Source organism: Streptomyces sp. ME02-8801-2C (assembly GCF_033793965.1).
Classification (GTDB): Bacteria; Actinomycetota; Actinomycetes; order Streptomycetales; family Streptomycetaceae; genus Streptomyces.
In genome coordinates, this window is the sequence record NZ_JARAXP010000005.1 from 189,392 (window position 1) to 246,386 (window position 56,995).

Annotated in this window: 48 protein-coding genes and 2 pseudogenes (2 of these 50 cut by a window edge); 26 read left to right on the forward strand and 24 right to left on the reverse strand. The window is 70.0% G+C overall.

What is annotated here, in order from left to right; genetic code table 11:
- Positions 1-478: the 5' portion of a hypothetical protein gene (locus tag PV396_RS18105; protein ID WP_319205795.1), read on the reverse strand. 470 nt of this gene lie to the left of the window's left edge; 478 of the gene's 948 nt are visible here — the first part of the coding sequence; the start codon lies at positions 476-478; the stop codon falls past the left edge of the window.
- A complete protein-coding gene (locus PV396_RS18110; protein WP_319205796.1) occupies positions 475-2,181 on the reverse strand; it encodes a serine/threonine-protein kinase in 1,707 nt (568 codons plus the stop codon). The genes PV396_RS18105 and PV396_RS18110 overlap by 4 nt, the downstream gene beginning before the upstream one ends.
- 243 nt (positions 2,182-2,424) lie before the next feature.
- On the opposite strand from PV396_RS18110, the gene PV396_RS18115 reads away from it, so the two are divergent.
- The 6 genes from PV396_RS18115 to PV396_RS18140 are packed head-to-tail and all read left to right on the forward strand — an operon-like array spanning position 2,425 to position 6,788.
- The gene (locus PV396_RS18115; protein ID WP_319205797.1) at positions 2,425-2,946 is read left to right on the forward strand and encodes an SRPBCC family protein; all 522 of its coding nucleotides are present in this window, start codon (positions 2,425-2,427) and stop codon (positions 2,944-2,946) included.
- Entirely contained in the window at positions 2,939-4,570 is a 1,632-nt protein-coding gene (locus PV396_RS18120; RefSeq protein ID WP_319205798.1) for an NAD(P)/FAD-dependent oxidoreductase, read from the forward strand. The genes PV396_RS18115 and PV396_RS18120 overlap by 8 nt, the downstream gene beginning before the upstream one ends.
- 36 nt (positions 4,571-4,606) lie before the next feature.
- A complete protein-coding gene (locus PV396_RS18125; protein ID WP_319205799.1) occupies positions 4,607-5,059 on the forward strand; it encodes a hypothetical protein in 453 nt (150 codons plus the stop codon).
- A 45-nt stretch (positions 5,060-5,104) separates the two neighbouring features.
- Positions 5,105-5,989, forward strand: a complete 885-nt coding sequence (locus tag PV396_RS18130; RefSeq protein ID WP_319205800.1) for an SDR family oxidoreductase — start codon at positions 5,105-5,107, stop codon at positions 5,987-5,989.
- A 22-nt stretch (positions 5,990-6,011) separates the two neighbouring features.
- Positions 6,012-6,242 carry a DUF2945 domain-containing protein gene (locus PV396_RS18135; protein WP_319205801.1) on the forward strand — a complete coding sequence of 77 codons (231 nt, stop codon included), beginning with the start codon at positions 6,012-6,014 and terminating at the stop codon, positions 6,240-6,242.
- 45 nt (positions 6,243-6,287) lie between these two features.
- Positions 6,288-6,788, forward strand: coding sequence for an MSMEG_6728 family protein (locus tag PV396_RS18140; protein ID WP_319205802.1), 501 nt, complete (start codon positions 6,288-6,290; stop codon positions 6,786-6,788).
- Between the two features lie 59 nt (positions 6,789-6,847).
- Here the strand turns inward: PV396_RS18140 and PV396_RS18145 are convergent, their stop codons facing one another.
- The 4 genes and pseudogenes from PV396_RS18145 to PV396_RS18160 form a co-directional block, all read right to left on the reverse strand.
- Positions 6,848-6,970, reverse strand: a complete 123-nt coding sequence (locus PV396_RS18145; RefSeq protein WP_319205803.1) for a hypothetical protein — start codon at positions 6,968-6,970, stop codon at positions 6,848-6,850.
- Positions 6,971-7,186: 216 nt separating this feature from the next.
- Positions 7,187-7,480: an AbrB/MazE/SpoVT family DNA-binding domain-containing protein gene (locus tag PV396_RS18150; protein WP_319205804.1), complete on the reverse strand. Its 294-nt coding sequence runs from the start codon at positions 7,478-7,480 to the stop codon at positions 7,187-7,189.
- Between the two features lie 146 nt (positions 7,481-7,626).
- A pseudogene (locus PV396_RS18155) lies at positions 7,627-8,226 on the reverse strand (GntR family transcriptional regulator); the annotation flags it as partial.
- Positions 8,227-8,368: 142 nt separating this feature from the next.
- Entirely contained in the window at positions 8,369-9,043 is a 675-nt protein-coding gene (locus PV396_RS18160; RefSeq protein ID WP_319205805.1) for an SMI1/KNR4 family protein, read from the reverse strand.
- 380 nt (positions 9,044-9,423) lie between these two features.
- Between PV396_RS18160 and PV396_RS45150 the strand changes: the two are divergent.
- From PV396_RS45150 to PV396_RS18185, 4 genes and pseudogenes are all read left to right on the forward strand, one after another.
- Positions 9,424-9,758, forward strand: a pseudogene (locus PV396_RS45150) (DUF6578 domain-containing protein).
- Positions 9,759-9,955: 197 nt separating this feature from the next.
- The gene (locus tag PV396_RS18175; protein WP_319205808.1) at positions 9,956-10,645 is read left to right on the forward strand and encodes a hypothetical protein; all 690 of its coding nucleotides are present in this window, start codon (positions 9,956-9,958) and stop codon (positions 10,643-10,645) included.
- Positions 10,646-11,247: 602 nt separating this feature from the next.
- Entirely contained in the window at positions 11,248-12,360 is a 1,113-nt protein-coding gene (locus PV396_RS18180; RefSeq protein WP_319206343.1) for a DUF1152 domain-containing protein, read from the forward strand.
- 82 nt (positions 12,361-12,442) lie between these two features.
- Positions 12,443-12,925 (forward strand): hypothetical protein, encoded by a 483-nt coding sequence (locus PV396_RS18185; protein ID WP_319205809.1) that lies wholly within the window; start codon positions 12,443-12,445, stop codon positions 12,923-12,925.
- Between the two features lie 125 nt (positions 12,926-13,050).
- Here PV396_RS18185 and PV396_RS18190 read toward each other — a convergent pair whose 3' ends face one another.
- The 5 genes from PV396_RS18190 to kdpF all read right to left on the reverse strand — a co-directional run bounded on the left by PV396_RS18190 (position 13,051) and on the right by kdpF (position 20,812).
- Positions 13,051-15,864 (reverse strand): hypothetical protein, encoded by a 2,814-nt coding sequence (locus PV396_RS18190; protein WP_319205810.1) that lies wholly within the window; start codon positions 15,862-15,864, stop codon positions 13,051-13,053.
- A gap of 337 nt (positions 15,865-16,201) precedes the next feature.
- Positions 16,202-16,870 (reverse strand): potassium-transporting ATPase subunit C, encoded by a 669-nt coding sequence (locus PV396_RS18195; RefSeq protein WP_319205811.1) that lies wholly within the window; start codon positions 16,868-16,870, stop codon positions 16,202-16,204.
- Positions 16,871-16,899: 29 nt separating this feature from the next.
- Positions 16,900-19,038, reverse strand: a complete 2,139-nt coding sequence (kdpB, locus tag PV396_RS18200; protein ID WP_319205812.1) for a potassium-transporting ATPase subunit KdpB — start codon at positions 19,036-19,038, stop codon at positions 16,900-16,902.
- Positions 19,035-20,714: a potassium-transporting ATPase subunit KdpA gene (kdpA, locus tag PV396_RS18205; protein ID WP_319205813.1), complete on the reverse strand. Its 1,680-nt coding sequence runs from the start codon at positions 20,712-20,714 to the stop codon at positions 19,035-19,037. The genes kdpB and kdpA overlap by 4 nt, the downstream gene beginning before the upstream one ends.
- A gap of 8 nt (positions 20,715-20,722) precedes the next feature.
- Positions 20,723-20,812, reverse strand: a complete 90-nt coding sequence (kdpF, locus tag PV396_RS18210) for a K(+)-transporting ATPase subunit F (RefSeq protein WP_319205814.1) — start codon at positions 20,810-20,812, stop codon at positions 20,723-20,725.
- A 436-nt stretch (positions 20,813-21,248) separates the two neighbouring features.
- Between kdpF and PV396_RS18215 the strand changes: the two genes are divergently transcribed.
- From PV396_RS18215 to PV396_RS18235, 5 genes are all read left to right on the forward strand, one after another.
- Complete coding sequence (locus PV396_RS18215; RefSeq protein ID WP_319205815.1) at positions 21,249-21,773, forward strand: PadR family transcriptional regulator; 525 nt, start codon at positions 21,249-21,251, stop codon at positions 21,771-21,773.
- Positions 21,770-22,471: an ABC transporter ATP-binding protein gene (locus tag PV396_RS18220; protein ID WP_319205816.1), complete on the forward strand. Its 702-nt coding sequence runs from the start codon at positions 21,770-21,772 to the stop codon at positions 22,469-22,471. The genes PV396_RS18215 and PV396_RS18220 overlap by 4 nt, the downstream gene beginning before the upstream one ends.
- The gene (locus PV396_RS18225) at positions 22,468-24,816 is read left to right on the forward strand and encodes an ABC transporter permease (RefSeq protein ID WP_319205817.1); all 2,349 of its coding nucleotides are present in this window, start codon (positions 22,468-22,470) and stop codon (positions 24,814-24,816) included. The genes PV396_RS18220 and PV396_RS18225 overlap by 4 nt, the downstream gene beginning before the upstream one ends.
- A 210-nt stretch (positions 24,817-25,026) precedes the next feature.
- Entirely contained in the window at positions 25,027-26,664 is a 1,638-nt protein-coding gene (locus tag PV396_RS18230) for a hypothetical protein (protein ID WP_319205818.1), read from the forward strand.
- Positions 26,665-26,818: 154 nt separating this feature from the next.
- A complete protein-coding gene (locus PV396_RS18235; protein ID WP_319205819.1) occupies positions 26,819-27,592 on the forward strand; it encodes a polysaccharide deacetylase family protein in 774 nt (257 codons plus the stop codon).
- Here the strand turns inward: PV396_RS18235 and PV396_RS18240 are convergent.
- Both PV396_RS18240 and PV396_RS18245 read right to left on the reverse strand, forming a co-directional pair.
- Positions 27,565-28,326: a ferritin-like domain-containing protein gene (locus PV396_RS18240; protein WP_319205820.1), complete on the reverse strand. Its 762-nt coding sequence runs from the start codon at positions 28,324-28,326 to the stop codon at positions 27,565-27,567. The two genes, PV396_RS18235 and PV396_RS18240, sit on opposite strands and share 28 nt — an antisense overlap.
- Before the next feature lie 121 nt (positions 28,327-28,447).
- Entirely contained in the window at positions 28,448-30,391 is a 1,944-nt protein-coding gene (locus PV396_RS18245; protein WP_319205821.1) for a glycoside hydrolase family 97 protein, read from the reverse strand.
- Positions 30,392-30,617: 226 nt separating this feature from the next.
- Here PV396_RS18245 and PV396_RS18250 point away from each other — a divergent pair, with 226 nt between their 5' ends.
- Entirely contained in the window at positions 30,618-32,141 is a 1,524-nt protein-coding gene (locus tag PV396_RS18250; protein WP_319205822.1) for an RICIN domain-containing protein, read from the forward strand.
- A 52-nt stretch (positions 32,142-32,193) separates the two neighbouring features.
- Here the strand turns inward: PV396_RS18250 and PV396_RS18255 are convergent, their stop codons facing one another.
- From PV396_RS18255 to PV396_RS18270, 4 genes are all read right to left on the reverse strand, one after another.
- A complete protein-coding gene (locus PV396_RS18255) occupies positions 32,194-32,805 on the reverse strand; it encodes a hypothetical protein (protein ID WP_319205823.1) in 612 nt (203 codons plus the stop codon).
- A complete protein-coding gene (locus PV396_RS18260) occupies positions 32,802-34,220 on the reverse strand; it encodes a HAMP domain-containing sensor histidine kinase (protein ID WP_319206345.1) in 1,419 nt (472 codons plus the stop codon). Before PV396_RS18260 ends, PV396_RS18255 begins: the two co-directional genes overlap by 4 nt.
- Before the next feature lie 62 nt (positions 34,221-34,282).
- Complete coding sequence (locus tag PV396_RS18265; RefSeq protein WP_319205824.1) at positions 34,283-34,966, reverse strand: response regulator transcription factor; 684 nt, start codon at positions 34,964-34,966, stop codon at positions 34,283-34,285.
- Positions 34,967-35,155: 189 nt separating this feature from the next.
- Positions 35,156-36,352, reverse strand: a complete 1,197-nt coding sequence (locus tag PV396_RS18270; protein WP_416071430.1) for a lipid II:glycine glycyltransferase FemX — start codon at positions 36,350-36,352, stop codon at positions 35,156-35,158.
- 218 nt (positions 36,353-36,570) lie between these two features.
- On the opposite strand from PV396_RS18270, the gene PV396_RS18275 reads away from it, so the two are divergent.
- The gene (locus PV396_RS18275; RefSeq protein ID WP_319205826.1) at positions 36,571-37,782 is read left to right on the forward strand and encodes a L,D-transpeptidase; all 1,212 of its coding nucleotides are present in this window, start codon (positions 36,571-36,573) and stop codon (positions 37,780-37,782) included.
- A gap of 53 nt (positions 37,783-37,835) precedes the next feature.
- Here PV396_RS18275 and PV396_RS18280 read toward each other — a convergent pair whose 3' ends face one another.
- The 4 genes from PV396_RS18280 to PV396_RS18295 form a co-directional block, all read right to left on the reverse strand.
- A complete protein-coding gene (locus PV396_RS18280; RefSeq protein WP_319205827.1) occupies positions 37,836-38,957 on the reverse strand; it encodes a caspase, EACC1-associated type in 1,122 nt (373 codons plus the stop codon).
- The gene (locus tag PV396_RS18285; RefSeq protein WP_319205828.1) at positions 38,954-39,367 is read right to left on the reverse strand and encodes an effector-associated constant component EACC1; all 414 of its coding nucleotides are present in this window, start codon (positions 39,365-39,367) and stop codon (positions 38,954-38,956) included. Before PV396_RS18285 ends, PV396_RS18280 begins: the two co-directional genes overlap by 4 nt.
- 409 nt (positions 39,368-39,776) lie before the next feature.
- Positions 39,777-41,033 carry a hypothetical protein gene (locus PV396_RS18290; RefSeq protein WP_319205829.1) on the reverse strand — a complete coding sequence of 419 codons (1,257 nt, stop codon included), beginning with the start codon at positions 41,031-41,033 and terminating at the stop codon, positions 39,777-39,779.
- Positions 41,034-41,070: 37 nt separating this feature from the next.
- Positions 41,071-41,952 carry a hypothetical protein gene (locus tag PV396_RS18295; RefSeq protein WP_319205830.1) on the reverse strand — a complete coding sequence of 294 codons (882 nt, stop codon included), beginning with the start codon at positions 41,950-41,952 and terminating at the stop codon, positions 41,071-41,073.
- 219 nt (positions 41,953-42,171) lie between these two features.
- Here PV396_RS18295 and PV396_RS18300 point away from each other — a divergent pair, with 219 nt between their 5' ends.
- Positions 42,172-42,528, forward strand: a complete 357-nt coding sequence (locus PV396_RS18300; RefSeq protein ID WP_319205831.1) for a PRC-barrel domain-containing protein — start codon at positions 42,172-42,174, stop codon at positions 42,526-42,528.
- A gap of 31 nt (positions 42,529-42,559) precedes the next feature.
- Positions 42,560-42,778, forward strand: coding sequence for a hypothetical protein (locus tag PV396_RS18305; protein ID WP_319206391.1), 219 nt, complete (start codon positions 42,560-42,562; stop codon positions 42,776-42,778).
- 97 nt (positions 42,779-42,875) lie between these two features.
- On the opposite strand, the gene PV396_RS18310 is transcribed toward PV396_RS18305, so the two are convergent.
- Complete coding sequence (locus tag PV396_RS18310; RefSeq protein ID WP_319205832.1) at positions 42,876-43,883, reverse strand: LacI family DNA-binding transcriptional regulator; 1,008 nt, start codon at positions 43,881-43,883, stop codon at positions 42,876-42,878.
- 311 nt (positions 43,884-44,194) lie between these two features.
- On the opposite strand from PV396_RS18310, the gene PV396_RS18315 reads away from it, so the two are divergent.
- The 5 genes from PV396_RS18315 to PV396_RS18335 all read left to right on the forward strand — a co-directional run bounded on the left by PV396_RS18315 (position 44,195) and on the right by PV396_RS18335 (position 50,921).
- Positions 44,195-45,466 carry an ABC transporter substrate-binding protein gene (locus PV396_RS18315; protein WP_319205833.1) on the forward strand — a complete coding sequence of 424 codons (1,272 nt, stop codon included), beginning with the start codon at positions 44,195-44,197 and terminating at the stop codon, positions 45,464-45,466.
- A 105-nt stretch (positions 45,467-45,571) separates the two neighbouring features.
- A complete protein-coding gene (locus PV396_RS18320; RefSeq protein ID WP_319205834.1) occupies positions 45,572-46,444 on the forward strand; it encodes a sugar ABC transporter permease in 873 nt (290 codons plus the stop codon).
- Positions 46,445-46,462: 18 nt separating this feature from the next.
- Complete coding sequence (locus PV396_RS18325; RefSeq protein WP_319205835.1) at positions 46,463-47,356, forward strand: carbohydrate ABC transporter permease; 894 nt, start codon at positions 46,463-46,465, stop codon at positions 47,354-47,356.
- 107 nt (positions 47,357-47,463) lie between these two features.
- On the forward strand, positions 47,464-48,333 hold the full coding sequence (locus PV396_RS18330) for a glycoside hydrolase family 43 protein (protein WP_319205836.1): 870 nt from the start codon (positions 47,464-47,466) through the stop codon (positions 48,331-48,333).
- A gap of 110 nt (positions 48,334-48,443) precedes the next feature.
- On the forward strand, positions 48,444-50,921 hold the full coding sequence (locus PV396_RS18335) for a carbohydrate binding domain-containing protein (RefSeq protein ID WP_319205837.1): 2,478 nt from the start codon (positions 48,444-48,446) through the stop codon (positions 50,919-50,921).
- A gap of 95 nt (positions 50,922-51,016) precedes the next feature.
- On the opposite strand, the gene PV396_RS18340 is transcribed toward PV396_RS18335, so the two are convergent.
- Together PV396_RS18340 and PV396_RS18345 are read right to left on the reverse strand one after the other, a co-directional pair.
- Positions 51,017-54,121, reverse strand: a complete 3,105-nt coding sequence (locus PV396_RS18340; protein ID WP_319205838.1) for a fibronectin type III domain-containing protein — start codon at positions 54,119-54,121, stop codon at positions 51,017-51,019.
- A gap of 153 nt (positions 54,122-54,274) precedes the next feature.
- Positions 54,275-55,600: a phosphatase PAP2 family protein gene (locus PV396_RS18345; RefSeq protein ID WP_319205839.1), complete on the reverse strand. Its 1,326-nt coding sequence runs from the start codon at positions 55,598-55,600 to the stop codon at positions 54,275-54,277.
- 329 nt (positions 55,601-55,929) lie between these two features.
- Between PV396_RS18345 and PV396_RS18350 the strand changes: the two genes are divergently transcribed.
- Positions 55,930-56,538, forward strand: coding sequence for a flavodoxin family protein (locus PV396_RS18350; protein ID WP_319205840.1), 609 nt, complete (start codon positions 55,930-55,932; stop codon positions 56,536-56,538).
- 25 nt (positions 56,539-56,563) lie between these two features.
- Positions 56,564-56,995: the 5' portion of a HemK2/MTQ2 family protein methyltransferase gene (locus PV396_RS18355; RefSeq protein WP_319205841.1), read on the forward strand. Its footprint extends 267 nt past the window's final position; only the first 432 of its 699 coding nucleotides appear in the window; it begins with the start codon at positions 56,564-56,566; its stop codon lies off the right edge, out of view.

Here is a 56,995-nt window from a genome sequence, read left to right on the forward strand (position 1 = left end):
CGAACCGCAGCACGGTGCCCTCGGTACGGTCGGGCAGCGTCGGAGGCGCGGGTGACGCGGGTGAGGTTGTGGATGGTGTCGGCGGCGACTTCTCCAGCAAGTTCACCAAGTTGGTCGTGGGCGGCCCGACGGGAACGGTCTCCGGCTCGGGCCGCTGGATCCAGTGGCTGGCCAGCACGGTCGCGCTGTACTCGTCGTCGTCCGGACGCGACTGCGGCGCCCGGATGGGCTCGGCGTCGGCCGGACCGAGCACCCGGGTGGACTCGACGTCGGCCAGCCCGAGCACCCGGGTGGAGTCGTTGTCATCCGCGTGCAGCACCCGGGTGGAGTCGTTGTCGTCCGCGTGCACCGCCCGGATGGAGTCGTCGTCCATGTGCAGCACCCGAGTGAACTCGTCCTCGTCCATGTGCAGCACCCGGGTGGGCTCGTCGGTCCCGGTAGGGGAACCGGAAACGCGGTCGTCGTCATACTCGGTCATGAGATGCCACACCCTCTGGTCAGAAGCTGCTGCGAGGCGCCGCCGTCGGCGGAGGCCGGAGTGGTTGTGGCCTGCACCGTCCAGTAGCAGCCGTCGCCCTGGAAGGTGTGCTCGACGGTGAGCGTGTACTGCGTGGCGCCGCTGCGTTCGAACGTCTGGGACGGGCCGTCCGCGGCGGCGGCGAGCCGTAGCCCGTTGTCGCTCGTGGACCACGAGACGGTGACGGAGATCGGGCCGGTGCCGTCCGTGGTGATGTCGATCGTGGCCGTTGCGGTCGTCGGACCCGTCTGCCGGAAGACCGAAATCGCGACGTCCTTGACGGCGGGCGCGGCCGGCCCTGTGGGGGCACTGGTCGTCGGCGCCGGATCGGTGTCGGTCGCGGTGGGCGTCGGGGCGGGCGTCGTGGTCCCCGGCGGCGGAGCGACCGTGGCGGGCCCGCCGGTGTCGGTGGTCGCCGGGGCCGAGGGCGTAAGGCCGGGTGACGCGGAGGACGGCGAGGTCGAGGCTGAGTCCGAGGGCGAGGGCGAGGAGCTGGGCGACGCGGAGGACGACGGGGACGGGGTGTCCGACGCGGCCGGAGTGGCGAGTCCTCCGGACTCCACGCCGGGCTGGGCACTGGTGGTCGCCAGGGCCTGCGCCGCCTGCTGCGGATCCACTCCCGGGGTGTCCGGCATACCGTAGGACAGGACGACGGCCAGGAGTACGGCCGCGCCCGCCACCAGGATCCCCGGGCGGCCGGGCCGCCACGACCGCGCCCCGCCGAGGCCCGGTTCGCTGCCCAGGACCGTACGGGCGGTGTCCGTGGTGGTCCGCTGCGCGCCGCGCGCCGAGGGCAGCAGCAGCGGCAGCAGGGCGACCAGCGCGGCGAGCCGGCCCCGGCCGCGTTCCTCCCAGTCGGGACCGTAGGCGGCGCCCGCGACCGCCTCCAGTTCGCTCACGAACTCCTCGGCCTGGCTGGGCCGTTGCCCCGGCTCCTTGGCCAGACCGCGCCGGACCAGCTCCCGCACCGACTCGGGGACCTCGTCGACGGGGACGGGCGCGTCGACGTGCTGCAGCGCGAGTTCGGCGAGGTTGTCACCCGGGTACGGCTTGTGGCCCGTAAGGCACTCGAAGAACGTGGCCGTGGCCGCGTACACGTCGGCGGCCGGAGAGGCGGGAGCGCCGGTCCACTGCTCCGGGGCCATGTAGGCGGGGGTTCCGGCCACGCCGACGCTGGTGCCGGCGTCCACCGCGATCCCGAAGTCGACCAGCTTGGACGAGCCGTCCGGTGCGACCAGGACGTTCGCCGGCTTGTAGTCGCGGTGGACGACGCCTACGCGGTGCGCGTCGGCCAGGCCGAGCAGCGACCCCTTGAGGATCACGAGGGCGGACTCGGGGTCGAGCGTGCCCCGGCTGGTCAGCAGGGTCCGCAACGAGATGCCGTCCACCAGCTCCATCACGATGGCGGCGCCGTCCGGGCTCTCGACGTACTCGTACAGGCCGGTGACGTACGCGCTCTCCAGCCCGCCGAGGAGCCGCGCCTCCGCCCTGAAGTCGCGTACGAAGCCGGGCCGGGTGCGCAGTGAGTCGCTGAGGTACTTCACCGCGACCGGAACGCCGGTCGCCTCGTGCACGGCGAGGACGACCCGCCCGCTCGCCCCTGCCCCGAGCTCCAGCGAGCCGGTGTATCCGGGTACTTCCCACGTGCTCGTCGCAGAACTCATTCCAGACCCCCAAGGCCTACGTGCCGCACGTGCTGCCGGACGCCGCCCACCCGCCCACGACCACAGAGCATGCACCCAGAGACACGTTTTCAGCCACTGCGGTTGCAGTGGACACCCGGAATCGGACGAGTGCACGAGTGCCCGGTGGTTGGGCCACAGGCGACAGGGCACTCGGCGATGGTCCGCCATCGGCAACGCGTGAGATTCCTGAGACTCCTGAGACTCGTAAGACTGGAGATACCCGTGGCCGTACGTCATCGCCTCATCAAAGCCAGCCCCGCCAGAGTGTGGGAGGTCCTTTCCGACGGCAGCAGGTATGCGGAATGGGTGGTGGGAACGTCGTCCTCGCAACCCGTGTCCGGCCAGTGGCCGCAGCAGGACTCGGCGATCGGTTACGAGGTGCGGCTGGGCCCGTTCCGGGTCGGCAACGAGACCGTCGTACGCCGCTGCCAGGAGGGATCCGTCCTGGAACTGGAGGCTGCCGCCGGTCTCCTCGGAACGGCCCGTATCGCGATCGAGCTGCGGGAATGGGGCGAGCACTGTCTGGTTCTCGTCGATGAACATCCCCTGCAGGGGGCCGGGGGCGCTCTGCACAACGTGGGGTTCGAAGCACTGATACAGCTCCGGCACCGCGCCATGCTCGCCCGGCTCGCCCGCTGCTGCGAGGACGGAGGCGCAGAGGGAGACACAGAGGGTGTCGGGGAGTCGGGTAGGCGGCGGTCGGGGCGCGAGCACCGGGGCGGGGAGGGTCTTGCCCATGCCTGACGCCGTCGTGATCGGTGCCGGGCCCAACGGGCTGGTGGCCGCCAACGTACTGGCGGACGCCGGCTGGAGCGTCGAGGTCCTCGAGGAACAGCCGGAGCCGGGCGGCGCCGTCCGCCACGACCGGGGCGTCGATCCCGACTTCGTCAACGACCTCTTCAGCGCCTTCTACCCGTTGGCCGCCGCGTCCCCGATCCTGGCCGGGTTCCATCTCGAGGAGTACGGACTGCGCTGGAGCCACGCCCCGGCGGTGCTCGCGCATCCGCTGAGCGACGGCCGGTGCGCCGTACTGGACCGGCGCGTCGACACCACCGCCGCCTCCCTCGACGCGTTCGCGCCCGGCGACGGGGACGCCTGGCGGCGGCTGTGCGACCTGTGGCAGACCGTGCGGCCCGATGTACTGGGCGCGCTGTTCACCCCGTTTCCGCCGGTCAGGTCGGCGGCCCGGCTTGCCCTGACCCTGCGTGCGGCCGGCGGGCTGCGTACGGCACGGTCCTTGATCCTTCCCGTACGCAGGCTGGGCGAGGAGGAGTTCCGCGGTGAGGGCGGTCGGCTGCTGCTGGCGGGCAACGCCCTGCACGCCGACCTCGCCCCCGAAGCGGCCGGCAGCGGCGGCTTCGGCTGGCTGATGTCGATGCTCGGACAGACGTACGGCTTTCCCGTGCCGGTCGGCGGCTCGGGCGCGCTGACCGACGCGCTGGTCCGGCGGCTGCGCGCGCGTGGGGGGCAGGTGCGGTGCGGGGAGCGGGTGGAGACGGTCGTCGTACGCGGCGGACGGGCCGTCGGGGTGCGAACCGCCGGCGGGGAGGCGGTGCCCGTGCACAGGGCGGTGCTCGCCGACGTCGCCGTACCGGTCCTCTACCGGGAGCTCGTCGGCCCCGAACACCTGCCCGCGCAGCTACTGGACGACCTGCGGCGCTTCCAGTGGGACTTCGCCACCTTCAAGGTCGACTGGGCGCTCGACGGTCCCGTGCCCTGGCGGGCCGAGGGGGCCAGTCGGGCCGGGACAGTCCACCTTGCCGACGGCATGGACGAGCTGACCCGGTTCGCCGCCCAGATCGCCATGCGCGAGGTACCCGACCGTCCCTTCGCCCTGTTCGGCCAGATGACCACGGCAGACGCCACCCGCTCCCCCAGCGGCACGGAGTCGGCCTGGGCCTACACACACGTCCCGCACGACATCCGCCGGGACGCGGGCGAGGAGGGCATCGACGGCGCCTGGGGCAAGACGGACCAGGAACTCATGGCGGACCGCGTGGAACAGCAGGTCGAACGGTTCGCGCCCGGCTTCCGCAGCCGTATCCGCGCCCGGCGCGTCCTGGCCCCGCCCACCCTCGAGGCGCTCGACGCCAACCTCCCGGGCGGCGCCATCAACGGCGGCACCACCGCCATCCACCAGCAGCTCCTCTTCCGCCCGGTGCCCGGCACGGGCCGCCCGGAGACCCCCGTCGCGGGCCTCTTCCTGGCCTCCGCCGGCGCCCATCCCGGGGGAGGCGTACACGGAGCGCCCGGCGCCAACGCCGCCCGCGCGGCACTGCGCGCCCACCGCGTACCGGGCATGTTCCGCGCCCACGCCCAACGACTCCTCACCCGCCGCGACCGCACGGGCCGCAGGGTCTCCGACTGACAACCACCGAACTCACCGACACATCGAGGGAACGGCATGAGTGACCACCAGGACGGTCCCGACCGCCGCCACCGGCGACCGGACGGCGTCGACGACACGACCCTCGAGGCCCTCGGGGCCCTTTCGAAGGCGCTGGAGACCACCGAGCGAGCCCGCGGCCACCTCTACGGCTTCCACCAGCTGACCGGCGCGGCCGATCTGGAACTCGACCGGGCGGTACGTCTGCTGCGCGAGGCCGGGCATCCCGGCTGGGCCGAGAATGTCGAGGCCGAGATCCTGGGCCGCAACGTCATCCCCGGCCACTGGACGTTCCAGATCGTCGAGGCCTACAACGACACCTACTACCGCCCGTTCCAGGAGCTGGAGCGCAGCCTGGTGAGCGAACTCGCCGACGGCCGGGGCCATTTGTACGAGGCGGAGATGAAGGAGAACCGCCGTACGGCCGGTCACCGCGACCACACGGCCCGCCCGCCGGACGCCGAGGAGTGAGAGCCGGCCAGCCCTGACGGCCGGTACGGGAAGAAAGGCCCACCCGTGCGAAGCAGCCCGCTGAAGGACCGGACGGTCGTGGTGACCGGTGCCGCGCGCGGGCTGGGGGCGGCGCTGGCGCACGAGATCGCCGCGCGAGGCGCAGGATTGGCACTCCTCGGGCACGAGAAGTCCCCGCTGGAGGAGTTGGCCGCGCGGTTGCCGACACCTGTCCTGGCCCTCGAGGTCGATGTGACCGACCTACGGGCGCTGGAGCGGGCGGCGGCCGAGGTACGCGCCCGTCTCGGCCCCCCGTCGGCCGTGATCGCCAACGCGGGCGTCGCGGCGGGCGGCCCCTTCGACGCCACCGACCCGGCCGACTGGCGTCGGGTGATCGAGGTGAACCTCGTAGGCAGCGCCCAGACGGCAAGAGCCTTCCTACCGGACCTGTACGCAACTCAGGGCTACTACCTGCAGATAGCCTCCCTGGCCGCCCTCGGCGCGGCTCCCCTGATGAGCGCGTACTGCGCCTCCAAGGCCGGCGCGGAGGCCTTCGCACACGCGCTGCGCGCCGAGGTCGCCCACCGTGGCGTCGGGGTGGGCATCGCCTACCTCAACTGGATCGACACCGACATGGTCCGCGACGCCGACCAGCACGCAGTACTGCGCGAACTGCGCGCCCTCATGCCCGCGCCGGCGCGGCGGGTCTCCAGCACGGGAACGGTCGCAGACCGGCTCGTACACGGCCTGGAACACCGCCGTACGGCCGTGTACGCCCCGCCGTGGCTACGCCTCCTGCAGCCGGTACGCGCGGCACTGCCCCCGCTGATCCTGCGCCGATCCCGCCGCGAACTACCACGCCTGGCGGCCCACGAACCCCTGACCCCGACCGGCCTGCTCGGCGCGGGAGGCGTGGCTGACCGCGCGGCGACGGACCGCGCGCCCCGCTGAAACAGCAGAAAGGACAGAAATCATGACCCCCAAAAAGCCACACCGGGACGAGCAGTACGGCAAGGGCGACAAGGTGTCCTGGAAGAGCCACGGATCCACCGCCGAGGGCAAGGTCGAACGCAAGATCACCAAGCGCACGAAGGCCGCCGGCCGCGAGGTGGACGCCTCGCGGGAGGACCCGCAGTACGAGGTCCGCAGCGCGAAGTCGGGCAAGACGGCCGTCCACAAGCCATCGGCCCTACGCCAAAGCTGACTGCCCCCGCACGCCACCACGCCACGTAGGACGGCGACGACGCCCATGCAGACATTCCTGGCCGATCCCGATTTCCGGCGCTCCGCACTGCTCCTGGACCGCCGCCGCCTGGGCAAGCAGCGGGTCGAGGCCCTCCAGGTGCTGCGGGGCCTGACCGTGCCGGGATACGGCTGGCGCAGGCATCCCGCCGTACGCATGTGGAGCGGATACGAGGAGGCACTGGTCCGGTACGGCCTGGAGATCTGCCGGGCGTGGTGCGAGCAGGGACACGAGGACAGCTGCGCCGCGTCACTGCTCGCCGGTCTGGCGGAACACCGTCCGGACACCTCTTCTGTCCGCGACCAGCCCGCGCTGGCGGCGGCCGGGGAGCTACCGCCGTGGCTGGGCGACGAGGCTTTCCACCGCAGCCACCAGTCCGCGTTGGTCCGCAAGGACCCGGCGACGTACGGGCCCTGCTTCCCGGGCGTACCGGACGATCTGCCGTACGTGTGGCCACGCTCGGACCGGGAACCGACGGACGGGGGAGATTCTCCGGCCGTGACGTGACAGCGGGAGAACGCCGAGAGCGGCCCACCCTGTCCAACAGGTGGACCGCTCTCGGTTCCTCAGGCGGGACCGGGATCGAAGATCTCGTGCCCACCGACCCGGCGCCAGATGACGTGCGGTTCACCTTCGCGGAGTTCATCTCCGTACTGCCAGGTGGCGCGCCCGTCAGGTGCCCAGGTCATTTCCATGATGGGACGCTCGCCGTCAGGGAGCCTGACTCCCAGGACCGGCTTGACCCGGAGGCCGGGCCGAAACTGCCCAGTCGCAACATCCGGTACGAATTTCGTTCGGATGGTGTCCTCGAACCGCTTGCGCTCCTGCGGGAGAAGCTTTCGGAAGTCGCGGTCGAAACGGGCAGTCGTAGTGAAAGTTGGCAATAGGGCCTCCGGCGGTCGGGGTCAGCTCTCCTTGCTGAGGTGCGCGAACATGCCGTCCACGTCCTCGTGGCGGGTCGTGCGCCCAGCCGCGATGTCCTCACTGGCCTCGCGCTCACCGACCTGCCACCGCTCCGCCCAGAACCACGCCTGGTCGGTGCGGATCTTCCTCAGTCCGTGAACCTCAACGACGCCGGCATCGTTGATCTCGAACTCAAGCTCGTCACCTGGAGAGACCCCCAGCGCCTCGCGCACGCCTGCGGGCAGCGTCAGCTGCCCCTTGTCGCGCACGGTGGCCTGGAACGTAGCCGCAGCCATGGATGACCTCCCACTCTTCCCAGGATTTAGCGAAATCTCGACTCTCCCACTTTCCAACTTTCTCACAATCTACCATTGGCGGCAGCGCCCCAGGGATCGCACGGGGCACACGGTGAAGCGCCCCTCGAAGCTTGACCCCGCGCTCGGGTCGCCGGGAGCTGGTACGACAGCACGTAGGCATCGGCCGCCATGACGGTGTCGCAGACTTCGACGGCCCGCCCCTCGGTGTCGTACGCGGTCCGGAGCAGGTGGATGACGGGCACGCCGGGGGCAAGCCGCAGCGTCTTCACTTCCGTGGGCGCGGGCATCCGGGCCCGGATCTCCTCCTCGAAGTGGTCGAGCCGGTGGCCGAGTTCCTCAAGGCGGGCGTAGATGCCGCCGTGTCCGGGATCGGGCTCAGCAATCGGCGTACCGCGAGCGATGTCGAGGGGTAGGTAGGAGGAGGCGAACTCGACCGGCCGCCCGTCCAGCAAATACCGGCGCCGCCGGACGAGCACTCGCCGTACGGACCCCAGCCGGGCGGAGATGTCCTGGCTGGCCTTCTCCTCCTTGACCTCGAGGCTGTCGACCTGGGGGTGACTGCCGACGGGCTCGGCCTCGACGATGAACGCGGACTTGCCCTGCTCTCTGTGCCGCCGGGCGAATCGGTCGGATGCGAGCCGCCGCACGGGCGGCCGGGGCCGCACGAACACGCCCTTCCCGTGTTCGGCGTGCACGAGCCCCTCCCCCTGAAGCACCGAGAAGGAGGTATCCATCACCCGACCTCAGCACGCGCATCACATGGACAGTCCGACCAGCGCTCTTCCTGCCCGTCGCGCACCGTCAGAGCGTCAAACTCCCCACCTGCGCTGGCGAGTTCAAGCCTGGCTGCCTCGTCGATCGTCCCTTCTAGCGAGGATGCCGAACGACTGCCTCAGACTTCTCCACCCAGTCGAGGTACCAGTCCGCGAATGTGACCTCTTCGAGGGGACGGAATCGTCCGTCCCCAGGGCGGTCATCGAGCCACACCTGACCCCTCTGCGGGCCAGACACGACAAGCCAGTGGCAACACCCGCAACCCTCGTGACTGAGGCACACGGCACCGGAAGAAAACCAGGCGTACAGCTTCTCGTCCTGTTCCAACCAAGCGCGATATGTCTCACGGAACTCAGCCTCGTCCGCGAAGTGCGACTCCACCGGCTCCGCGCTCTCGTGCTCGGCCTGCACCCGGACGCTTTCCTCCCCGCCGGGAAAGGCAAAGCGCAATCGTTCGTGGACCGTCCCCCCGCCCACGTCGCTCCACAGCCACCCGGCACCACTGCGGCTCAGAACGGTGAGCCCATACCCCGGTCCAGCAGCGCCGGCACCGACTTCGAGGAGGAAGGCTCGGTAGGCCATCGGTAGCGAGACACCCCACTGAGCCTCCGCCTCGGCAACCTCCGACTCCGACAGCGGATCAGCAAGCCAGAAGTGATGTCCCACTCCGCCGTACCGGTCCCAAGCTCCGAAAACCTTCCGCGACTTGTCAGCGCGAGCCAACGCCTCCACCCGCTCACGGACACCGCTCCAGTTCAACGCCCCCATGAACCGAAGCGTAGGCGAAGGCATCTGCTTCAGCGCAGGCAAACGACGTCGAACACCAACAGAGACCGGACCGCCCCAACAGACCAGCTGAGGTTTTGAGTTACAACCCCAGTACTACGAGGCCGGACGCGTCAACGAGGCACTGGTTGAACTGAGCGACCTCTTGGGAAAGTTCACGGATGCGGCCAGAACAGCCCTCGATTCACCCAAGGTCCAGGTTCCCCGAAGAAGTCGTCACTCAATGGATGCCGACGGGCCCCAGCCCCGGATCATCGACAAAATCCCTGGTACCAGCAGGTGCTCCCACGCACAATGACGGCATGACGTTGACGATTTGGGTCGATGACTGGCAGATGAAGTGCTGCGGGGAAACCTTCGCAATGGGGGATGTGGTCTCGTGGAATCTGTTGGAGGTGGACCCGGAGGACTACGCCGATGTCGTCGGTGACGAACGTGCAACTGGGATCAACTTCCGGGAGGAGCACCACGGCCAGAAGGGAAGCAGACGCCGACCCGGCTGGAGGTGCTGACGATCACCGAGGTCCACTGCCAATACTCGGTTCCCGCAGACGGCACGGCCAACATCCAAGGCCCGGTCCCGGGCACCACCGAACTGGTTCCCGTCAGCGAAGCGAACGGTTGGGCAGAGAACCGACCAGGCATCAGCTTCGCGGGCTACTTGGTGACGGCCCGACCTGCCAGGACCGAGGTATGACGGACGCGACCGTGACTCGCACCACAAGCGCACCGGATCGAGCGGGCAACAACGGTGAAGCGGGCGGCGTCCGGCGAGGCCAAACCGTGGCATTCACCTGGCCGGCGGAATCGGCCCCGAATGCCCGCAGCTTCTCCACCCAATGTTTCTGCCGCTGCATCAGGTCTGCGCCCCAGAGTCCGTAGCTGAGGGATGAGATGACGCCTCTAGCGATCACCTGGACTCTGCACAGCCACGGCTGGGCCTTCATCAAGGTGTCTGACGATCAGGGCGAGGCGGAGGTCATTGCTTCGTACGTCACCGACGGACCGGAGCAGTTCCTGTATGCCATTGCCAGGTTGGTGCTGGGCGACGAAGACACACGCGCCGCATTCGAGGGGGAGCCTCAGGTCTATCAATGGTTCTTCCACCGAGACGGATCTGACGTCGATATACGGCTGGTCAGGCTCGACCATGATCTTTCACCAAGCAGCTCAGCAACTGTTCTCTGGTCCGCCCGCCACACGGTCACGGCACTGGCGCGCTCGGCCGTGCGCGCCTTCGACCGAATTGCTCACGAAGTCGGTCAGGAGGCATATGAGACGCAGTGGGGCCAGCCGTTCCCCCGACCCGAACTCGAAGCCTTGCGCACCGCGATGCGGGACCACTCGCGCATGGATCTTGCCGAAGCACAGCGGGTAGCCGTCGTCTTCTTCGCGAGTCGCATGGAGGACGCCCACCTTTGGGACATGCGAGCACCCTCAGAGCCGGCCGCCACACAACTCGCTGAAGGATCAGTCCTCGTCTTCGAGTTCCGGCCTCCCCAAGGCCACGCGTGGCAGTCCTCCTGGCCTCCCCTCAGAGTCAGCGTGGATCCGCACACGGGACGCCCTGACATGCTGAGATGACGAGCCCTCCGTCTCAGTTTCCATCTCATTCAGCACCGTTCACGGCCGTTCAGACGGGACCAAGGCCCGTAGTCGCTCCCGGGACCAACCGTCTATGAACGCACGTGACCCGGGCCTGTACGCGGCCCTTCGAGACACCACCACCGTTGGAAAGCGTGCGTCTGTTCTTGCAGTGGCGCCCTGCTCGGTGCGCGGCCGGCGCTGGCAGGTCTCTCCTTGGCCATCGACGGAGCCCGGCCGTTGGTTAGGTCCCGGGTCGTACCCGGGCCGCCCCCAGACAGAACCGGGGATGAAGCTGCTCTACAGAGCTGGACACCTCGGAGCCGGCCGCGCGTCTGAGACCTTAGCTGCGCCCACTGACAATGCGCCCCACGAGCATCACCTCTGACGCTGTGCAGCGCCTGACCTACGCGAGTTTGTGAGCGCGTACCTCCGCAGCCATTCGGTTCATCGCCGCCTGCTTCTCCTGAGCCGAACGCACAGGCAAACCGGCGTACTCACGCCGCTCGCGCGCCTTGCGCTTCGTCTTCTCCCAGCTCACGGTGCTCATGCCTACTCCCTTCAGGGTGGTTGGGCAACGAGCCGCCCGTACCCTTGGCCCCATGACGCGGTTGATCATCGCAGCAGGCGGCGGGGGCGACGCAGTCGCCGCCGCGATGCTTGACGCCGCCCTGTACGGCGACAGCGAGCGGGCGGTGATCCTCACGTACGCGTGGGACCGCCTGCTGATCGACCCAGTGCCGGGCCCCCGGGGGCCTGACGACTTCGCCCGCCTCCAACCGCTCACCCCATCCGTCTGGAAGGTGCCTGCGGCAGCTCGCCCGATCGCCCCGGCAGGGTCCACGCTCCCCCGGCTGGCGGGCGAACTCCCCCACACCTTCGCCCTGATCGACCCGGGGAAGGGAATCGAGGGCGTCACGCGCCAACTCGAAGAACTCGTCGCCTACTTGCAGCCGAGCTCTATCGATCTCCTGGACGTCGGCGGCGACGTGTTGGCCCGCGGTGACGAACCGACGCTGAAGAGTCCGCTCGCCGACTCCCTGACTCTGGCAGCCTGCGGCCAAGTGGACGCCGATATACGTCTGTTGGTCGCAGGGCCCGGTCTCGACGGCGAACTGTCACACCGAGACCTGCAAGGCATTCTCGGCGGCTCAATCGTCCACACCTTCTCTGCTGAGGACGCGGAAACCATCAGCTCGGTCCTCGAATGGCACCCCTCAGAGGCAACAGGCATGCTCGCCGCAGCCGCCCGAGGCGTACGCGGCACGTGTGAAGTCCGGGACGCCGGGCTTCCCGTCCCCCTCACCGATGAAAGTCCAACCCTCCACCAGGTCGACCTGGACGTGGCGTTGAGCCGCAACGAGTTGGCCCGCGCCATCAGGTCGACATCGACAACCACCCTGGAACAGGTGGAAGCACTGAGCCGAGAGGTCTGCGGCTTCTCCGAGATCGACTACGAGCGCGAGAAAGCCCTCCGGCTCAGGGATCAACATCAACGGCCGGTGAAGCTCGACGCCGAGTCCGCGCTACTTCAACTCGTCCAGTTCGAGGCGGAAGCCAGGCTCCGTGGAGTCACTCACACCACGTTCCGGCACCTCACCGAGGTTCTGAACCTCGGAGGTTCGCAGCTCGATGACCTGCGCCGACTCCTCATCAACAGCCGACCGGAGCAGCACGCGGCTCCGCTCTGGCGCGTCCAGCCGGCACCTGAGTAACAACCCTCAGCCCCCGCTCCCCGCCGCTTCTCATGCGGTGGCAGGATGCGACCTGATCACGGACAAGCACCCGGGGGATCCCATGAACGACCACGGCCTCTACACAGAGGGCTTCAGCATCTTCTCCATCGACGCCGACTGGCCGGAATCCCGGCAGGTCATGGGGCACAGCTACGACTCGGTCACCGGCGACGTCCGTCTGACCCTGTGGTTCGGCTCTCCGTACTACGACTACCAGGTCGCGCACATGACGGTCCTCAGCGCCTCCTCCGGAAATGCGGAGGCCGACGAAGCTCTGGAACGCGCCTATGCGATGTACTGCCACCTTGGCGAGGAACGCCCGGACAGCTTGCCGGCCTCCGAACCCGTCACCATCACCGTGGACGGGAATCCCGTGACGTTCGAGCTCTGGCGCAACAGCGTCCACAGTTCCTGGGTCGCGCGGGGACGCGTCGAGAGCACTGAAGTGGTCCTGTCCGGCTACGACGTCGAACCCAGCGAGCTCAGCCTGGTCCGCGTGAGCGACCTGACCTCGTTCAGGAACCCGTTCGAGTCCCGCAGGTAGGTACTCGACGGTTCCGCGCTCAGTCTTCACACGACACCGTCGGCCCTCCCGCCCGCAGGGAGCAGGAGAGCAGACGGCACCTCGTCGCGCCTCAGGGAGACTCGCGCCGTACGGGTTCTCCGTAGTTACGCCGCATCACGTACCGTCCCCGTGAATTGCGGGCCCTCGATGCCCTCTCCGGACGGGTCGTACGTCCACAGGCGCAGGCGTAGCGACTCCTCGCCCTCGGTCACTTGGTCGGTGATCGTGGGGATCGAGATGTCGATGCTCAGGTCGCCCGCCGGTACCTCGGACATGAGGAGGGCGCCGTTCGGCAAGGTGGACAGGGGGCGTTCCGGGTCCGGGGACGCGCCCTCGAAGTTCATGCCCAGCCAGATCGCCGCGACGTCCTTGGTGGACAGTTCCGTGCCGTCGGAGACGGGGAGGATCTCCAGGTCCGTCCACATGGCGCTGTCGGCGATCGCCGAGAGGCTGATTCGCCAGGTCAGTGGCTGGCCCTCCGTCACCTGGTCCGTGAGCGGTGTCATCGTCACCGTGGGCTGGGGGTCGTCGTTCTGCGCGGTGACGCCGCCCGCGTACGCGCCGGCCACCGTGCCGCGTACGGCCTTCACCGCCACCACGTGCCTCGCGTCCGAGCCGTAGCGTGTGTTGCCCTCGACGGAAACCGGTACGTCGATGTCCGTGCCGGCCCGGACCTTCACCGTGCGCGCGACCAGGCCGGCGCTGCCCGGCTCGGCCACGAACAGGCGGACCTCGCCGGTGCCCGAGCCTGACACCCGTACCGGCACCTGGTAGGTGCGCGAGCCGGAGTCGCCCTCCTTGACGGTCAGTTGGCCGACGTCCACGCGGGCGAGTTTCGCGGGCTCGACGGCGGGGGTGCCGGGGCGCCAGCCGTAGGCGTCCACCAGCCATGCCGTACCGGAGTCGGTACGAGGGGTCAGGTGGAGGGTCGCGGTGTGGGCGAGGTCGATGCGCTTGCGGGTTTCGGCGGACAGGGGGACTCGGACCTCGCGCGCCCAGTACGAGGACGTACGGGAGGTGCCCGGCACGCCGTCGACGGTCACCCGGCCGAGGTCCGCGCGCTTGCCGGAGGTGTCGCTGAGGGCGACATCCAGCTCGGTGCCCGTGCTGTTCGGCGGGACGATCACGCGCAGGCTCAGCGAGTTCGCGGCGGAGAGGGCGACCGGGTGGGCGGGGGTGAGACTGGTGGTGGTGCCGGGGTGGGGCCAGGTCATGGCCAGCGCGTAGCGGTCCGGCTCCTTGCCCGGTGCCACCCCGCGCCACTGGGCGAAGTGCGGGGAAGCTGTCCTGAGGGCGGGGTCAAGGCAGGAGACGTTCGGGTCCGGGTCCACCTGGGCGCACAGTCGGCCGCCGGTCACCTTGGCGGAGGAGTCGGGGACGAACGCCCCTGTACGGGCGGCGCCGACCGCGTGGGTGAGGACGCGGGCGGGTCCGGCGGAGGCCGCGCGGGCGGGGGAGCCGTCGAGCAGCGGGCGCGCGCTGTCGTCACCGGCGACGAACAGCCGGGCCGCGGCGGCTATGTACGTCGAGCCCGCCTTCTGCTGCTGCTCGGCGGTGAGCCGGGTGGCGGTGCCGGGCGAGCAGAGAGGGTCGTGCTCGTCGCCGCCGTAGGAGAAGTCGTCGTTGGCCGGCGCGGTGGCCTGGCCGGGGGTCCACTCGCTGTTGAAGTAGTTGTGGTTCGCGCCGGTGATGTAGACCGCGCTGTGCAGGGCCTTGCCGCGGCTGACTCCTCGGGTGCCGTCGACGTAGTACTCGCCCTGGAGGTCGATGACGTCTCCGTCGCAGCCCGGCAGGATCGTCACGGACGGCACGTCGGGGGCGGGGTTCTGGCCGAAGATCGTGGGGCCTATGAGGACGGTTCCGCGTATCTTCCAGCGGGTCGGGCCGTGGTAGCCGTCCTGGTCGGCCGGGGGCGGGGTGAGGCTGTCCAGCGCGGCCCTGTCGGCGCCCTCGCCGCCACGGGAGTGGCCGACCAGCAGTACCCGGTCGAGGTCGGCGCGAGGTGCCCGTCGTACGACCTCGGGGGCCGTGGACGGGTCGGCGGCCCAGTCCGCCCAGTGGGCCAGGTGCAGCCGTATCAGCGAGGAGCGGGCCTGGGCGCCGGCGTCGGCGGCCTGCCAGTCCTGGGCGTTGATGGAGTTGGCCGAGATGGAGACCGTCACATAGCCCTGGGAGGCGAGGAGTTGCTGGTCGTGCAGGTAGCCGCGGTAGCTCGGCACCGGCTCGTAGTCGGTGGGGCACGGCCATTCGAGGGTCGAGTCGTCTCCCTTGAAGCAGGAGACGTGACGACCGTGGAGGAACAGGGCGAGGGGGCGGTTGCCGGTGGCGCCCTCCGGCGCGACCACCTCGGCCTTCATCTCCACGTCGGTGTCGTAGCCGGGCAGCTGGACCGACGGCAGGGTGTACTCGCCGCTGGTCGTACGGAAGGGGCCGGGTACGCCCGGGTCGACCTTGTTCACCGTCGTCGCCGCCCGGGACAGGCGTGACAGGTGTGACGGATCCGTTGTGCTGTCGGCTGCCGCGCGTCGTTCGCGGGCCGCCGCCTTCACTCCGGCCGCGTCCAGGCGGCGGCCCGCGGCCTCCACCCGCAGGTCACTCGCTCTGCCGAGGCGCACTCCGTCGAGCGGAAGCCGGAAGGTGCGGCCGTCCGGGGCCGGTTCGGGAGTGCCCAACAGGCGTTCCCCGCTGCGGAATTCGACCTGGGCATCGCCCACCGGCACCTTCTCCGGCGAGCGCCACACCAGCTCCGCCGAGTTCCCCGAGCCGGTGGTCAGCCAGCCTTCGGGAAGTCCCGGGGACACGGGAGCGGACGGCCGCCCCGGCTCCGGTTCCGGCGAGGCCTGCGCCGCCCCCGGCGACGCGAGCGCCAGCGCGAGGGCCGCTGTCACAGCGGCCGTCACGCGCGAGACATGGATCACTTGTGTTCCTCCTGGTGGTCACTGCCACGGGGACCCCACGGGCCCCCGGACTCCCCCAACGCACCAAATGGAACACATTCGAACGCCCTGTCAGCCCTTCGCACAGCATTCGCACAACTTCCGCTCCTTCCGCACAACAAGACACGTGCAACCAGGGGGAGTTGGGGCGGAGACAACGTTCCGGTCGCGACCGGTCGCTCACCCGAACATCCTGTCGCCGGGCTGCGCCTGCCCGACCCGGCCCCACGCCTCCTGCTCGGCGCCCTCGACGCGACCGTCGGCGCTTTTTATGCAAGTACGCGTAGGTCCCCGGAGGACAAACCGTCGGGCAACGCCATCAGCTCTTCGTCAGCAGCGCCTTGAGCGCGATGTTGAGTTCCAGGACGTTGACCCGCGGTTCACCGATGAAGCCGAGGGTGCGGCCCGTGGTGTGGTCGTCGACCAGTTTCTGGACCTGGGCGGCGGACAGGCCGTTGCGCGCGGCGATGCGGTGGACCTGGAGGTCCGCGTAGGCCGGGGAGATGTCCGGGTCGAGGCCGGAGCCGGAGGATGTCACCGCGTCCGCGGGTACCTCGGAGGGCTTCACCGGGTGGCCGGGCGTCGAGTTGTCCTTGACCACGGCGGCCTTGGCGGCGGTCACCCAGGCGATCAGGTCCTTGTTGTCGCCGGAGCGGTTCGTCGCGCCGGAGAGGATCAGCTTGTACTGGGTGTTGACGGTGTTGCTGCCGAGGCCGTTCTGCGGGCGGCCCTGGAACCACTTCAGGTCGGGGACCGGGGTCTCCTGACCCTTCTTCAGCGGCAGGTTGTACGACTGTCCGATGAGCGAGGAGCCGACGACCTTGCCGTCCGCCTTGATCTCGGAGCCGTTCGCCTTGTCGCTGAACAGTGCCTGCGCCACACCTGTGACGGCCAGCGGGTAGATGACGCCTGTGAGCACGGTCAACACCAGAAGGGCGCGTGAACCCGCTCCCAGCAACCGGGCTGTGTTGACAACGGAGTTGTTCATGTCCTCTAACCGTTCCTCTAACCGTTCTTCTAACCGATCCCGGGGATCAGGGAGATGAGCAGGTCGATGATCTTGATGCCGACGAAGGGCGCGACCAGTCCGCCGATGCCGTAGACGGTGAGATTCCGGCGCAGCATCTTGTCCGCGCCGACCGGCCGGTACTGCACGCCCCGCAGGGACAGCGGCACCAGCGCGATGATGATCAGCGCGTTGAAGATGACCGCCGAGAGGATCGCGGAGTCGGGCGAGGACAGGTTCATGATGTTGAGCCTGTCCAGGCCCGGGTAGACCGCCGCGAACAGCGCCGGGATGATCGCGAAGTACTTCGCGACGTCGTTGGCGATGGAGAACGTCGTCAACGCGCCCCGGGTGATGAGGAGTTGCTTGCCGATCTCGACGATCTCGATCAGCTTCGTCGGGTTCGAGTCGAGGTCGACCATGTTGCCGGCCTCCTTCGCGGCCGACGTACCCGTGTTCATCGCCACGCCGACGTCCGCCTGGGCGAGGGCCGGGGCGTCGTTCGTACCGTCGCCCGTCATGGCCACGAGCTTGCCGCCCGCCTGCTCCCGCTTGATGAGGGCCATCTTGTCCTCGGGAGTGGCCTCCGCGAGGAAGTCGTCGACGCCCGCCTCCTCGGCGATCGCCTTGGCGGTCAGCGGGTTGTCCCCGGTGATCATGACGGTCTTGATGCCCATGCGGCGCAGCTCGTCGAACCGTTCCCGCATGCCCTCCTTGACGACGTCCTTGAGGTGGATGACGCCCAACACCCGCGCCCCGTCGGTGTCTTCGACGGCCACGAGCAGCGGGGTGCCGCCCGCTTCCGAGATCCGGTCGGTGAGCGCGCCGGCGTCCTCGGAGACCTCGCCGCCCCGCTCACGTACCCAGGCGACGACCGAACCGGCCGCCCCCTTGCGGATCTTCCGGCCGTCGACGTCCACGCCCGACATCCGGGTCTGCGCGGTGAAGGCGATCCACTCGGCGCCGACGAGTTCGCCCTGGTGACGCTCCCGCAGCCCGTACTTCTCCTTCGCCAGCACGACGACGGACCGTCCCTCGGGCGTCTCGTCGGCCAGCGACGACAGCTGGGCCGCGTCGGCCAGTTCGGCCAGTTCGGCCTCGCCGGTCCCCGCCACCGGGACGAACTCGGCGGCCTGCCGGTTGCCGAGGGTGATGGTGCCCGTCTTGTCGAGCAGCAGCGTCGAGACGTCACCGGCGGCCTCGACCGCCCGGCCGGACATGGCGAGCACATTGCGCTGCACCAGCCGGTCCATGCCCGCGATGCCGATCGCGGAGAGCAGTGCTCCGATCGTGGTCGGGATCAGACAGACCAGCAGCGCCACCAGCACGACCATCGACAGATGGGTGCCCGCGTAGTCCGCGAAGGGCGGCAGGGTGGCGACGGCGAGCAGGAAGACGATGGTGAGGGACGCCAGCAGGATGTTCAGGGCGATCTCGTTGGGCGTCTTCTGCCGGGCCGCGCCCTCGACGAGGCTGATCATGCGGTCGATGAAGGTCTCGCCGGGCTTCGTCGTGATCTTGATGACGATCCGGTCGGACAGCACCTTCGTACCGCCGGTGACAGCGCTGCGGTCGCCACCGGACTCGCGGATGACGGGCGCCGACTCCCCGGTGATGGCCGACTCGTCCACGCTCGCGACGCCCTCGACGACATCGCCGTCCCCGGGGATGATGTCGCCGGCCTCGCACACGACCCGGTCGCCGATGCGCAGTTCGGTGCCGGGCACCTGCTCCTCGGTCGTCCCGTCCGCCGCGAGCCGCCGCGCGACGGTGTCGGTCTTGGCCTTGCGCAGGGTGTCGGCCTGCGCCTTGCCACGGCCCTCGGCGACCGCCTCCGCCAGGTTGGCGAAGATCACGGTCAGCCAGAGCCAGGCGCTGATGGTCCAGCCGAACCAGTCGCCCGGGTCCTTGAAGGAGAACACCGTCGTCAGCACCGAGCCGACCAACACCACGAACATCACCGGTGACTTGACCATCACCCGGGGGTCGAGCTTGCGGACGGCGTCCGGCAGCGACTTCAGCAGCTGCCTGGGGTCGAACAGGCCCGCGCCGACACGGCCCTCGGGGGCCTTGTGAGCCGTGGGCGCGTCCTGGTGGGGCGCGAGGGTGGGTGTGGACATGGGGTCCTGCTTCTCTACGTCGGTGGTCATGACGCCAGCCCCTCGGCCAGCGGTCCCAGCGCGAGGGCCGGGAAGTAGGTCAGACCGGTGATGATGAGGATCGCGCCTACCAACAGGCCGGTGAACAGCGGCTTTTCGGTGCGCAGGGTGCCGGCGGTGGCGGGTATGGGCTGCTGTTCGGCGAGCGATCCGGCCAGCGCCAGGACGAACACCATGGGCAGGAAGCGGCCCAGGACCATGGCCAGCCCCAGGGTCGTGTTGAACCACTGGGTGTCCGCGTTCAGCCCGGCGAAGGCCGAGCCGTTGTTGTTCGACGCGGAGGTGTAGGCGTACAGGATCTCGGAGAAGCCGTGCGCGCCGGAGTTGGTCATCGAGTTGCCGGGGGTCGGCAGTGCCATCGCCGCCGCCGTGAAGACGAGGGCGAGGGCCGGGGTGATGAGGATGTAGCAGGCCGCGAATTTGATCTCGCGGGTGCCGATCTTCTTGCCCAGGTACTCGGGCGTACGGCCGACCATGAGCCCCGCGATGAACACCGCGATGACCGCCATGATCAGCATGCCGTAGAGGCCGGAACCGGTGCCGCCGGGCGCGATCTCGCCCAGCATCATCCCGAGCATGGTGATCCCCCCGCCGAGCCCGGTGAACGAGGAGTGGAACGAGTCCACCGCCCCGGTCGAGGTCAGCGTCGTCGACACCGCGAAGATGGACGAGGCTCCGACTCCGAAGCGCTGCTCCTTGCCCTCCAACGCGCCGCCCGCGATGTCGAACGCCGGGCCGTGGTGGGCGAACTCCGTCCACATCATCAGGGCGGTGAAGCCGACCCAGATGGTCGCCATGGTGGCGAGGATCGCGTACCCCTGCTTCACGCTTCCGACCAGCACGCCGAACGTACGGGTCAGCGCGAACGGGATCACCAGCAGCAGGAAGATCTCGAACAGGTTGGTGAACGGGGTCGGGTTCTCGAAGGGGTGCGCGGAGTTGGCGTTGAAGTAACCGCCACCGTTGGTCCCGAACTCCTTGATGGCCTCCTGCGAGGCGACCGCACCCCCGTTCCACTGCTGCGACCCGCCCATGCCGTGCCCATTCAAGAATTGCCCGACTTCATGAATCCCGGCGAAGTTCTGGATCGCACCGCAGGCCACCAGCACGACCGCGGCGACGAAGGCACCCGGCAGCAGGATGCGGGTGACCCCGCGCACCATGTCGGCCCAGAAGTTGCCCAGTTCACCGGTACGGGACCGGGCGAAGCCGCGTACGAGCGCCACCGCGACGGCGATGCCGACGGCCGCCGAGACGAAGTTCTGCACGGCGAGCCCGGCGGTCTGCACGACATGGCCCATGGCCTGTTCGCCGTAGTACGACTGCCAGTTGGTGTTGGTCACGAAGGACACGGCGGTGTTGAACGCCTGGTCCGGGTCGATGGCGCTGAAGCCGAGCGAGCCGGGCAGCACGCCCTGGAGCCGCTGGAGCAGATAGAGGAACAGGACGCCGACCGCCGAGAAGGCGAGGACACCGCGCAGGTACGCGGGCCAGCGCATCTCGGTGTCGGGGTTGGCGCCGATGCCCTTGTAGATCCACTTCTCGACGCGCCAGTGCTTGTCGGTGGAGTAGACCCTGGCCATGTGGTTGCCGAGGGGGATGTAGGCGAGTGCCAGTGCCGCGATCAGGGCGAGCAGCTGGAGAACGCCGGCGAGTACGGGACCCATGGCGGTACTCAGAACCTCTCCGGGAAGATCAGGGCGAGGACGAGACAGCCCAGCAGGGCGACGGCCACGACGAGGCCGACAAGGTTCTCGGCGGTCATAGCTTCGTCACCCCCTTGGCGGCGAGAGCCACCAGCGCGAACACCGCGATCGTGGTGACGACGAAGGCCAGGTCGGCCATCGCGAGCTCCTAGAACTGGAAGAGGTTCGGAACGGAATCGGACAGAAAGAGCAAACCCCGCCCCTGCTCGGGATCGACCGGCCATTGACGAGTCCCTTACGGCGGCCCGCACACCTTTGACGGGGTTCTTACGGCCAGGGCCTTTGGTCTCTTCCCGACTCATGACGAACACGGCACGGCCTCGCCGGTTGCCGCGCTTATTCGCCGCCGGGGCGTTTCCGAACCGTGACGATCGGCATGTCCGGCTCCCCCACCTGCGCCGTCGTACGCCCCGCCAGCCCTGTCAACGGCTCACACCCCCACGTATACATCCCGCGTATACACGCGACGTATACACGGTGTGTAGAGTGCGGGGCATGTCCATCGGTCACACCCTTTTAGGGCTCCTTGAGGCCGGGCCGTGCCACGGCTACGACCTCAAGCGGGCCTTCGACGAGAAGTTCGGTCATGACCGGCCGCTGCACTACGGCCAGGTCTACTCGACGATGTCCCGCCTGCTGAAGAACGGTCTTGTCGAGGTCGACGGGATCGAGGCGAACGGCGGTCCCGAGCGCAAGCGCTATGCGATCACCGGCGCCGGAGTCACCGACGTGGAGCAGTGGCTGGCGACCCCGGAGAAGCCGGAGGACCACCTCCAGTCGACCCTCTACACGAAGGTCGTCCTCGCCCTGCTCACCCGGCGCGACGCCGCCGAGGTCCTCGACACCCAGCGCTCCGAGCATCTGCGCAGCATGCGGATCTTCACCGAACGCAAGCGCAAGGGCGACCTGGCGGACCAACTGATCTGCGACCACGCCCTGTTCCACCTCGAGGCCGACCTGCGCTGGCTCGAGCTGACCGCCGCCCGACTCGACAAACTCCGTGAGGCCGTGACCCGATGACGACTTCTCCCCCTTCTCCCCCCGGTTCCCTGATCAGCGCGCACGACCTGCGCAAGGCGTACGGTCCGACCAACGCACTGGACGGCGCCCGGTTCTCCATTCACCCCGGCGAGGTCGTCGCCATCATGGGCCCCTCCGGGTCCGGCAAGTCCACACTGCTGCACTGCCTCGCCGGCATCGTGCAGCCCGACTCCGGGTCGATCGTCTACTACGGGCGTGAACTGACGACGATGAGCGACGCCCAGCGCAGCGCGCTGCGCCGCTCCGAGTTCGGGTTCGTGTTCCAGTTCGGCCAGTTGGTGCCCGAGCTGACCTGTGTGGAGAACGTCGCCCTGCCGCTGCGGCTGAACGGAACCTCCCGCAAGGACGCCGAGAAGGCCGCGCTCGGCTGGATGGAACGCCTGGAGGTCGACGACCTCCAGGCCAAGCGTCCCGGCGAGGTGTCCGGCGGCCAGGGCCAGCGCGTCGCGGTGGCCCGTTCCCTGGTCACCGGGCCGCGTCTGCTGTTCGCGGACGAACCCACCGGCGCGCTCGACTCCTACAACGGCGAACGCGTGATGGAACTGCTGACGGAGGCGGCCCGTTCGACCAACGCGGCCGTCGTGCTCGTCACCCACGAGGCACGCGTGGCCGCCTACGCCGACCGCGAGGTCGTCGTCCGCGACGGCCAGTCCCGTGACATGGAGCGCGCCGTATGAGTCCTCGCCAATGGGCCAGGGACCTCCAGATGGGGGTCCACTTCGCCGTCACCGGCGGACGCGAGGGCTGGGTCCGGATGACACTCACCGCCGTCGGCGTCGGCCTCGGCGTGGCACTGCTCCTGCTGTGCACCGCCCTGCCCAACGTGTTCGCCGCCCGCGACAGGGTGGAGAACGCCCGCTACGACTACTCGTACTCCGACGAGGCCCCGCCGAAGGCCGACAACACCTTCCTGACCGCCGAGACCGACACCACCTGGCGCGACGACGACATCCGCGGCCGGCTCCTCGAGCCCGAGGGCAAGCGGGCGCCGCTGCCCCCGGGGCTCGACAGCTTCCCGGGCAAGGGCGAGATGGTGGTCTCCCCCGCGCTCAAGGACCTGCTCGCCTCCGACGGCGCCAAGCTCCTGCGGGAGCGGCTGCCCTACAAAATCACCGGCACGATCGGTGAGAGCGGACTCGTCGGCTCCCACGAACTGGCCTACTACGCGGGCGCTTCGGGGCTGCAGCTCACACCCGTCACCGACGTGCACCGGCTGTCCGCGTACGGCCCCCCGGACGCGCCGTCCGAGAAGACCGACCCGGTGCTGCTGCTCATGGTCCTGGTCGTGTTCGTGATGCTGCTGGCCCCGGTCGCCGTGTTCGTCGCCGCCGCCGTCCGCTTCGGCGGCGAGCGCCGCGACCGCCGGCTGGCCGCGCTGCGCCTGGTCGGCTCGGACAGCCACATGACGCGGCGGATCGCGGCGGGCGAGGCGCTCGCCGGAGCCGTGCTCGGGCTGTTCGTCGGCACCGGCTTCTTCCTCCTCGGCCGTCACACGGTGGGCACCACCGAGGTGCTGGGCGTGAGCGTCTGGCCCAGCTACCTCGACCCCTCCCCCGCCCTCGCCGCGCTGGTGGCGGTGGCGATCCCGGTCGCCGCCGTACTCGTCACCGTGCTCGCGCTGCGCGGCGTGGTCGTGGAACCGCTCGGCGTCGTGCGCGCGGCCAAGCAGCGCCCCCGCAGGCTGTGGTGGCGGCTGCTGCCGCCCGTGGCGGGCCTCGCGATGCTCTACCCGATGATCGGCAAGGGCCGCAAGAACGGCGACTTCAACCAGTACCTCGTCATAGGCGGCGTACTGCTGCTGCTGATCGGCATCACCGCGCTGCTCCCGTGGGCCGTGGAGGCGGTCGTCGTCCGCCTCGGCAAGGGCGCGCTGTCCTGGCAACTCGCGGTACGACGGCTGCAGTTGAGCAGCGGGACCGCCGCGCGCATGGTCAACGGCATCGCCGTCGCCGTGGCCGGAGCCATCGCCCTGCAGATGCTGTTCACGGGAACGCAGGGCCAGTACACCAAGGAGACCGGCCAGGATGTGAACCGGGTCCAGATGCAGGTCAACTTCAGCAACCCCAAGCAAAACTCCAGTGTCGACCGGGAGTTCGCCCACACGAAGGGGGTACGGGCCGCGGTGGCCCCGGCCGTCGCGTCGTACGCGACCGTCGCCCTGGACCCGGAGAACGAGAACGGCCTGACCGTGGGCAGTTGCACCGTCCTGCGTGAACTCGCCACCCTGCCCTCCTGCAAGGACGGCGACGTGTTCGTCACCAGCACCAGGAGCTTCTACGCAGACCCCAGCAACGCCGAGGAGATAGCCCTCGTCAAGCCCGGCCGGCGCCTCTACATCAACCCGTCGTACAGCGACGCCACCGAACGCGGCCTCGAGGTGCCCTGGACCGTTCCGGCGAACGTACGGGTGGTGGAGGCGCGCAAGGACTCACTGCAGAAGGCCAACAGTCTGCTGGTGACCCCGGCCGCCCTGCCCGCCGAAGCAGCGCCCGCGTTGTACTCGGACGGGGTCTACCTGCGCCTTGACCCCTCGGTGCCGGACGCACGGGAGTACGTACGCAACGCCCTCGCCCGGATGGACCCGCTGGCACGGGACTTCAGCTGGTCGGCGACCGAGGTGAACGACAAATATGCCTCCCTGCGCACCGGCCTGTTCGTCGGCTCCGCGTTCGTGCTGGCGCTGATCGGCGCGAGTCTGCTCGTCTCCCAGCTGGAGCAGCTGCGCGAGCGCAGGAAGCTGCTCTCCGTGCTGGTCGCCTTCGGCACCCGGCGCCGCACGCTGAGCCTGTCGGTGCTGTGGCAGACGGCCCTCCCGGTCGGCCTGGGCCTTCTCCTGGCCACGACGGTGGGTGTCACCCTGGGCGCGGTGCTGCTGAAGATGACCCGAACCCCGGTGGCGATGGACTGGCCGAGCGTCCTGACCATGACGGGAGTGGGAGCGGGGGTGGTAGCCGTGGTCACCCTGCTGAGCGTGCCACCACTGCTGCGGATGATGCGCCCGGAGGGGCTGCGCACAGAGTAACGGCACGCGCGTCGCCTGAGGCGGGCTCCTTCCTTGGTTGGGGAGGGGCCCGCTTCTGTGCGTTCTTCGGCCCCCTGAACCGACCCGGTCAGGACCAGGACCGAACATTGCAGAACTTTGCCAGACCCGGCAGAACAGGTGGGAACACGGGTGCGATGATCACTCTCCTGTCCGTTCTGGCATCGTTCGCCCGTTCATCTGGAGTTTCCTGTGCGTCGGTCACTCATCGCGCCGCTCGCCCTTGTCGCCGGTCTGGCGAGCATCGCCTCGGCCGGGCCCGCGCTCGCCGACACCCCCGCCGGGCCCGTGTTGCCTGTCGTGTCCGATCTCGGCGGCGACCCCGGCGACGCCGGGTATCTCGAGTTCCATGCGAGCTCCGACACCGCGATCGACCCCGCCTCCATCACCGCGCAGCTCACCCTGCGCGTCTCCGGTGACCGGCCGGTGACTGCCGTCACCGGATTCACCCTCGTCTCCGGCAGCGCGCAGGACGGTACGTGGCGCAGCTCCCAGCGGCTGGCGCTGGGCGCCCATGGTGTGTACGACGCGACACTCGATCTCGCCGACGCGGACGGCGACCACCCCGGCAACCTCGGTCAGGGCGTCCTCCGTTACGAGGACGTGCCCGTGTTCGGTAACACCGCGCTGGACCGGGCCGTCGTGGACTTCGATCACCCGACCGTGACCGCCACGGGCACCGTGTCGACGTTCGACCCGGCCACCGGCGAGACCACCCCCGGCTGGACCGGCAGCAAGCTCTACCTCACCGGTACGCGGTCGGCGGGGTCGGGATCGTGGGAGGTCGGGACCGACGCCCAGAGCGACGGAAGCTACCGGGTCACCGCTCCCGTGCGCTCCGATGTGTACGTGTACGCGGTGCAGCAGGACTCGCAGACGGTGAGCAGCGACCACGTGTTCGTGGACCGGACCACCAGCCCGACCAGGATCGTCTTCGACAAGGCCGACGCCACGGCGCTGTACGAAAGCTCCTACACGCTCGGCGGGACCGCGCAGTACCTGAGCCCGACGACCAACAGCTGGACGCCGTTGACGGCCGGCGGCCCGGACACCGAGGTTCTCGTCCAGGGTCCCCTCGGCACCCACGCGTACGACCTCGGTGCCGAAGGCAGGTTCAGCGAGACGCTGGCCTCGGTCACCGGCAACACCGGTTGGACAGTCGGCGTCGGAGGCTTCGGCTTCCTCCGGCAGGGCAGCGCGCAGGCCACCCTCCGCGCCCTCTCGAGTTCCGTCCTGACCTGGGGCGACCGCACCTTCACCGGCGCCGGCGCCATCAGGGTCAAGGGCCGCCTCAGCTCCTCCGCGGGCCCCCTGCCCACCGGAGGTGTCCGCCTCCAGCAGTCGTCCGACGGCCGTACCGGCTGGACGACGGTGGCGACGGTGACCCCCAACTCCACCGGCTTCTTCGACACCTGGCACAAGCTGAGCCGCCCCACCGGCTATCTGCGCCTGAACTACCCCGGCAGCAGGTCCGCGACCACGGCCACGACCGGTGTGCTGCACCTGACCCGCGCGGTCACCCGCGTCACCGGCTTCAACGCCTCCCCCGAACCTGTCCGCAAGGGCCGGAAACTGACCGTCACGGGGATCCTGCAGCGGGCGAAGGGCACCGGCTGGACGGGCCTGGCCGGGCAGCACGTGACCGTCCGTTTCCGCGCCGCCGGGGCCACCACCGGCACCCGGGTGGCGACCGTGACCACCGGCAGGGACGGCAGGTTCACCGCCACGTTCACCGCCCAGCGGGACGGCACCTGGTACGCGGCGTACACCGCGCCGAGCGGATACCTCGACACCGCCACCGCCACCGGGGACTACGTCGACGTCCGCTGACCGCCCCCCACTCATTCGCTCAGTTGTCCGGGAACCCCATCGGAATTGTCCTTGATCCGTAACGGACGCATCCCGTGGCCTCCATTCACCGTCAAACAGGTTGGTCGCGAGGCGACCAGGTGATTGGGCGGAACTGCGGGAGAGCGGGGCGGACATGGCGCGGCACAACGGCGGGCGGGGCTGGTACGGCAAGGTACTCGGCGCGGCGCTCGGGGTGACGCTGCTCGCCACCGGCGCCTCGGTGTGGACCGCGCAGGCCGGCTCCACGGGCGGCTCCGCGCCGAAGGCGACCACGTCCGCCAAGCCGGCCAGTGTCGTCAAGCCGGTCGCGGTGACCATCGTGCACGCCTCGGACAAGGGCGCGCGCGGCGTCAACATCACCATCGACGACGGCCCCGACCCCGAGTGGACCCCCCAAGTACTCGACGTACTGCGGGAGTTCGGGGTGAAGGCCACCTTCTGCATGGTGGGTACGCAAGCCGAGGCCCACCCCGACCTCGTCAAGCAGGTCGTCGCGGCCGGGCACCGGCTGTGCGACCACTCGGTGTCGCACGACACCACCATGGACAAGAAGTCCGAGGCCTACCAGTCGCAGCAGATCCTCGACGCCGAACGCATGATCACCAAGGCGTCCGGCGGCGTCCGCCCGATGTACTACCGCGCGCCCGGCGGCGCCTTCACCCCCTACAGCCGCAAGCTGGCCGCCTCCCGTGGCATGCGCCCGCTGGGCTGGAACGTGGACACCAAGGACTTCGAGCGGCCGGGCACGGACGCCATCGTCACCACCGTCGAGCGGGAACTGCCGAACGGCCCGACGCTCCTCTTCCACGACGCCGGAGGCGACCGCTCCCAGACCGTCGAGGCCCTGCGCCTGATCCTCCCCAAGCTCAAGGAGCAGGGTTACGTGTTCGGCTTCCCGGTGCGCTGAGCCGGACGCCCGCTCGGCAACGGGTCCGGGCTCGGTGCCAGTACCGCCGAGACCACCGCGCGGGCGGACGCCATGACATCGGCCGTGAAACGCAGGCGCCCGATGCCGAGCCGACGCAGTGCCGGGCCGTGGTCGGCGGTGACGACGACACAGACCGCGAGCAGGAGGAGCCGCCAGAGTGCCGTCACCGGGCGGCGCGCGGAGCGGGGCAGTTCGGCCAGGGAGGCGTTCAACCGCTCGCAGTGGAACGGGACATGGCGCTCCTCGTCCGCCAGGATCCGCGCCGCCACCTCCGAAGTGAGCGCGTCGGAGGTGCCGTCGCGCAGGACCCGGTAGTAGCGCAGCGCCACCACCTCGGCGATCATCAGCACCAGCAGTTCCATCCGCAGGCCCATCAGCCGCCGCAGCCGCACGAAGACGGTGTCGCTCCAGTGACCGGCCAGCGTCGGTACGCCCCCGGCGGCCAGCAGCCGGGCGAGCAGACGGGCGTGGTTCTGCTCCTCGGCGACGAACAGCCGCACCGCCCGCGCGTAGTCGGCGTCGCCTGCCTGGTCCGCCTTGCCGATGAGGTTCGCGCCGTCACCGTCCTCGCCGACCTGGAAGCGCTGGACACTGGCCCACACCGCCGGATGCAGGGTCGCGCCGCGCACCCAGTCCGGGTCCCCCTGGGCGTGCCGGCGCTCCCGCTCGTCCTCGAACCGCTCTGTCCACTCGGCGAATCCGCTCGTACGCATACGCGCCCGGTCCCCTGTCCGTCTCGGCCTCCGTGGCACGCAGTCGGTCGTGCCCTGAAGACAGACGACGCCAGGCGGGCCCCGAACCGTTCCAACGCGCCTGCCCGGCCGGTGACGCGGGTCAGCTCACCGGCGTGAGGATCACCGCCTGGCCGCCCGCGCTCGTCATCGCCACGTTGAGGGTGGTGGCCGAGGTGACCGTCCTGGTGCTGACGACCGTGGGGGTGCCGTGCGGGCTGCTGGCGGCCGTGCCGTCGGCGTAGATCGTGGCCGTGTACGACGTACCGCTGTCGAGGAAGGACAGCGCGACCGGCACCGTGCGCGCGGTCTCGTTGTTCATCGCGCCGAGGAACCAGGTCGCGCCGCTGCGGCGGGCCACGGCGACGTACTCGCCGAGGGACGCGGCGACCGTGGTGCTCTCGTCCCAGGTGGTGGGGACGGCGTCGAAGAAGGCGAGGCCCGGCCAGTTGGCGGTGGTGGCGTAGGCGGAGGGCTTCGAGTACCAGTAGAGGAAGTTGAGCGGCTGGTAGTAGACGGCGGCCATCGCCAGCTGGTGGTTGTTGGTGGTCTGGTCGCGCGACTGGCCGTAGCAGATGGTGTAGTCCATCGGGCCGCCGACGTTGCGGGCGAAAGGCAGCAGGATGTTGTTCGTGGCGGTGGGGAACTGCTCGTTGCCCCGGACGCCCTCCAGGCTGATCCAGTTGGGGTACGTGCGCTCGTAGCCCCACGAGCGGACGTCGTCGTGCATGTCGATGAGCAGCTCGTACTTGGCGGCGGCCTTCGCCCAGCTGATGATCTGGTTGGTCATGGCCTGGGTGCCGTCGTTGATGAACCCCAGCTTGATACCGGCCACGCCCCAGCTCTTGTAGAGGGCGAACAGGGTGTCCGGGTCCGTCAGGGCGATGCGGTTGACGTAGAGGAAGACTCCGACGCCGGATGTCGTGGCGTGGTCGATCACCGTGGGCAGGTCGATGGCCGCGATCGGGGTGGTGGCGTCGGGCGTGCTGAACTCGGGGCCGTACCAGCCGGCGTCGTACTCGATGTACTGAAGGTTGCGGGCGACGGCGAAGTCCACGCCCTCGATGCCGGCGGCGGTGGTCAGTTCGCAGCGGAACACCTTGCCCGGCCTGATCCAGGAGGTGTCCGGCAGGGCGCAGGGCGGGGCCAGGTTGAGCACCAGCTCGGCGTTGTCGATCAGCTCGCCGGCCTCGTCGCCGAGCACCAGCACCCGCCACGGGGTGGCGAACGGCGTGGTGACGGTCGAGGTGTTCTGTGTCGTGCCGGAGGAACGGGCCGGCTTCTTCATCAGATACGTCTTGAGCGTGTTGGCGGCGCCGGTGACCGAACTGACCATCGAACGGGGGTAGTTGACCCGGGAAGCCTCACAGAGGGTGGCGTACGGGCCGCTGCCCAGGGTGACCAGCAGGGGCAGGTCGCTGAGGTTGCCGTTGTCGGTGCTCGAGGTGCCGGTGAGCGGGATGGCGTCCGGCGCGGTCGGGCTGTAGGCGGCCTCGTCGCGGGCCGCATACACCGAGGTGCTGTCGGGGAAGACGAAGGTGGTCAGCTCGTCGGCGATGGTGGCGCTGCCGGTGTCGAGCAGGACGTAACGCAGGGCCACGCCGGTGTCGTAGGCGCGCAGTTGGACGGAGAAGTTGACGCCGCTGGTGCCGTCCCGGAGGTTCCAGCGCATCTCCTGGTAGTGGTCGCGGACGGTCGCGTTGCGGCCGAAGACCGGGGTCCAGGTGCTGTCCTTGGTCCAGTGCTGGTAGTTGGTCACCGACACGTTGCCCGTGCCCAGTGCGGTGCCGTTGCTCAGCACCAGGCCCAGCGCCGAGGAGTTGAGGACGGTCGCGCCGCCGCGCTTCACCGACCACTGGAGCACCCCGCCGACCAGGGACATCGTGATCCGGTTCGCGCCGTCCGGAGAGGTGGCCGTGATCGACGCGTCCGCCGCCCGGGCCGCGGACGCGCCGCCGAGGCCGAGGACCGCGCCCCCCGCGGTGACCGCCGCCCCCTTGAGGATCCCGCGCCGTGACAGGTTCCCGGGTGATGCGGGAGCTTCCATGGGGTGCCCACCTCAGTTCGAACAAAACCAACCAGTAACAAACCATGACGACTGCAGGTGATGTTCTACGCGTCGACCTTCGGGCAGGTCAATGGATCAGCCCAAAGTCAATAAAAAGAAACAGAATCCAACGTCGATCTCTTGACAGGGCATCAGCGGACAGTTGTCATTAACCCCGCCAAACGGCGGACATATGCGCGGGACCTCGACGAAGAGGCGGAGAAGCATGTTGCAGGGAACGTCTACCGACCGAAGCGACAGCAGCAACACCAGCCGCAATCTCAGACGATGGCGCTCTGCCCCCGTCCTGTTCCTCACCCTCCTGTCGGCTCTCGCCGCGCTCCTGATACCCGCCTCTGCCGCCCGGGCCGCCACCCCCGTGACCTTCACGACCGGCGCGGCGCGGACCGACACCAGCGGCAACGCCCTGCAGCTGCACGGCATGGGCATCATCAAGGTCGGCGACACCTGGTACGGCTTCGGCGAGAACAAGACGGGCGAGACCTCGTCCGACACATCCTTCCGCGCCATCGCCTGCTACAGCTCGACCGACCTGGCGAACTGGACGTACCGGGGCGACGCCCTGTCCCTCCAGACCAGCGGCGACCTCGGGCCGTCCCGCGTGGTCGAGCGGCCGAAGGTGATCTACAACGCCGGCACCCAGAAGTACGTGATGTACGTCCACATCGACAGCTCGAACTACTCCGAGGCCAAGGTCGGTGTCGCCACCAGCAGCACCCCCTGCGGCCCCTACGACTACCGGGGCAGCTCCCGTCCGCTCGGCCAACTCAGCCGTGACATCGGCCTGTTCCAGGACACCGACGGCACCGCCTACCTGCTGTCGGAGGACCGCAACAACGGCCTGCGCATCGACCTGCTCTCGAGCGACTACCTCACTCCGCTCAGCACCGTCGCCATCCTCGGCAGCGGCGGCGGCGCCAACAGCTTCGAGTCGCCCGCGATGGTCAAGGCCAACGGGATCTACTACCTGCTGGCCTCGCACCTGACCGGCTGGAGCCTCAACGACAACGTCTACTCCACCGCCACGTCCGTCAGCGGCACCTGGGCGCCGATGCGCAACTTCGCCGCCCCGGGCACCAAGACGTACGGCAGCCAGACCGCCAACATCATCACGGTGGCCGGCACCTCCGGCACGACGTACATCTACGCGGGCGACCGCTGGAACGCCTCCGACCTCGGCGCGTCCCAGCTGATCTGGCTGCCGCTGACCATCAGCGGTACGACGGTGAACCTCGGCCAGTACCCGACCTGGTCCCTGGACGTCGAGGCCGGCACCTGGACCCCGAACAGCGGGGTGCCGAGCGCGGCGGCCCACACCCTGACCAACTCGGGCAGCTCCATGCTCCTCGACGTCACCGGCGCGGCCACCGCCAGCAACGCCAACATCGTCCAGGCGACCGGCACGGGCGGGGCCAGCCAGCGGTGGACGCTCACCAAGGTCTCGTCGAACATCTACACGCTGAAGAACGTCAACAGCGGGCTGTGCCTGGACGTACCCAGCAAGTCGACCGCCGAGAACCGCCAGCTCATCCAGTGGACCTGCAACGGCGGCACCAACCAGCAGTTCTTCTTCGACCTGGTCGGCAGCTACACCGGCAGCGTCTACATGCTGGTGGCCGTGCACAGCGGACTGAACCTCGGCGTGCTGAACAACGCGACGACGACGGGAGCGGCGGTCGTCCAGCTGACGGGCACGGGCGCGACGAGCCAGAAGTGGACGGTCGGCTGACGGCGGACGCGGCGGCGGCGACTCGGCCGGGGGCCACCCGGTCGAGGGCCGCTCAGTCGGCGACGACCCGGCCGGGGGCGAGCGGGCACGTGCCGGACCTCGATGTCCCGTCCTGGCCCGTCAGTTCCACCACCATCCGGCCGTCGGCGTCCTGGCTGTAGGCGATCGTGCAGGTCAGTTGGCGCAGGGCGGTGCTGTCCAGGTCCGCCAGGGGGAAGGGCAGGTGGGTCTTCACCCGGCCGGGCGAGGGGAGGGCCACGACGGTCCGGCCGGGGGTGGCGGCGGGGAGGGAGGTGGCCAGGCCGGCCGCCCGGTCCTCCTTCCGGGGGCCCGCGAGCAGGGCCGCGACGACCTTCTCCGTCGGTACCGGTCCGGTCGGCTCGTCGGAGGTCCGGTCGCCGGAGCCCGGCAGGTCGTAACTGGTGGGGAACACCGGCGCGGGCTTCGTCGTGCGGATCACGGGGACCACCTCGCCGTCGGAGGCGCGGAAGAAGAGCAGCATGTCGTAGTCACGGTCGAGGAAGGCCTGGAAGCTGGCAGGTCCGCCCGCCTCGACGACATCGGTCGGCTGGATACCGCAGCCGCCGAGCAGCGGTACGGCGGCCGCGAGGGCGAGGGTGACGGCGGCGACCGACGTACGGCGGCGACCGCGCGTACGTCTCATCCGCAGGCCTCCTCCGTGTGCAGCGGTATCTCGACGGCGAAGACGGCACCGCCCCCGGCCCGGTTCCCGGCGTGGATCGTTCCGCCGTGCAGCTTCACGTTCTCCAGGGTGATCGCCAGTCCCAGACCGCTGCCCGCCGAGCGGGTGCGGGCCGCGTCCGCCTTGTAGAAGCGGTCGAAGATGTGCGGGAGCGCCTCGGGGCGGATGCCGGGTCCGCTGTCGATGACGTCGGTGATCAGCACGGCCGTACCCGGGGCGCGGCTCTCGGTGCGCAGCCGTACGGTGACGGGCGCGTCGCCGTGCCGCAGGGCGTTGCCGACGAGGTTGGCGAGCACGACGTCGAAGCGGCGCGGGTCGAGCCTGGCCCGGATGCCGTCGGGGAGTTCGGTGCGGACCCGCTCGTCGGTCCAGCGCCGGTGGCCGAGGGTCTTGCGGATGGCCTCGGCGACGTCGACCTCGTCGGCGTGCAACTCGGCGGCGCGGGCGTCGAAGCGGGAGATCTCCATCAGGTCCTCGACGAGCACGGCGAGCTTCCCGGTCTCCGCGCTGACCAGCCGGACCGCGCGGGCGGTGTCTGCGTCGAGGCTGTCGGCGTCCTCGTCGAGGACCTCGGTGACGGCGAGCATTCCGGCGAGGGGGGTGCGCAGTTCGTGCGAGACGTCGGAGGCGAAACGGCGGGCGCGCTCCTCGGCCTCGCGCAATTCCCGTACGGATCGCTCCAGTTGAGCCGTCGACTCGTTGAACGTACGTGCCAGATCGGCCAGTTCGTCGCTGCCGCGCACCGGGATCCGGGTGTCGAGCCGGCCGCTGCCCATGTTCAGGGCCGCCTCACGCAGTTTCCGCACCGGGCGCAGCACACTGCGTGCCGCGATCAGACCGGGGACGAACGCGACGGCGAGGCCCGGCAGGGCGCCGTCCCGGGCGGCCAGGAGGAGGGCGTCGACATTGACCTGCTCGTCGGTCATCCGCATGACGGCGAACAGCACGAGCCCGCTGGGCAGTTCGCTGTCCGGGCTCGCCTTGAAGACCATGGGCATGGCGATGGTCAGGTAGGGCACGCCGTCCTTGACGACCCGCTCGAAGCTGCCACGGGGGTTGGCGTGCGCGGCGCGGCGCAGTTCGGGGGTGATGACGGTGGAGACGGGGTTCTCGCCCGAGGAGGCGCGGACCGAACCGTACTCGGCGAACACCACCCACGGCCGGGGCTTGCCCTTGCGGGCGATGTCGCGCAGGACCTCCTCCAGGTCGGGTCCGCCCAGTACGGGCAGCGCGAAGGCCGTCTGCTGCACATCCTCGCGGAACGACCTGACCGCCGTGTCCTGGGCGGTCTGCAGGATGGCGTTGCGGGCCTCGCGGTAGGTCAGCGCGGCCGTCGTACCGGCGCTGACGGCCGCGACCAGCAGGAAGGCGAGCATCAGTCGCGTACGCAGCCCGAACGCCGTGGCCCGCAGGCGCTCGACGCCACTGCCGCCGGTTCTCACAGCGGTCCGAAGCGGTAGCCGAAGCCGCGCAGTGTCTGGACATAGCGGGGGCTGCCGACCTCGTCCTCGACCTTGCCGCGCAGCCGCGCGACGCACGCGTCGACCAGTCGGGCGTCGGCGTGGTAGCTGTGGTCCCAGACGTGCTCCAGCAGTTGCTGCCTGCTGAACACCTGCTCGGGGGCGGCGGAGAGATGCAGCAGGAGCTTCAGCTCGGAGGGCGCCAGGGCCAGCGGCCGGCCGGCCTTGGTGACGGTCAACCCGCCCCGGTCGATGGTGAGTTCGCCGTACACCTCGATGGCCGGGCGACCCGGACCGCTGTCGTCCAGGCGGCGCAGTACGGCCCTGATCCGGGCCTCGATCACCTCTGGGCGGGCGGGCTTGACGATGTAGTCGTCGGCGCCGGCCTCCAGGCCGATGACCACGTCGAAGTCGTCGCTGCGCGCGGTGAGCATGATGATCGGCAACTGGCTGCGGTCGCGGACCTGCCGGCACACCTGTACGCCGTTCATGCCGGGCAGCATCAGGTCGAGCAGCAGCAGGTCGGGGCGGAACTCGGCCAACGCGGCGAGGCCGGCCTCGCCGGTCGCGGCGGCCCGTACCTCGTGGCCGCGCCGACGCAGACCGAGCTCGACCCCTTCACGTACGGAGGGGTCGTCCTCGATGAGGAGCACGCGGGGCATGGGGGTTCTCCCTCGGTGGTCAAGCGGTCAGGTGGGGGGTTGGGGTAGCGGTGGGGTTGAGGGGCGGTGGGGCGGGGTGAGCTGGGTGAGCTGGGTGAAGGTGAGGACGACGGGGGCCGCGTCGGCAGTTGCAGCGACGAGGGAGGAGGGAGGAGGGACGACGGCGAGGAGCAGGCGCCGTCGTCCGGTTCAGCGGCGGTTCAGGTACGTGTGGAAGGCGCGGTACAGGGCGTGGTTGGTGCTGCCGGGCAGGGGTTTCTCCCATTCGCCCAGCGTTTCCACGACCTGGCCGCCCGTGCCGAGCTTCCACCGCAGCAGGCCGTACGCGCGTTCCTCGGGGTCGAGAGTGGACGGCACCCCGCGCATGTCGTAGACGTCGGCGCCGAGCGCGTGGGCGTCCAGCAGCATGCGCCACTGGAGGGCGTTGGAGGGGCGGACCTCGCGGCGGTGGTCGGCCGAGGCGCCGGTCTGGTACCAGACCCGGCGGCCCACCGTGATCATCGTGTGGGCGGCCAGGATCTCGCCCCGGTGACGGGCGACGTACAGCTTCATCCGGCCCGGTTCCTCCGCGTTGAGCGCCGCGTACTGACGCTCGTAGTAGGCGAGCGAGCGGCCGAGGCGGAAACCGTCGCGTCGCTCGGTGACGCCGAGCAGCCGGTGGAACTCGGGGAGGTCGGCCGCGCTGCCCACGACCACCTCCACGCCCTCCTTCCTGGCCCGGCGCACATTGCGGCGCCACTCCTGGTTGAGCCCGGTCCACAGGTCCTCGGTGGTGCGTCCGGCGAGCGGCACCTGGAAGACGTGCCGCGGCTGGGCGTCCCCGTCCTGCCCGGTCCCGTCACCACCGCAGCGGCGCCAGCCCCGGCCCCGAAGCCGTTCGGCGACGGCCGTGCCGAGCGGGTCGACCTCACTGGCGAGGACGTCACCCAGGCGCCGCCCCGGCCCGGTGAGCGGCTTGAGCAGTGCCGCGTCCCAGCGCCGGTACGCGGGTGAGGGGCCGACGCGTACGGCGAACACGCCCGCGCGGCGGAGGTGTTCGAGCAGCGGGCCGAGCCAGCCGTCGATGTCGGGGTCCGTCCAGTCGGCGACGGGACCTTCGGGGAGGTAGGCGAAGTACCTGCGGGTGCCCGGGAGTTGCCGCAGCAGCACCAGGGCGACGCCGGTCAGCCGGCCGGCCGCCGGGTCGGGCCCCCAGCCGAGCAGCTGAGCCCGCCAGCCCTCCTTGACGTCGGCCCAGGACGGGCACTGGAGGAAACCCGCGCCGAGGGCCACGCCTGCGGGCGAGGCGAGGAAGGCGCGGTAGGTCTCCGCGGTGATGGTTCGCAGGGACACGCCCGGGTGCTGTGCGTGGGGCACACGGCTGGGCGTCACAAGCAGCGCTGACACAGTCTGAACCTCTCCTTCTCCCCGGGCGGTTCGCGGGGACACAAAGGAGGTTCACAGCGGTCCATGACCGCTCCGCGCGGCGAATGTGACCGGACGATGACCGTTCCTCACCAGTCGCCGTCACATGGCTCCACAGCGGCTGACCTCGGGTTTTCCCGCTCTACAGTCACCACATCGCCCCCTCACCCACCAGGTTTCCGTCCTTCCCGGAGGTCCCGTTGTCACGCACACGTGTACGCACCCAGGCCCGCGTCCGCGCCGCCCTCGTGGCCGCCCTGCTGGCACCGCTCGCCGCCTGCTCGTCGGGCGCCTCCCCCAGCGCCGGGGACAACTCTCCCGGCGGCAAGGGGACTTCGGGCGGCGGCGACCGTCCCGTCACGGTCACCGTCACGCCCAAGGGAGAACAGGTCCCGGCGGGCGAGCCCGTACGGGTCACGGCCACCGGCGGCACACTCACCTCGGTGACCGTCACCGACGCGGAAGGCCACCGGCTGACCGGCAGGGCCGCCGCCGACGGGCGGTCCTGGGTCTCCGACCGCAAGGCCGTCCCCGGCACGGCGTACGCGGTGACGGCGGCGACCCGCACCGCCGCCGGAACCGCCAAGAGCACCAGGGCCGCCTTCACCACGGCCGGGGCGGACAAGGTCAACAAGGTCGACTGGCGGCCGGGCGCCGGCGCCACCGTCGGGGTCGCCCAGCCGATCTCCCTGGTCTTCGACAACCCGGTCGGCAACCGCGCCGAGGTCGAGAAGCACCTCAGGATCACCACCTCGAACGGCACCGAGGGCTCCTGGGGCTGGATAACCGACTGGTCGGGCAGGGACAGGGTCGACTGGCGGCCCAGGACCTACTGGAAACCCGGCACGAAGGTCACCCTGAACGCCGAGTTGAACGGCACCGACTCCGGCAAGGACGGCGGCTGGTTCGTACGCGACTACACGACCGCGTTCACCGTCGGCGCCCGGCAGATCGTCAAGGTCGACCTCGACCGGCATCAACTCACCCTCGTACGCGACGGCGAGACGGTCCGCCACATACCGGTCTCCGGCGGCACACCCGGCGGCGACCGGCGCTCCTGGCGCGGAACGGCCGTCCTCATGGCCAAGGAGGGCACGATCAACATGAACTCCGAGACGGTGGGCCTCGCCAACGCCTACAACAAGATGGTCGACTACTCGATGCGGCTGACCTGGTCGGGCATGTACGCGCACGCCGCGCCGTGGAACGCCCGCTACTTCGGAAATACCAACCACAGTTCCGGCTGCATAGGCATGAGCGACGCGAACGCCGCCTGGTTCTACGGGCAGGTGCGGCCGGGCGACCCGTTCGAGATCACCGGCAAGGACACCAAGGGCGTGGTCGCGCCGGGCAACGGCTTCGGGGCGTGGAATCTGTCGTGGGCCGAGTGGCAGCGGAAGAGCGCCGTCTGAGCTGAGAAGCGGGTCCGACTGTCCCCGTCGGCCCCGGTCGAGCCCCTCCGGCCTCACTCACCGGGGAAGGGCTCCCGGCGGCTCCTCCAGTGGGCCAGGGCCCGTTCCGCGCCCGGGAGCGCCCGGTGGTCGGCCGACTTCGCGCGGAGGGCGTCGACCAGGGCGGACAGCAGGACCGTGGCCTGCTCGGGGGAGCCGGCGACGCCGGTCATGACGGCGTGGTTGCGACGCACGTCGATGCTGAAGTCGTCGAGCGGGCCCAGGACTTCGGCCGCGTCCACGGCCAGGTCGGCCAGTACGTCGACCAGGCGCGGCAGGGCCGCCGGGTCGGGCACGGGGGTGTCGGGCGACGGCTCGGTGAGCTGCTTGAGCCGCTGCGCGAAGGCGGCCCGGGCCCGCAGTCCCGCCGGGGTACGCGCGGTGCCGTGGGCCGGGTTGACCGCCAGGGCGAGGTGACCGGAGCGGTCGACGGTCTGCTGGTGCGGAGTGGGATATCCGGTGGGGAAGAGGCCCGTTCGCGGTGCCGGGGTGGTCGGCAGGACCACCGCGAGACGGTCGTAGAGGTCGGCGAGGCCGAGGTGGCGGGGCCCGTCGGGGATGCCCTCGTCGAGGACGCCGAGCACCGCCCCGGTGAAACCGGTGAGGGTGCCGTCCGGCGGGAACAGGGCCTTCTGGGTGGGGCCGCACGCAGTGAGCAGATGGATGCCGTGACCGTCCGGGCCGAGGGCACGGCCGGAGAAGCAGCAGTCGAGGATCGCGACCTTGTGTCTGGCCGACGACTCCCGCAGCAGACTGGCGACTTCGGTGAACGGCAGGGATGGGCTGGGGTCGCTTCCGCCGCCGTACTGGCTGGAGGGGGTGAGTGCCAGACAGAGGCGGTCGTCCCGGCCGAGCAGTCCGTGCCCGCAGTAGGCGAAGAGCAGCAGGTCGACGTCCGGTTCCCGGACCATGCGGCGCAGCGGGTCCAGTATCTGCCGGGGGTCGGCGGGCTCGGGGACGACGGTGGTCCGGCGCGCGTCGAACATCCCCTGGGGGCCGGTGAGTGCGGCGGCGAGGGCTCGGGCGGCGGTCACGGCCTGGGGCATGGGAGGGAGGGTGCTGGGCCGGACATGCCGACCGGTACCGACAAGCAACGCACGCGCGGACGCGGGGCGCCCCGACGGCACCCGGGTCATTCATCCGCTCCGGGCGGGACGACGGCGAATGCGGCCAACTGGGCCATCACCGCCGGGAGTTGGGCTTCGTCATCGACCGCTCCACTCACCCGGGTGCCGTCGGGCCGAACGGCCTCGAACTCGATCCGCCGGTAGGTCGGGCGCCGCTGCTGCAGCCAGAGGAAGAACGCGTTGGTGACGGCGGCGACAACGGCGGCGGAGGCGTTGATGATGTCCACGGCCGTGGCCGCGTCACCCTGCTCCCCGGGAGCAGGCGCGGCGGTACGCAGCCCCGCCCGGCCCCCCAACTGCTCACCGGCGTTGATCCACGCGGCCAAATCCCGGTTCAGGGCGTCGACTTGAGCGGCCGCCCCCGAGAAGGTGAAGGTGAGAGCGTTCTCCGGCGCGTGGGACGCGGAATCTACGGGCATGGGGCGAGGGCTCCTGTTCGGTCGTTCGGGCGGGGTGGGGCGTTGGGGGCAGGCGGTCGGTTTGCGGGCGGGTGGTCTGAAAGGCGGACCGTCCGCGCTCGGTCGGCGGGCGGGTGATCCGCCCTCGGGAGGGGGCCGCCCCAGCGGGCAGGCGGTCTGCGCTCGGGTGGCGGGGGTGATCGGCGGGCGGTCGAGCCCTCTCGGGCGGGGGTCCGCCCCGGTGGCTGGGCGGCCTGCGGGCGGGTGGTCATCGAGGGAGGGTGGGCGGGGATGGTCGGCAGGTGGTCGATGCGCCTTCGGGTGGGGGCCACCCCAGTGAGGGGCGGCCTGCGGGCGGGTGGTCATCGGGGCGGGTAGGTCCTCGGGGGCGGGCAGTGCGGCGGGTCGTGGCGGGCGGGGAATTCGGCGGTCAGACTCCAGTGCCGAAGTCGGTCCAGCCCGTGTCGGGGCCGCCGGTGTTCGTGCCGGTGGTGTTGGTGCTGTTGGCCGATGTTCCCGGGCCGGGGGTATCTGGTGATCCTCGCTGCAGCGCGAAGAGCTCGGGCTCGCCCGGTTCCTCGTGGGGGAGTCTGAAGACTGTGGCTGTCTCGTCCGGGTCCATGAGGTCGGCCAGGGCCGTTACCGTGCCCGGGTCGCTCAGCCACAGTTGCTGTCCCTCGGACGGTGTTCGCAAGAACGCGGGGACGCCCTGCCAGTACGCCTCCCACTGCCAGTCCCTGTTGACGCCCAGCAGGTTGCCGCAGGCCACCTGGTGTTCCTGCGGGCTCTGCGGGCGGACTACCACCGCCCCGGAGCTCGTCGGCGCCACGGTGTGTCCGATGAGTCCGGTCAGGACGTCCGACACCGGGGCCTCGCCCTCGACGGCGACCGAGATCCGCGCCCGGTGCAGCCGCCCGGTGTAACGACGCGCGGCCTCCTCGTACAGACCGTGCGCCTCGCGGGCGAAGGGGTCGCCGGGTACGGGCAGCCCGTACATCGGGTCGGGCCGCCCCGGCACCGCGAGTGTCCCGAACGCCTGCGCGCGCATCGTCAGGCCGGCGGCGAGGCCGGCCGGAGCGGCGCACGGTTCGAGGCACACGCTGATCACCGTACGCCTCGGCTCGGCGGCCAGCTGGGCCCATATCCGGTCCCAGGAAGGGTCGTTGGCGTCGAAGCGGGAGACGGCCGTCGCGATGCGTTCCGCTCCCCACGCGCGGGTGAGGGTCCGGCAGGTGATGCGTTTGCGGATCTCCGCGATCGCGCCCCATCCCGGTACGAAGGGGGCGAGCAGCCGCGCGATCTCGTCGGTGTCCTCGATCCGGGTCCCCGTCACATGCGCGGGGAGCCGGGCCAGGGCGGGGAGCGCGTCCCGTACGGCCTGGAGCGCGGCCGCCCGGTCGACGCCGTACAGCTGGGCGATCAGGACGGTCTCGATCCGTCCGCTCACCGGGTCGCCGATGAACCGCAAGTCCCAGCGGGCGGTGGTGCGTTCGGTCCAGAGGGCCGCGAGCCAGGCCTGCTCGGCGGCGACCCGGTCGGCTCTGCGCCGGGCCTCGGAGAACTCCGGGTAGAGGCCTCCGGGCAGCGGGGCGGGGCTGAGGGAGAAGGCGATGTACGCCCAGTTCTCCCCGGTGGGGGCGGCACGCAGGAGCACACCCCGCGCGTCCCCCGGCGCGCCTCCGACCATCCGTTCACGCTCCCCTTCCTGGTCCCACTGCTACGTCTCAGGTCCGAGGCTGCGGACCGCCCGGTGGGGGCCCGCCGGCCGGCCCCCACGTCCCCGTGGGACCGGCGTCCGGCGGCATCGGCGCGGACCTCGCGTGGTCGGCCCGTACCGGAGGCAGGCCCTGGGGGAAGGCGTAGCTGACGGGAACCACGACCTGGTCCACCGCCGTGGCCAGCCCCTCCCGGCACGCCGCGTGCACCGCCTCACGCATGGCCCGTACGCCCTCCGTGCGCATCATGATCCGCTCGGGGCTCAGCCGGCCCATGACGTTGGCGATCAGGTCCGACACCCAGCCGCCGATCAGGACGTATCCGCGGCGCGAGCGCCACATCTGCCACCCCAGGTAGAGGCTCGTACCGTACGAGAAGACCGAGACGTAGGCCTGGCACCTGCCCTCGGAGAGCACGAGGCGGCTGCGGACCTGGTCCCGGCCCAGGCCGGTGGCGATGACGCGTTCGGCGCGGTCGATGGGGACGGAGCGCCGCGCGAGCGTCCCCGCGATGGAGACGTACGCGGAGTCGAGGGAGCCGCTCCGGTCCGCCAGCAGGACCCGCCATTCGGCGATCGGTTCGATCATGCGCACGCCGAGCAGGGTCACCCAGAAGGCGACCCCCGAGGCGACGTACGACAGCGCGAACATGAAGGCGAATCCCTCGGCACTGCCCAGGAGCAGGAGGAAGAGCCCGAAGAAGAAGACCGGCAGGAAGGCCAGGAACGAGGCCAGGAAGGCGTAGACGAACAGTTGGAGCAGCAGCCGCCAGCTGACCGAGTCGTCGAGGGAGGTCTCCACCGGGAAGTGCCGCAGGTTCTTGTCGAGATACGCGGCGTTGGCGTCGCCGCCTCTCCATCCCGGCAGGCTCGTGAATCTGTCGTCCGTCATCTGTTCCCCCTGAAACGGTCACGGATCCGAGGTAGCGAGGACTACCCACCGTGGACGCATGGTCACCCTCCTCGAGGTCTCGAAATTGCGACAATCCGGCGGGTAGGACGTGGCAAGAAGTGCGGCGACACGCGCATGTGCCCGGGTCCGAGAGGGCACCCGGGACCCGGTGCCCGAGTACCGGCATCTCCGCGTCGGGGCCAGACAGGGAGCAGCCGCATGATCCGTCCAGCCGACATCCGTGAGTGGCGCGACCACGACGTGATCGACACGAAGCAGCGCCGGATCGGCATGCTCGAGGCGGTCTACGTGGACACGGCCACCGACGAACCCGCCATGGCCACCGTCCGGACCGGGCTGCCCACCCGCCACCGGCTGGTCTTCGTCCCGCTCGACGACGTCGTCCTCGGACCGGGCTACGTCCAGGTCGCCTACGCCAAGGCACAGGTGCGCGACGCCCCGTCGATCGGGACGGACGACGTGCTGCCGGCCGAGCGGGAGGAGGAGATCTTCCAGCACTACGGCATGCCGTACCAGCCGGGAGCGGGCGGCGAACGCCAGCTCGCCCGCCGCTGACACCGGCGGCTCGGTGTTCGACACGGGATGCGTGCGGAACACCCGCACACGCACACGGCACGAGGAGGTGGTCGCGGTGATGGCGCTGTTCCTGCTGCTGGTCCTGGTGGCCGTCGTCCTGGGGATCATCGGTGCGGCGGCCTCGGGCCTGGGGTATCTCCTGGCCATCGGCATCGTCGTCCTCGCCGCCGACCTGATCTTCTTCGGGGCCCGCCTGTCCCGGCGGGCGCGGCGGCGGCCCGTGCGCTGACGCCCCCTGGGGGCGCCCCCAGACCCCCCCCTTTCGGCCCTGAACGGGCCTCGTCCTCAAACTCCCCCAGAGGGGGGACCCCCAGACGGGCTGAAAATCACCGGGGCGGGGCGGTCGAGTTGCGCACCACGAGTTCCGTGCCCACCTCCATGTTCTCCATGAGCAGCCGCTGTCCCTCGATGACGGACAGCAGGGCACGCGCGGCCTTCTGGCCCATGTCGTGCAGCGGTTGACGCACCGTGGTCAGTCCGGGGAAGCTCTGCGCCGCCCGCGGCAGGTCGTCGAAGCCGACGACGGAGAAATCGTCGGGCACGGCGAGTCCTCGCGCCCGGGCGGCGTCGATGGCGCCGAGCGCCATCAGGTCGGCACCGCCGACGACCGCCGTCGGACCGTGGTCGTCGATCAGGCGAGTGGTCGCGCGGAAGCCGCTGGCATAGGAGAAGTCGCACGAGGCGACCAGTCGCTCGTCGACCTCCAGGCCGGCGAGCCGCATCGCGTCCTCGAAGCCCTGGAAGCGGATCGACGTGCTTTCGAGGTCCTCCACACCGCGGAGGTAGCCGATCCGGGTGTGCCCCAGGTCGATGAGGTGCTGTGTGCCCTGGCGCATGCCCTGGTAGTTGTCGACGGTGATCCGGGGAAGCGGTACGTCCACGCGCCGGGGGTCGATGATGACGCAGGGCAGCTTCTGCCTGCGCAGCAGCGTGACCGTGTCGGCCTCCAGGACGGGCGCGATCATGAGCACACCGTCGACGAGGCCGTTGCCCAGGAACTCGATACGGTCCTTCTCCCGCACCGCGTCGTGGTACGTGGCGTTGACGAGCAGTTCCTGCTCGGCGCCGGCCAGTTCGTCGGCGACGCCGCGCAGGATCTCCAGCCCGTACTGACTGGTGAGGTCCAGCGCGATGAGGCCGATGAGCCCGCTGCGCCCGGCCTTGAGGTTGCGGGCCGAGACGTTCGGCCGGTAGCCGAGTCGCGCCGCCACCTCCATGACACGGCGCCGGGTCTCCTCGGATGCCCCCGGTCTGCCGTTGACGACATTGGACACGGTCATCGCGGAGACACCGGCCTCCTCGGCCACCTGCGCGATGGTCACCCGCCCTGCCACCCGGACTCCTTCTGCCGTGAACGCTCGGGAAACTGTAACGATAAGGCAGCGGTCACGTCAAAGAAACACGCCAGGTCCAAGGGATGCCAGGGGCCTACCGAACCGGCTGGTCGAGCATCGAAAGTTACTTCTAGATGTCAGCTAAGTTTTGCGTTACAGTCCCCGCAATCGGCAGAAAAGTTCGCCGCAAAATCGGGTCGACCGGTCCCTTTCCGCATGTAGCACCTTCCCCCACACGGAAACCGACCAGCCCGTTCACATCCCTTCAGAGCTGACAAGTCGGTCCGTACCGACGATGGGTGAGGTATGCAATGAAGCGTTCTGGGAGAGGTCTCGCGATCGCCACCACGGTCGCCGCCATGGCGGTCTCACTGGCCGCGTGCGGAGGCAGCGGGTCGTCCGGCACCTCCGCGGACGGCAAGGTGACCCTGCACGTACAGGCCTGGAAGGGCGGCGGCGCCGAGCCGGCGAACGTCGCGGAGGTCAACAAGGCGTTCGAGGCGGCCCACCCCGACATCAAGGTCGACTTCGAGTACATCACCGCCAACGACACCTACGTCCAGAAGCTCCAACCCGAACTGCTCGGCGGCAAGGCCGGCGACGTGATCATGGTCGACACGGACAAGATGAAGAAGTGGGGCGCCTCCGGCTACCTCGCCGACCTGTCCGGGGAGTTCTGGGCGAGCAAGATAGCCAACGACGCCAAGCCCTTCGCGCAGGTCGACGGCAAGACCCTCGCGATGCCCATGGAGCTGATCGGCATCGGCCTGTACGCCAACATGGACCTGCTGAAGAAGGCGGGCGTCACCGAGGTCCCCGCCGACTGGCCGACGTTCCTCGCCGACCTCGCCAAGGTCAAGAAGGCCGGCATCAACCCCATCGCGCTGCCCGACAAGAGCGGCTGGACCGGCAGCTCCGTGTTCCAGGCGAGCGGTTCGACCCTCGTCTACAACAAGAACAAGGAGTGGGACGCCGACTTCCTGGCCGGCAAGGCGTCCCTCGAGGCGGACTGGAAGGGCCCGCTCGAGCAGTTGAAGACCCTGGAGGACAAGGGGTACGTCAACTGGAAGAACGAGCTCGGCGTCGACGAGTGGTCCCAGGGCCCGCAGGACTTCAGCGCCGGCAAGAGCGCCTTCTGGTACCAGGGCGCGTGGCAGGTCTCCAACGTCAAGAAGGCCGGCTTCCCGGTCTCGTTCGCGCCCTGGCCGGGCGGTGACGCGGGCACCAAGCCCAACAGCATGCTGTTCGCCGGGACGATGTGGGGCGTCAACTCCCAGTCGAAGCATGGCGACGCGGCCCGCGAGTACGTCAAGTTCTGGTCGCAGAGCGAGAACCTCGCCAAGTACCTCGAGGCCGAGCACGCCGAGTCCCCGTTCACCGGCGGCACCACCCCGAAGAGCACCGAGACGACGGCCTTCACCACGGCGTTCGAGGACGGGCGTTACCGCATCCTCCCCTCCAACTCCTGGTACGCGGCAGCCGCCGAGACCGACACCGGCTCCAAGATCCAGGCGTACCTGCTGGGCCAGGCGTCCGCCGCGCAGACGCTGAAGGACATCCAGACCGCGGCGTCCGCGAAGTAACCCAGCCACCCCACCCCTGGTCCGCCGCGGCGGGGGCCGCGGCCGGCGGCTCCCGGCCGCACCGCCCCCGCCCCGGCAATCCACCAGGCAAGAGGAGGATCCCCCGTGTTCCACCGCCGGCGTGCCACCATGGCCGCCTTCCTGCTCCCGGCGATCGCCGTGTACGGCGTGTTCATGCTGTATCCGCTGGCCCGCGGCATCTACCTGAGCATGACCGACAGCCTCGGCGGACCCATCGCCAACTTCGTCGGCACCGAGCAGTACCGTGCCATGGCCGACGACCCGAAGGTCACCGCCGCCCTGTGGCACACCGTGCTGTACGCCGCCGTGGTCGTCGTCGTGCAGAACGGCCTCGGGCTGCTCTTCGCGAGCCTCCTGTTCCGCCGCCCCAGGGTCCGCAAGACGCTCAGCGTCGTCCTGCTCACGCCGACCCTGATCTCCCCGGTGATGGCCGCCTTCATCTGGTCGTACCTGTTCGCCCCGACCGGCGGCATCAACGCGCTCCTCGACCTGGTCGGCCTGCACGGCCTGAACCACGTCTGGCTGGGCGACACCTCCACCGCGCTCTACTCGGTGGCCGCCGTCAACATCTGGATGTTCACCGGCTACTCCTGCGCGATCTTCCTCGCCAGCTACATGAGCATGCCCACCGAACTCCTGGAGGCGGCGGCGCTGGACGGCGCGAGCGGCTGGCGTCGCTTCGTCAGCATCGAGTGGCCCCTGCTCGCCCCCGCGCTCACCGTCAATGTGACGCTCAGCCTCATCGGCTCGCTGAAGGTCTTCGAGTTCCCCCTCGTGCTGACGAACGGCGGCCCGGCCGGCGCCACGGACACCCTGACCCTCCTCGTGTACCGCAATGTCTTCGGCGGCGGGAAGTTCGCCTACGGGATCGCGCTGTCGGTCGTCCTCCTCGTGACCGTGGTCGTCCTGTCCAGCGCCACCTCCTCCCTGCTCCGGCTCCGCGAACGACGCATCTGAGAACGACGGATCGCCACCATGACTTCAGACATCTCCGCCCCGCCCACCGGAACCCGGCCCGCCCCCACGGGCGCGACCCCGCCCCACCCGCTGCGCCGTCTCCTCGGCGGGCTCGGCACCGTCCTGCTCTGCCTGGGGACCCTGCTGTTCGTCCTGCCGTTCCTCTTCACGGTCGTCACCTCGCTGCGCACGGCGGCGGACGTGGCCCGATCCCCCCTGGGCATCCCGCACTCGCTGACCCTGAAGAACTTCACCGACGCGTTCAGCCAGATCCACTACGGGCGGAGCACCCTCAACACCCTGCTCATCACCGGGCTCTCCTGTCTTGCCATCACCGTGATCGGCTCACTCGCCAGCTATCCGCTGGCCCGGATCACCCAGCACTGGTCCACCGCGCTGTACCGGCTGTTCATCCTGGGCACGTCGATCCCGGTGTTCGTCGTGGTGGCGCCCCTGTACCTGCTGATGCGCGACCTCAACCTGCTGGACAGCTACGCGGGCGTGGTCTTCATCTACACGGCCCTGTACCTCCCGGTCGCCGTGTTCTTCTACACCAGCTTCATCCGCTCCATCCCGGTGGACCTGGAGGAGGCGGCCTCGCTCGACGGCTGCGGCGCCTTCCGGACGTTCTTCACGATCATCCTGCCGCTGCTGCGGCCGGTCACCAGCACGATGCTGACCTTCGTCGCCCTGCAGGTCTGGAACGACCTGGTGGTGCCCCTGGTGTTCCTCCAGGACCCGGACAAGCGGACCGTCATGGTCAACGCGTACTCGTTCATCGACCCGCACACCGTGCAGCCGACGACCCTCTTCCCGGCCGCCCTGCTGGGTGTCCTGCCGCTGCTGCTGATCTTCGTCTTCCTCCAGCGCCAGGTGGTCGCCGGCATGTCCGCCGGAGCGGTCAAGTCCTGATCCGCCGGTCGGCGGCCCCAAGTCACCCCTCACCAGTACCCAGGTCACCCGACCGACCCCACCGTCCAGGGGCACCCGCGCCCCGACGTCCCGGAAGGACCATCCCGATGTACGTGGTCTCATACTTCACCGACGCCGACGAGGCACTGCACCTCGCCTACAGCCACGACGGCGAGGAATTCGCAGCGGTGAACGACGGGCGGCCCGTTCTACGGGGCACGGTCGGCACCGGCAGACTGCGCGACCCGTTCATCGGGGTGGGCCCCGACGGTCTGTTCCATCTGCTGGCCACCGACGGCTGGACGAGCCCCTGCATCGTGCACGCCACCTCCACCGACCTGCTGACCTGGTCGCCCCAGGAACTCGTCCCCGTCATGGCCGGTGTCGAGGGAGCCCACAACGCCTGGGCCCCCGAGTTCTTCCTGGACCGCGCGACCGGGCTGTACCACCTCATCTGGTCGTCCGTCGTGGAGGCCGGAAGCACGGCCGAGGGCCGCGACTACGAGCACATCGGCCAGGACCACCGCATCTGGCACTGCAGCACCGAGGACTTCCGCACGTTCTCCGCCCCGAGTCTCTTCTTCGACCCCGGCCACTCGGTCATCGACGCGACCGTGCGCGAGGCGGACGGCGGCGGATTCCTCATGGCCTTCAAGGACGAACGCGGCACCAACGACCTCGCCACCACCCACAAGGACATCCACCTGATCGCCTTCGACGCCCCCGGAGGCCCCTACGACTCCTCTGTGGGGCCGGTGACTCCCTCACTGGTGGAAGGCCCGTCGATCTTCCGCCGCGACGACGAGCTGGTCATGATCTACGACCACTTCCTCGAAGGAAAGTACGGGGCCGCCCGCAGTAAGGACGGCGCGGTCTGGGAACCCGTCGACCTGGCACTGCCGCCGGGCATGCGGCACGCCTCCGTACTCGAAACGCCCCTCCCGGCCTCGCTCCGGGCGTCACTCCCGACCCGCTGAGGCGCCCCGCCACAGATTCCGGGCGGATCCGCCTCGGCCCGCCCGGTGCAGGAAGCCCCGCGTCGCATCCCGCGGCCCGGGGACTCATACACCCAGCAAGGAGCGTCGCAATGAAGCGTCGCAGATCGGACCGCCCCGGTCTCAGGGCATCCCGCGTCCTCACCCTGCTCGCCACGCTGGCGGGCGCCCTCCTCATCCCGGCTCCCGCCGCCCTGGCGGCCGGCAGCACCTACTACGTCGACTGCTCGGCCGCGACCAACGGCAACGGCACCCAGGCCAGCCCCTGGAACTCCGTGACCGGCGTCAACAACACCACCTTCGGCGCCGGCGACAACATCCTCTTCGCCACCGGCACCACGTGTTCCGGCCAGCTCACCCCGCAGGGCTCGGGCGCCTCCGGCAGCCCCATCACGATGGGCTCCTACGGCACCGGCGCCAAGCCGGTCATCAACGCGGGCGGCGCCACCGGACCCGTCATCCACCTGCTCAACCAGCAGTACTGGGAGATCGGCGGCCTGGAACTCACCAACCCGGCCGCGTCACCCGCGTACCGCTCGGGCGTCCTCGCCGAGAACAGCTCCGGCGGCGTCCTGCACCACATCCGGGTGCACGACATGAACATCCACCACATCAGCGGCTGGTCGGGCGGCTGGTACGCCACGAACGCGGGCGTCGGCGTCCAGACCAACCACACCACACCCGTCTCCACCTGGGACGACGTGGTGGTCGAGGACAACACCTTCGACCACGTCGACCGGATCGCCGTCGCCGTCACCCCGGACGGGGACGGCCAGGGCACCGCCCAGACCACGAACACGGTCATCCGCGACAACACGATCACCTACAGCGGCGCCGACGACATCCTCGTCGTCAAGAACGACGGGGCGCTCATCGAGGGCAACAAGGCCGGCTACGGCGGCGCCAAGGAGGACTGCCCGTCCGGCCAGTACTGCAACCGCGCCTCGGCCGGCATCTGGATGTCCGGCAGCAACGACACCGTGGTCCAGAACAACGAGGTCTACTGCCACGTCGACGGCGCCGACGGCACCGGCTACGACGTCGACTGGGGCAACCACAACACCACGTTCCAGTACAACTACAGCCACCAGAACCTCGGTGGCTTCATGCTGATCATGCCGCCCTTCTCGATCGCCAACGAGCCCACCTCGACCGTCCCCAGCGACGGCACGGTGATCCGCTACAACATCAGCGAGAACGACGGCACCAACGCGGGCTGCCCCGCCGCGGGCACCCCGACCCACGGCACGGGCGTCTTCCACCTCGTCGGCAACATCCCCAACAAGAGCGGCAGCGCGGTCGCCGTTCCGCAGATCTACAACAACAGCATCTACGTCAACAAGAGCGGCCTGAACACCCCGATCCTGTACTCGCGCAAGGGCGGCAGCGTCACCGGGACCCTGTCGTTCCGCAACAACGCGGTGTTCAACTACGGCACCGGCGGCTACTTCACCACCAGCGCCGGATCCGTCTACTCCAACAACCTCTTCTACGGCACCCACCCGTCCTCCGAGCCCGCCGACTCGGCCAAGGTCGTGACCGACCCCGAGTTCCGCAACCCGGGCAACACCAACACCTCCTCCTCGTACACCGGCATCGCCGCCTACCAGGTCCACCCCTCCTCCCCCGTGATCCGGGCCGGGGCGGTCATCAGCGGCAACGGCGGCAAGGACGCCTTCGGCAACACCATCTCCGCGACGGCCGCGCCCAACATCGGCGCCGACAACGGCACCGGCGGCAACCTCGTCGCCAACGCCGGTTTCGAGAGCGGCGCGATGAGCCCCTGGACCAACAGCGGCGCCGCCCCGTCCGTCACCTCCACGGGCGCCCGCACCGGCGGCTACGCGCTGACCACCCAGGCCAGCGGCAGCGGCGCCAACCAGAACCTGACCGGCCTCAGCCCCAACACCACCTACCTGCTGACCGGTTGGGCCAAGGTCGCGAACGCCGGGGAGACCCTCGCGATCGGCGTCAAGAACTACGGCGGCACGGAGACCTTCACCAACGTCGCCACGACGTCGTACTCCCAGGCCGCGGTGCTGTTCACCACGGGCGGCTCCAACACCTCGGCCCTGGTCTACTGCTGGAAGAACACCGGCGGCACCGGCACCGGCAACTGCGACGACCTCGCGGTGGAACGGATCTCCACCCCGTCCAACGTCCTGACCAACGCGGGCTTCGAGACCGGCTCCCTGAGCCCGTGGACCCGCAGCGGCAGCGGCGCCCAGTCGAACGTGGTCGCCTCCAACGCCCGCACCGGCACCTACTCCCTGCAGACCGGCGCCGCCACCAGCGGTGTCGAGCAGGCCGCCTCGGGTCTCACCGCCGGCAGCACCTACCTGCTGACCGGCTGGGCCAAGGTCGCGACCGGTGGTGAGCAGGTCGCCGTGGGAGTGAAGGGCTTCGGCGGCACCGAGACCTACCTGCGCACCTCGAGCACCGCCTACGCCCAGCAGCCCGTCTTCTTCACCACCGGGAGCACCAACACCTCGGCGGCGGTCTACTGCTACAAGGACGCGGGTTCCGCGGCCGGTTACTGCGACGACTACTCCCTGATCAAGCTCTCCTGACGGCGTCCGCCCCACGAGAGGAAAGGTTTCTTCATAGCGCCGCCCCGCCGCCCTTCAGGGCGACGGGGCGGCTGAGCGGACCGACCGGTACGGCGTCAGCTCGAGGCCGACGCCCCCGGCCGCGTTCCCGGGACGCTCGCGTAGCCGAGCTGTTCGTCGTACTCGCCGTGCGAGGCGTAGACCTGCACCCGGTAGTACGAGGTCGCGCCGGCCGGTGCGTCCGTGTCCAGGTAGGACACCGCGTTGCCGGGCACGGTGGAGGTCAGTTCGTCCCACACCTGGGTGGTGGTGTTCCAGCGCTGGATCGCCACCGAGGTCGGTTCCGCGCACGGTGACCACTCGCAGGTCCACACCCAGCTCAGCAGCACACCGTCCGCCGAGCCGTTCGCGGTCAGGGTCATGTTGGCGCCGTAGCCGTCGCCCACCCACGGGAGCACCGCCGTCTCGGAACGCACACCCTCGGCGTTCACGGCGATCACCGCGTAGTTGGCGTTGGAGGAGGGGTAGAGGCCGTTGGTGTCGGTCACCGTGGTGGCCGTCACGGGCTGGTCCTGGACCCGGGGGCCCGGGTAGGCGGGGTCGGTCCAGTACCGGTGGACGATGTACCCGGTGGCGCCGGGAACCGGCTGCCAGGACAGGATCACGGCGGCGCCGTCCTGCCGTCCGGTCAGTCCGGTGGGCCGGGCGGGACGGGTGACGTCGGCGGCGTACGGGCGGACCGCGCAGTCGCTCTCGGAGAAGCTTGAGCGGTTGCCCGCCGCGTCCACGGCGACGGTCCGGTAGCAGGTGGGCGTGCCGGCCGGGGCGGTCGGGTCGGTCCACTGCGGGGTTGTCCCGGGGACGGCACCGCTCTTGATGAACACGGCGTCGGTCTCGGTACGGCGCCACACCTCGTAGTTCGCCGCGGTGGGGTCGTTGGAGTTCCAGGTCAGCCGGATGCCGTCGGTGGCGGCCGCCGAGGCCGGTCGTTCCGGTTGCTGCGGGGCGGGGGCGGGGTACTCCGGGACGTCGATCCAGAGCGGATCGCTGTAGTTGCCCTCGAAGCCGCGCACCGAGAGGCAGTAACGGGCCTTGCGGAACGGCTCGGGGTCCAGGTAGTACGAGTTGGCCGTCTCGAAGGTGTAGGCGTTCTTGTCGCAGGAGCTGCCGTACGTCGTGCGGAGCAGGTAGTAGCGGTAGACCTCGGACGGCGGGGAGTCGTTCCAGTCGAGCATGAGGCCGCCGTCGTCGCGGGTGGCCGTCAGCCCGGTGGGCGTGGGCGGCTTGGGCGCCGGCGGGGCGAGTCGCGCGAGCCGCACCACGGTGCCGGAGGAGCGGTTGCCGAGCTGGTCGACCGCGACGACCCGGTAGTACGGGGTGGCGTCGGCGGCGATGGGCCCGTCGGTGAGCGTGCAGCGCACCTGCTCGTCGCCGCCGGGTACGTCGGCGCACTGCGGCGTGCGGGCGCTCCCGGTGTCGGTGAACGGGCCGTCGGGGCTGGTGCCGCGCGTGATCTGGTAACCCGCGAAGTCCTGCTCGTAGCCGGGCCAGCCGTGGGTGGTCCAGGCCAGGGTGGCGGTGGTGCCGCCGACCGGTGCGGTGACCTCGGGGGCGGCGGGCGCGGCGGGCGGGGTGGTGTCCGGCGGCAGCGGACGGCTCACGCTCACCGGGTCGGTCCACTCCGAGTAGGTGAGCGGGGTGTCGGCGTCGACGGCCTTGCCCACGGTGCGCACCCGGTAGTGGCGGGTACCGCCGGCGGGAAGGTCGGTGTCGGTGAACTGGGAGGCGGTGAGGGGGGTCTCGGGGTCGACGAGCAGGTCCCAGGGGCCGGAGGCCGAGGAGGCCGACTGCACCTGGTAGCCGGCGCCCAGTCCGTGCACGGGGCTGCCCACCGCGTTGTCGGCCCAGTCCAGCGCCGCGTTGTCCCCGCTCAGCGTGCCCCTGAGCCCGGTGGGTCGCTGCGGCGGGTACAGCCCCGTGTCGGGGCGCAGCGCGGAGGCGATGTTCCTGGCGTACTCACCGGACTCGGTGGTGGCCGGGGCGGACTCGTTGCCCGCCGTGTCGACGGCCGTCACCCTGTAGTACGCGGTGACGCCGATCGGCGCGCCCTTGTCGGAGTACCCGTTGTCCTGGACCACCCGGGCGTCGGCGCTGCGGATCCTGGTCCAGGGGCCGCCGGGGGCGGTGGCGCGGTAGACGTGGTAGCCGGCGAAGGCGTCCCGGTTGCTGAAGTCGTCGTCCCAACTCGGGCCCCAGCTGAGGAAGTTCTCGCCGAGGTCGTCGCCGGAGTCGGGTACGCCGTTGCCGTTGAGGTCGATGTCGCCGTACCCGTCGGCGCCCAGGATGTCCGGGGCGCGCGGCGGGGTCTTGTCCGCCGGGACGGCCGAGACGGCGGCCGAGGCGCGGGACTGGTTGCCGGTGCGGTCGACGGCGGTGACGGCGAACCAGTACTTGGTGCCGTTGCGCAGTCCGGTCGAGGTGAACGAGGTGCCGGTCAGCAGGGCGGAGCCGCTGATCCGGTGCGCGGTGTCGATCGCCACGGGGGTGCTGGTGGAGCGGTAGACGCGGTAACCGGCCAGGTCCGCCTCGGCGTTGCGGGCCCAGCTGACGGTGGCCCGGGTATCACCGGACACCGCCTTCGCGGAGCCGGGGGCCAGCGGGGCGGTCCGGTCCGGAGTGGTCGGGGCCAGGCTGACGGCGATGTTGGCGGCGCCCGTGACGGCCGCGTAGTCGACCCGCACGGTGTGCTTCCCCGCGGGCACGGTCACCTTGACGCTCGCGCGCTGGGTGGTGGTGTAGTCACGCCACAGGTCGACATGACGCTTGCCGTCGATCCAGACCCGGACACCGTCCTGGGCCGCGGTCTTCAGCAGGAACGGCCCGCCTCCGCCGAAGTTCCGGCTCATCGTCCAGCGGGCGCCGAAGCGGTCGTTGGGCAGGGAGATACCGGCGGGGTGACCGCTGCCCCAGTTCTCGCCGATCGCCTTGTCGCACAATGTCCTGCGGGGTGTGCCGGTGAGCGTGGTGTTGGGGTAGTAGTCGGCCTTCCACACCCCGTCGGCGCAGCTCACGGCCGCGACGGGAGCGGCGGTGTCCGGCCGGACCTGGGGCGGGCTCTGCACCGTACCGGCGAGGAGCGCGGCCGCCGCGGTGGCGGTGACCGGCCACAGCAGCCGGTGCGACGTCCGGGCTTCGGACTGCGGGGGAACGGGTCTGCCCATGCGGGGCGTCATCCTTCCTCAGGCCCGGGCAGCACCTACCTACGGCATGACGGATCGGATGGTTCCCCCGGGTGATCACTGTGTCTGCCCCGCGATGATGTCATGCGAACAGACATTCGTAACCGAAATCGTGCGGAACCCGTACACCCACTTTCACACCAGTTCGAGTCGCCCTTCCGGCCGCCGTTCCGGGGCGGACTCCGGGTCCCATTTTCTGGTGGTCCGTATGTAGCCGTCTATCACCGAGACCATCGCCAGGATGACCAGGGGCCCGAACACCCACGGATGCTCGGCCATCTCCATCGGCAGAAAGCGGTACGCCAGCAGCATCGCCACGAAGACCGTCGCCCCGTGCGCGACGAGCTGTATCCCCGAGCGGTCCCAGCCGCGTGCGAACGAGCGCACGGCCGCCTCGACCGTCAGCGCGAACACCACACCGGCGACGAGGTCCGCGCCGTAGTGGTAGCCGAAGCCGAGCGTCGCGGAAAGCGTGGCCACCAGCCAGAACGTGCCCGCGAACCGCATGAACCTCGGGCCCTTCCGGGAGTGCAGGAAGATCGCGGTCGCCCACGCCGTGTGCAGGCTGGGCATGCAGTTGCGGGGGGTGATGTCGTCGTACGTCATCGGCTGCGGGGTGGCGATCGGCAGGTGCGTGTCCGGCCACAGGTAGGCCACCGCCCAGTGTCCGCCGCCGGTGCCGAAGGCGCCGTTGCCGTAGGCGAAGACCGGTCCGACCACCGGGAAGACCATGTAGACGGCCGGCCCGAGGAGGCCGATCGCCAGGAAGGTGCGCACCACGTGATGGCTCGGGAACCGGCGCTCGGCCGCGACGTTGCGCAGCTGGTACAGCGCGACGATGACGGCGGCCACCGCGAGCTGGATGTAGACCCAGTCGAGCACGTGGGAGCCGACCGGGCCGACGGCCCTGAGGACCCGGCCCATCAGCCAGGACGGATCACCCAGCGCGTGATCGGCGACCGCCACGTACTGGTCGAGCACCACCGGGCGGGTCTTCGCCGTGATCAGCAGCCAGGTGTCGCCCGCCTTGCGGCCGGCCACCAGCAGCAGGCCGAGCCCGACGCCCTTCAGCAGCAGGAGCCGTTCATCGCCCGCCCGGCGCGTCACGGCGACGACCGCCCAGCCCAGCATCACCCACAGCGCGCCGTTGCCGAAGAAGTGACTGCCGCCCACCAGGGCCCCGGCCGCCCACCGCACCAGCAGGAAGACGACGTCGATGCCGATCGCGACCCCGAGGGAGATGAACCGTTGCCGCCAGGTGAGCACGACCATCATCAACGCCATGCTGGCGTAGAGCAGTGGCCCCGACTTGGGGGCGAACACGACTTCCTGCAGCTGGTTGGTGATCGGTCCCGGCAGACCGTAGTGACGAGCGGAGAACTCCAGCGCGATCAGGAATCCGACGAGCACCACACCGGCGAGGAGCCATGGGTTTGTTCGCGAGAGTATTCGTGGCGGCATTTACGGCTTCCAGGTAGATTTGCCGGATTTACATGGAGCAGTTGGTCTCCCGGCACAGGAAGATGGACGAATCGCCGTACGGGTTCCGGGTATTCACCGTCCCCACGACCGGCGTACTACAGAAAGCTCCCCCGTCGTCACTCCGTGAAGTCGTGGACTCGTCGAGTCGTCGTGAACTCATGGAGTCGTGGAGTTTACGCTGCCGCGCCTGATCGGCCCCGATCGCTGTCGACCGTTACGTCTGCTGCCGACGGGTACTCGTGGTGCGCTGCCGGTTCCCGTCCGCGCAGTGGACCGTCTGACCGTCCGTCCCCTACGCCGGAGCGATCGTGCGAGCACTCGTCGTCAACTGCACCCTCAAGAAATCCCCGGAGTCCTCCAACACCGAGGCGCTGGCCGCCGTGGTCGCGGAGCGGCTCTCCGCACTCGACGTGGAGGTGGACTTCGTACGCGCCGTCGATCTCCATCTCGCCCCCGGTGTCGTCACCGACGCGGGCGACGGGGACCAGTGGCCCCAGGTCCACGCGAAGCTCCTGGAGTCGGAGATCCTGATCGTCGCCTCGCCCACCTGGCTGGGCAGGCCGTCCTCGGTGGCGCAGCGCGTGCTGGAGCGGATGGACGCGATGCTGTCCGAGACGGACGAGGAGGAGCGCCCCGTCGCCTACAACCGCGTGGCCGGGGTCGTGGTCACCGGCAACGAGGACGGCGCGCACCACGTCATCAGCGAGATCTCCGGGGCGCTCGCGGACATCGGCTACACGATTCCCGGCCAGGCGTGGACGTACTGGCACCTGGGCCCGGGACCGGGGCCCGACTACCTGGAGGAGCAGCGGGGCCGCGAGTGGGCGCACAGCACAGGTCGCGCCATGGCCGACAACCTGCACGGCGTCGCCCGGGCGCTGGACGCGCGCCCGCTGCGGGCGCCGGGCTCGGACTGAGACGCCGAGAGGCTGAGAGGCTCCCATGACAGTCGAAGTCGAATCCCTCACCGCCGCCCCCGGCCGGCTCCGCTGCTGGGTCCCCCGGGGCGTGTACGCGCCGCAGACCGACACCCGGCTGCTGCGGCGGGCGATCCGCCGCGAGGGCATCACGGCCCGGACGGACGTACTGGACCTGGGCACCGGAAGCGGGCTCCTCGCGGTCGAGGCGGCCCGGCTCGGCGGCCGGGTCACCGCCGTCGACATCTCCTGGCGGGCGCTCGCCACCACCCGGCTGAACGCCCTGCTCAACGGGCAGTCCCTGCGGGTACGCCACGGCGACCTGGCGTCCGCCGTACCCGGGCGCCGCTTCGACCTGGTGATCACCAACCCGCCGTACGTGCCCGCCCCGGACCCCGAGCCGCCCCAGGGTCTCGCCCGGGCCTGGGACGCAGGGAAGGACGGCCGGCAGCTGATC

What these genes read in the sequence shown, in the direction of transcription:
- PV396_RS18110 (WP_319205796.1), bottom strand. Translation starts at nt 2,181, where the DNA reads ATGAGTTCTGCGACGAGCACGTGGGAAGTACCCGGATACACCGGCTCG.
- PV396_RS18120 (WP_319205798.1), top strand. Translation starts at nt 2,939, where the DNA reads ATGCCTGACGCCGTCGTGATCGGTGCCGGGCCCAACGGGCTGGTGGCC.
- PV396_RS18125 (WP_319205799.1), top strand. Translation starts at nt 4,607, where the DNA reads ATGAGTGACCACCAGGACGGTCCCGACCGCCGCCACCGGCGACCGGAC.
- PV396_RS18135 (WP_319205801.1), top strand. Translation starts at nt 6,012, where the DNA reads ATGACCCCCAAAAAGCCACACCGGGACGAGCAGTACGGCAAGGGCGAC.
- PV396_RS18140 (WP_319205802.1), top strand. Translation starts at nt 6,288, where the DNA reads ATGCAGACATTCCTGGCCGATCCCGATTTCCGGCGCTCCGCACTGCTC.
- PV396_RS18145 (WP_319205803.1), bottom strand. Translation starts at nt 6,970, where the DNA reads ATGACCTGGGCACCTGACGGGCGCGCCACCTGGCAGTACGGAGATGAA.
- PV396_RS18150 (WP_319205804.1), bottom strand. Translation starts at nt 7,480, where the DNA reads ATGGCTGCGGCTACGTTCCAGGCCACCGTGCGCGACAAGGGGCAGCTG.
- PV396_RS18160 (WP_319205805.1), bottom strand. Translation starts at nt 9,043, where the DNA reads ATGGGGGCGTTGAACTGGAGCGGTGTCCGTGAGCGGGTGGAGGCGTTG.
- PV396_RS18175 (WP_319205808.1), top strand. Translation starts at nt 9,956, where the DNA reads ATGACGCCTCTAGCGATCACCTGGACTCTGCACAGCCACGGCTGGGCC.
- PV396_RS18180 (WP_319206343.1), top strand. Translation starts at nt 11,248, where the DNA reads ATGACGCGGTTGATCATCGCAGCAGGCGGCGGGGGCGACGCAGTCGCC.
- PV396_RS18185 (WP_319205809.1), top strand. Translation starts at nt 12,443, where the DNA reads ATGAACGACCACGGCCTCTACACAGAGGGCTTCAGCATCTTCTCCATC.
- PV396_RS18195 (WP_319205811.1), bottom strand. Translation starts at nt 16,870, where the DNA reads ATGAACAACTCCGTTGTCAACACAGCCCGGTTGCTGGGAGCGGGTTCA.
- kdpB (WP_319205812.1), bottom strand. Translation starts at nt 19,038, where the DNA reads ATGACCACCGACGTAGAGAAGCAGGACCCCATGTCCACACCCACCCTC.
- kdpA (WP_319205813.1), bottom strand. Translation starts at nt 20,714, where the DNA reads ATGGGTCCCGTACTCGCCGGCGTTCTCCAGCTGCTCGCCCTGATCGCG.
- kdpF (WP_319205814.1), bottom strand. Translation starts at nt 20,812, where the DNA reads ATGACCGCCGAGAACCTTGTCGGCCTCGTCGTGGCCGTCGCCCTGCTG.
- PV396_RS18215 (WP_319205815.1), top strand. Translation starts at nt 21,249, where the DNA reads ATGTCCATCGGTCACACCCTTTTAGGGCTCCTTGAGGCCGGGCCGTGC.
- PV396_RS18220 (WP_319205816.1), top strand. Translation starts at nt 21,770, where the DNA reads ATGACGACTTCTCCCCCTTCTCCCCCCGGTTCCCTGATCAGCGCGCAC.
- PV396_RS18225 (WP_319205817.1), top strand. Translation starts at nt 22,468, where the DNA reads ATGAGTCCTCGCCAATGGGCCAGGGACCTCCAGATGGGGGTCCACTTC.
- PV396_RS18235 (WP_319205819.1), top strand. Translation starts at nt 26,819, where the DNA reads ATGGCGCGGCACAACGGCGGGCGGGGCTGGTACGGCAAGGTACTCGGC.
- PV396_RS18240 (WP_319205820.1), bottom strand. Translation starts at nt 28,326, where the DNA reads ATGCGTACGAGCGGATTCGCCGAGTGGACAGAGCGGTTCGAGGACGAG.
- PV396_RS18245 (WP_319205821.1), bottom strand. Translation starts at nt 30,391, where the DNA reads ATGGAAGCTCCCGCATCACCCGGGAACCTGTCACGGCGCGGGATCCTC.
- PV396_RS18250 (WP_319205822.1), top strand. Translation starts at nt 30,618, where the DNA reads ATGTTGCAGGGAACGTCTACCGACCGAAGCGACAGCAGCAACACCAGC.
- PV396_RS18255 (WP_319205823.1), bottom strand. Translation starts at nt 32,805, where the DNA reads ATGAGACGTACGCGCGGTCGCCGCCGTACGTCGGTCGCCGCCGTCACC.
- PV396_RS18260 (WP_319206345.1), bottom strand. Translation starts at nt 34,220, where the DNA reads ATGCTCGCCTTCCTGCTGGTCGCGGCCGTCAGCGCCGGTACGACGGCC.
- PV396_RS18265 (WP_319205824.1), bottom strand. Translation starts at nt 34,966, where the DNA reads ATGCCCCGCGTGCTCCTCATCGAGGACGACCCCTCCGTACGTGAAGGG.
- PV396_RS18280 (WP_319205827.1), bottom strand. Translation starts at nt 38,957, where the DNA reads ATGACCCGGGTGCCGTCGGGGCGCCCCGCGTCCGCGCGTGCGTTGCTT.
- PV396_RS18285 (WP_319205828.1), bottom strand. Translation starts at nt 39,367, where the DNA reads ATGCCCGTAGATTCCGCGTCCCACGCGCCGGAGAACGCTCTCACCTTC.
- PV396_RS18290 (WP_319205829.1), bottom strand. Translation starts at nt 41,033, where the DNA reads ATGGTCGGAGGCGCGCCGGGGGACGCGCGGGGTGTGCTCCTGCGTGCC.
- PV396_RS18295 (WP_319205830.1), bottom strand. Translation starts at nt 41,952, where the DNA reads ATGACGGACGACAGATTCACGAGCCTGCCGGGATGGAGAGGCGGCGAC.
- PV396_RS18300 (WP_319205831.1), top strand. Translation starts at nt 42,172, where the DNA reads ATGATCCGTCCAGCCGACATCCGTGAGTGGCGCGACCACGACGTGATC.
- PV396_RS18315 (WP_319205833.1), top strand. Translation starts at nt 44,195, where the DNA reads ATGAAGCGTTCTGGGAGAGGTCTCGCGATCGCCACCACGGTCGCCGCC.
- PV396_RS18325 (WP_319205835.1), top strand. Translation starts at nt 46,463, where the DNA reads ATGACTTCAGACATCTCCGCCCCGCCCACCGGAACCCGGCCCGCCCCC.
- PV396_RS18330 (WP_319205836.1), top strand. Translation starts at nt 47,464, where the DNA reads ATGTACGTGGTCTCATACTTCACCGACGCCGACGAGGCACTGCACCTC.
- PV396_RS18335 (WP_319205837.1), top strand. Translation starts at nt 48,444, where the DNA reads ATGAAGCGTCGCAGATCGGACCGCCCCGGTCTCAGGGCATCCCGCGTC.
- PV396_RS18340 (WP_319205838.1), bottom strand. Translation starts at nt 54,121, where the DNA reads ATGGGCAGACCCGTTCCCCCGCAGTCCGAAGCCCGGACGTCGCACCGG.
- PV396_RS18345 (WP_319205839.1), bottom strand. Translation starts at nt 55,600, where the DNA reads ATGCCGCCACGAATACTCTCGCGAACAAACCCATGGCTCCTCGCCGGT.